Annotated in this window: 52 protein-coding genes (1 of these 52 running past the window's edge); 6 read left to right on the forward strand and 46 right to left on the reverse strand. The window is 50.8% G+C overall.

Annotated elements, in window-relative coordinates:
- Positions 1–182: 182 nt before the first annotated feature.
- The 4 genes from AC1DF0_RS27180 to AC1DF0_RS27195 are packed head-to-tail and all read right to left on the reverse strand — an operon-like array spanning position 183 to position 4,365.
- Entirely contained in the window at positions 183–998 is an 816-nt protein-coding gene (locus AC1DF0_RS27180; protein ID WP_442052652.1) for a carbohydrate ABC transporter permease, read from the reverse strand.
- A 21-nt stretch (positions 999–1,019) separates the two neighbouring features.
- Positions 1,020–1,892, reverse strand: coding sequence for a carbohydrate ABC transporter permease (locus AC1DF0_RS27185; protein WP_477576436.1), 873 nt, complete (start codon positions 1,890–1,892; stop codon positions 1,020–1,022).
- 4 nt (positions 1,893–1,896) lie between these two features.
- Positions 1,897–3,207, reverse strand: a complete 1,311-nt coding sequence (locus tag AC1DF0_RS27190) for an ABC transporter substrate-binding protein (RefSeq protein WP_477576438.1) — start codon at positions 3,205–3,207, stop codon at positions 1,897–1,899.
- 18 nt (positions 3,208–3,225) lie between these two features.
- Positions 3,226–4,365 (reverse strand): LLM class flavin-dependent oxidoreductase, encoded by a 1,140-nt coding sequence (locus tag AC1DF0_RS27195; RefSeq protein ID WP_442052655.1) that lies wholly within the window; start codon positions 4,363–4,365, stop codon positions 3,226–3,228.
- A gap of 264 nt (positions 4,366–4,629) precedes the next feature.
- Here AC1DF0_RS27195 and AC1DF0_RS27200 point away from each other — a divergent pair, with 264 nt between their 5' ends.
- Positions 4,630–5,493, forward strand: coding sequence for a helix-turn-helix transcriptional regulator (locus AC1DF0_RS27200; RefSeq protein WP_477576439.1), 864 nt, complete (start codon positions 4,630–4,632; stop codon positions 5,491–5,493).
- Positions 5,494–5,571: 78 nt separating this feature from the next.
- Here the strand turns inward: AC1DF0_RS27200 and AC1DF0_RS27205 are convergent, their stop codons facing one another.
- The 6 genes from AC1DF0_RS27205 to AC1DF0_RS27230 all read right to left on the reverse strand — a co-directional run bounded on the left by AC1DF0_RS27205 (position 5,572) and on the right by AC1DF0_RS27230 (position 12,140).
- Positions 5,572–6,768 carry a copper amine oxidase N-terminal domain-containing protein gene (locus AC1DF0_RS27205; RefSeq protein WP_477576441.1) on the reverse strand — a complete coding sequence of 399 codons (1,197 nt, stop codon included), beginning with the start codon at positions 6,766–6,768 and terminating at the stop codon, positions 5,572–5,574.
- Between the two features lie 390 nt (positions 6,769–7,158).
- Positions 7,159–7,956, reverse strand: coding sequence for a tryptophan-rich sensory protein (locus AC1DF0_RS27210; RefSeq protein ID WP_477576443.1), 798 nt, complete (start codon positions 7,954–7,956; stop codon positions 7,159–7,161).
- Between the two features lie 86 nt (positions 7,957–8,042).
- Positions 8,043–8,687 (reverse strand): ThuA domain-containing protein, encoded by a 645-nt coding sequence (locus tag AC1DF0_RS27215; protein WP_477576445.1) that lies wholly within the window; start codon positions 8,685–8,687, stop codon positions 8,043–8,045.
- Between the two features lie 110 nt (positions 8,688–8,797).
- Entirely contained in the window at positions 8,798–9,508 is a 711-nt protein-coding gene (locus AC1DF0_RS27220; RefSeq protein WP_477576447.1) for an SDR family NAD(P)-dependent oxidoreductase, read from the reverse strand.
- 18 nt (positions 9,509–9,526) lie between these two features.
- Complete coding sequence (locus tag AC1DF0_RS27225) at positions 9,527–10,681, reverse strand: AbrB family transcriptional regulator (RefSeq protein WP_477576449.1); 1,155 nt, start codon at positions 10,679–10,681, stop codon at positions 9,527–9,529.
- On the reverse strand, positions 10,641–12,140 hold the full coding sequence (locus AC1DF0_RS27230; protein WP_477576451.1) for a carboxylesterase/lipase family protein: 1,500 nt from the start codon (positions 12,138–12,140) through the stop codon (positions 10,641–10,643). The genes AC1DF0_RS27225 and AC1DF0_RS27230 overlap by 41 nt, the downstream gene beginning before the upstream one ends.
- A gap of 134 nt (positions 12,141–12,274) precedes the next feature.
- Here AC1DF0_RS27230 and AC1DF0_RS27235 point away from each other — a divergent pair, with 134 nt between their 5' ends.
- Complete coding sequence (locus AC1DF0_RS27235; RefSeq protein ID WP_477576453.1) at positions 12,275–13,162, forward strand: LysR family transcriptional regulator; 888 nt, start codon at positions 12,275–12,277, stop codon at positions 13,160–13,162.
- Positions 13,163–13,906: 744 nt separating this feature from the next.
- Positions 13,907–16,306: an RNA polymerase recycling motor HelD gene (helD, locus tag AC1DF0_RS27240; RefSeq protein WP_477576455.1), complete on the forward strand. Its 2,400-nt coding sequence runs from the start codon at positions 13,907–13,909 to the stop codon at positions 16,304–16,306.
- Positions 16,307–16,549: 243 nt separating this feature from the next.
- On the opposite strand, the gene AC1DF0_RS27245 is transcribed toward helD, so the two are convergent.
- Positions 16,550–16,993: a GlcG/HbpS family heme-binding protein gene (locus AC1DF0_RS27245; protein ID WP_442053129.1), complete on the reverse strand. Its 444-nt coding sequence runs from the start codon at positions 16,991–16,993 to the stop codon at positions 16,550–16,552.
- A 199-nt stretch (positions 16,994–17,192) separates the two neighbouring features.
- A complete protein-coding gene (locus AC1DF0_RS27250) occupies positions 17,193–17,792 on the reverse strand; it encodes a carbohydrate-binding family 9-like protein (RefSeq protein WP_477576458.1) in 600 nt (199 codons plus the stop codon).
- Positions 17,793–17,961: 169 nt separating this feature from the next.
- Between AC1DF0_RS27250 and AC1DF0_RS27255 the strand changes: the two genes are divergently transcribed.
- On the forward strand, positions 17,962–18,366 hold the full coding sequence (locus AC1DF0_RS27255) for a CHRD domain-containing protein (protein WP_442053138.1): 405 nt from the start codon (positions 17,962–17,964) through the stop codon (positions 18,364–18,366).
- A gap of 181 nt (positions 18,367–18,547) precedes the next feature.
- On the opposite strand, the gene AC1DF0_RS27260 is transcribed toward AC1DF0_RS27255, so the two are convergent.
- The 7 genes from AC1DF0_RS27260 to AC1DF0_RS27290 all read right to left on the reverse strand — a co-directional run bounded on the left by AC1DF0_RS27260 (position 18,548) and on the right by AC1DF0_RS27290 (position 27,265).
- Entirely contained in the window at positions 18,548–18,760 is a 213-nt protein-coding gene (locus tag AC1DF0_RS27260; RefSeq protein ID WP_442053131.1) for a TM2 domain-containing protein, read from the reverse strand.
- A 143-nt stretch (positions 18,761–18,903) separates the two neighbouring features.
- Complete coding sequence (locus AC1DF0_RS27265) at positions 18,904–20,784, reverse strand: cache domain-containing sensor histidine kinase (RefSeq protein WP_477576460.1); 1,881 nt, start codon at positions 20,782–20,784, stop codon at positions 18,904–18,906.
- On the reverse strand, positions 20,777–22,408 hold the full coding sequence (locus AC1DF0_RS27270; RefSeq protein WP_477576462.1) for a response regulator: 1,632 nt from the start codon (positions 22,406–22,408) through the stop codon (positions 20,777–20,779). Before AC1DF0_RS27270 ends, AC1DF0_RS27265 begins: the two co-directional genes overlap by 8 nt.
- A 39-nt stretch (positions 22,409–22,447) precedes the next feature.
- Entirely contained in the window at positions 22,448–23,710 is a 1,263-nt protein-coding gene (locus tag AC1DF0_RS27275; RefSeq protein WP_442053134.1) for an FAD-dependent oxidoreductase, read from the reverse strand.
- 72 nt (positions 23,711–23,782) lie between these two features.
- On the reverse strand, positions 23,783–25,315 hold the full coding sequence (locus tag AC1DF0_RS27280; protein ID WP_442053135.1) for an extracellular solute-binding protein: 1,533 nt from the start codon (positions 25,313–25,315) through the stop codon (positions 23,783–23,785).
- Positions 25,316–25,421: 106 nt separating this feature from the next.
- Positions 25,422–26,297, reverse strand: a complete 876-nt coding sequence (locus AC1DF0_RS27285; RefSeq protein ID WP_477576465.1) for a carbohydrate ABC transporter permease — start codon at positions 26,295–26,297, stop codon at positions 25,422–25,424.
- Positions 26,298–26,308: 11 nt separating this feature from the next.
- On the reverse strand, positions 26,309–27,265 hold the full coding sequence (locus AC1DF0_RS27290) for an ABC transporter permease (RefSeq protein WP_442053139.1): 957 nt from the start codon (positions 27,263–27,265) through the stop codon (positions 26,309–26,311).
- Between the two features lie 103 nt (positions 27,266–27,368).
- On the opposite strand from AC1DF0_RS27290, the gene AC1DF0_RS27295 reads away from it, so the two are divergent.
- The gene (locus AC1DF0_RS27295) at positions 27,369–27,470 is read left to right on the forward strand and encodes a CHRD domain-containing protein (protein ID WP_477576467.1); all 102 of its coding nucleotides are present in this window, start codon (positions 27,369–27,371) and stop codon (positions 27,468–27,470) included.
- Positions 27,471–27,563: 93 nt separating this feature from the next.
- Here the strand turns inward: AC1DF0_RS27295 and AC1DF0_RS27300 are convergent, their stop codons facing one another.
- The 18 genes from AC1DF0_RS27300 to AC1DF0_RS27385 form a co-directional block, all read right to left on the reverse strand.
- Positions 27,564–28,223, reverse strand: coding sequence for a hypothetical protein (locus AC1DF0_RS27300; protein ID WP_477576469.1), 660 nt, complete (start codon positions 28,221–28,223; stop codon positions 27,564–27,566).
- A gap of 163 nt (positions 28,224–28,386) precedes the next feature.
- Positions 28,387–33,564, reverse strand: coding sequence for an endo-1,4-beta-xylanase (locus AC1DF0_RS27305; protein WP_477576471.1), 5,178 nt, complete (start codon positions 33,562–33,564; stop codon positions 28,387–28,389).
- A 201-nt stretch (positions 33,565–33,765) separates the two neighbouring features.
- Positions 33,766–34,551: a sulfite exporter TauE/SafE family protein gene (locus tag AC1DF0_RS27310; RefSeq protein WP_442052284.1), complete on the reverse strand. Its 786-nt coding sequence runs from the start codon at positions 34,549–34,551 to the stop codon at positions 33,766–33,768.
- A gap of 24 nt (positions 34,552–34,575) precedes the next feature.
- Positions 34,576–35,703 carry an MBL fold metallo-hydrolase gene (locus AC1DF0_RS27315; protein ID WP_477576473.1) on the reverse strand — a complete coding sequence of 376 codons (1,128 nt, stop codon included), beginning with the start codon at positions 35,701–35,703 and terminating at the stop codon, positions 34,576–34,578.
- A gap of 32 nt (positions 35,704–35,735) precedes the next feature.
- Positions 35,736–36,308, reverse strand: coding sequence for a sulfurtransferase TusA family protein (locus AC1DF0_RS27320; RefSeq protein WP_477576475.1), 573 nt, complete (start codon positions 36,306–36,308; stop codon positions 35,736–35,738).
- 97 nt (positions 36,309–36,405) lie between these two features.
- Positions 36,406–36,708, reverse strand: coding sequence for a rhodanese-like domain-containing protein (locus AC1DF0_RS27325; RefSeq protein WP_477576477.1), 303 nt, complete (start codon positions 36,706–36,708; stop codon positions 36,406–36,408).
- A gap of 28 nt (positions 36,709–36,736) precedes the next feature.
- Positions 36,737–37,087: a rhodanese-like domain-containing protein gene (locus tag AC1DF0_RS27330; protein WP_477576572.1), complete on the reverse strand. Its 351-nt coding sequence runs from the start codon at positions 37,085–37,087 to the stop codon at positions 36,737–36,739.
- Positions 37,088–37,136: 49 nt separating this feature from the next.
- On the reverse strand, positions 37,137–37,622 hold the full coding sequence (locus AC1DF0_RS27335; protein WP_477576479.1) for a DsrE/DsrF/DrsH-like family protein: 486 nt from the start codon (positions 37,620–37,622) through the stop codon (positions 37,137–37,139).
- Positions 37,623–37,684: 62 nt separating this feature from the next.
- Complete coding sequence (locus tag AC1DF0_RS27340; protein WP_477576481.1) at positions 37,685–37,912, reverse strand: sulfurtransferase TusA family protein; 228 nt, start codon at positions 37,910–37,912, stop codon at positions 37,685–37,687.
- A 316-nt stretch (positions 37,913–38,228) separates the two neighbouring features.
- Complete coding sequence (locus AC1DF0_RS27345) at positions 38,229–40,085, reverse strand: LTA synthase family protein (protein WP_442052311.1); 1,857 nt, start codon at positions 40,083–40,085, stop codon at positions 38,229–38,231.
- A gap of 111 nt (positions 40,086–40,196) precedes the next feature.
- Complete coding sequence (locus AC1DF0_RS27350; RefSeq protein ID WP_442052290.1) at positions 40,197–40,409, reverse strand: cold-shock protein; 213 nt, start codon at positions 40,407–40,409, stop codon at positions 40,197–40,199.
- 87 nt (positions 40,410–40,496) lie between these two features.
- Entirely contained in the window at positions 40,497–40,697 is a 201-nt protein-coding gene (locus AC1DF0_RS27355) for a cold-shock protein (RefSeq protein WP_337103502.1), read from the reverse strand.
- 355 nt (positions 40,698–41,052) lie between these two features.
- Complete coding sequence (locus AC1DF0_RS27360; protein ID WP_477576484.1) at positions 41,053–42,465, reverse strand: alpha-amylase family glycosyl hydrolase; 1,413 nt, start codon at positions 42,463–42,465, stop codon at positions 41,053–41,055.
- Positions 42,466–42,549: 84 nt separating this feature from the next.
- Positions 42,550–43,434, reverse strand: a complete 885-nt coding sequence (locus AC1DF0_RS27365) for a carbohydrate ABC transporter permease (protein ID WP_442052292.1) — start codon at positions 43,432–43,434, stop codon at positions 42,550–42,552.
- A 23-nt stretch (positions 43,435–43,457) separates the two neighbouring features.
- A complete protein-coding gene (locus tag AC1DF0_RS27370) occupies positions 43,458–44,348 on the reverse strand; it encodes an ABC transporter permease (protein WP_337103505.1) in 891 nt (296 codons plus the stop codon).
- A 66-nt stretch (positions 44,349–44,414) separates the two neighbouring features.
- The gene (locus AC1DF0_RS27375; protein WP_442052293.1) at positions 44,415–46,118 is read right to left on the reverse strand and encodes an extracellular solute-binding protein; all 1,704 of its coding nucleotides are present in this window, start codon (positions 46,116–46,118) and stop codon (positions 44,415–44,417) included.
- A gap of 169 nt (positions 46,119–46,287) precedes the next feature.
- Positions 46,288–47,667 (reverse strand): response regulator, encoded by a 1,380-nt coding sequence (locus tag AC1DF0_RS27380; protein ID WP_477576487.1) that lies wholly within the window; start codon positions 47,665–47,667, stop codon positions 46,288–46,290.
- Positions 47,664–49,439 carry a sensor histidine kinase gene (locus tag AC1DF0_RS27385; protein ID WP_477576489.1) on the reverse strand — a complete coding sequence of 592 codons (1,776 nt, stop codon included), beginning with the start codon at positions 49,437–49,439 and terminating at the stop codon, positions 47,664–47,666. The genes AC1DF0_RS27380 and AC1DF0_RS27385 overlap by 4 nt, the downstream gene beginning before the upstream one ends.
- A 239-nt stretch (positions 49,440–49,678) precedes the next feature.
- Between AC1DF0_RS27385 and AC1DF0_RS27390 the strand changes: the two genes are divergently transcribed.
- Positions 49,679–50,308 carry a YfbR-like 5'-deoxynucleotidase gene (locus AC1DF0_RS27390; RefSeq protein ID WP_442052296.1) on the forward strand — a complete coding sequence of 210 codons (630 nt, stop codon included), beginning with the start codon at positions 49,679–49,681 and terminating at the stop codon, positions 50,306–50,308.
- Positions 50,309–50,395: 87 nt separating this feature from the next.
- Here AC1DF0_RS27390 and murQ read toward each other — a convergent pair whose 3' ends face one another.
- From murQ to AC1DF0_RS27435, 9 genes are all read right to left on the reverse strand, one after another.
- Entirely contained in the window at positions 50,396–51,319 is a 924-nt protein-coding gene (gene murQ / locus AC1DF0_RS27395; RefSeq protein WP_477576491.1) for an N-acetylmuramic acid 6-phosphate etherase, read from the reverse strand.
- A 70-nt stretch (positions 51,320–51,389) separates the two neighbouring features.
- A complete protein-coding gene (locus tag AC1DF0_RS27400; RefSeq protein WP_477576493.1) occupies positions 51,390–52,373 on the reverse strand; it encodes an N-acetylglucosamine kinase in 984 nt (327 codons plus the stop codon).
- A 24-nt stretch (positions 52,374–52,397) separates the two neighbouring features.
- Positions 52,398–53,249 carry a MurR/RpiR family transcriptional regulator gene (locus tag AC1DF0_RS27405; RefSeq protein WP_477576495.1) on the reverse strand — a complete coding sequence of 284 codons (852 nt, stop codon included), beginning with the start codon at positions 53,247–53,249 and terminating at the stop codon, positions 52,398–52,400.
- 34 nt (positions 53,250–53,283) lie between these two features.
- The gene (locus AC1DF0_RS27410) at positions 53,284–54,105 is read right to left on the reverse strand and encodes a carbohydrate ABC transporter permease (RefSeq protein WP_477576497.1); all 822 of its coding nucleotides are present in this window, start codon (positions 54,103–54,105) and stop codon (positions 53,284–53,286) included.
- 15 nt (positions 54,106–54,120) lie between these two features.
- Positions 54,121–55,020: a carbohydrate ABC transporter permease gene (locus AC1DF0_RS27415; protein ID WP_442052301.1), complete on the reverse strand. Its 900-nt coding sequence runs from the start codon at positions 55,018–55,020 to the stop codon at positions 54,121–54,123.
- 67 nt (positions 55,021–55,087) lie between these two features.
- Positions 55,088–56,401: an ABC transporter substrate-binding protein gene (locus AC1DF0_RS27420; RefSeq protein ID WP_477576500.1), complete on the reverse strand. Its 1,314-nt coding sequence runs from the start codon at positions 56,399–56,401 to the stop codon at positions 55,088–55,090.
- A gap of 255 nt (positions 56,402–56,656) precedes the next feature.
- Entirely contained in the window at positions 56,657–56,857 is a 201-nt protein-coding gene (locus AC1DF0_RS27425; protein WP_442052303.1) for a twin-arginine translocase TatA/TatE family subunit, read from the reverse strand.
- 52 nt (positions 56,858–56,909) lie between these two features.
- Positions 56,910–57,467, reverse strand: a complete 558-nt coding sequence (locus tag AC1DF0_RS27430) for a RidA family protein (RefSeq protein ID WP_477576502.1) — start codon at positions 57,465–57,467, stop codon at positions 56,910–56,912.
- A gap of 61 nt (positions 57,468–57,528) precedes the next feature.
- Positions 57,529–57,671, reverse strand: partial view of a flavin monoamine oxidase family protein gene (locus AC1DF0_RS27435; RefSeq protein ID WP_477576504.1) — the end only. It continues 1,462 nt past the right edge of the window; the window shows 143 of its 1,605 coding nt (coding positions 1,463–1,605); the start codon falls outside the window, past its right edge; it ends in the stop codon at positions 57,529–57,531.

Below are 57,671 nucleotides of genomic sequence, written 5' to 3' on the forward strand. Positions count from 1 at the left end.
TCACTTCGTGATCCCCGTCCTGCTTCATACTCCTTCAGAATGGCTAATTTCTCTTCCCCGCAGTACTCATTTATTTGAGACATGAAAAAACTCCCCTTGATAAACAGGTTTTTATTATTTCACCTGTCTACCTAAAGGGGAGCATATCACCCGAGGCGGTTGGCCTTATCGTATGAATGAAGCTATCCCTTGAGCGAGCCTGCAAGCGCGCCGGATATGAAGTAGCGCTGCAAAAACACGAACAAAACGATCATCGGCAATGCCGTGGTTACGACACCGGCCAGCAGCACCGGATAATCGGTAATATATTCGCCGCGGAATTGGAGCATCGCAAGCGGAAGCGTCAGCTTATCCTTGCCGTTAAGCAGCAGCATCGGGAACAGGAGATCATTCCATACAATGACGAATAGGAATGCAGCCGTCGCTGCAAGATATGGGGCGCTAAGCGGGAGCGCGATACGCGCAAGCAGCGTCCATTCCCCTGCGCCATCGATCTCGCCGGCCTCCAATATTTCCTTAGGCAGCGTCTTCATGAAGCCCGTCAGCATGAACACCGATAGCGGCAGCAAAACGGATACCGACACGATAACGAGCCCCGTAAGCGAATTGCTCCACCCTAGCTTATGGACGAAAGAGTAGATCGGGATCATATTGACCTGCGACGGCACCATAAGACCGACAGCGAATAAGCCGAATACGACTGCTCCGACTCTTTTTCCCGAGCGCATAATGCCGTACCCGATGAAACCTGCAAGCATCAGCTCCAGCGCTACGGTACTTAACGTAACGGCGATGCTGTTGCGGAAGTATCCCCACATCGGCTGTCCGTCGAACAACGATTTGTAATTATGGAACGACAGCGACTTTGGCAATCCCAGCGGACTTGCATAGAACTGAGGCGTCGTCTTAAGCGACGTGAACAATACGATAAGCAGCGGAGCGATAATCGCGGCCGCGAACAGGAGCAGCAGCAATCTTCCTAACCATTTGAACGCCAAACCATACCACCTGCCTGCCTACTAGTAAGATACACGATCCGTCCGCAGCGCGCGGAACTGAAGAAACGTAATGAGCGAAATCAGAATGAGAAAATATACGGACGCCGTCGACGCCTTGCCGAACGTATAGTTCATGAATGCCGAATTGTAAATATAGGTCGACAATATTTCGGTTGAATACGCCGGGCCGCCGCCGGTCATCGTGAAGACGAGATCAAACGCCTTGAACGATTGAATCGTCGTGTACGATACGACGATCGCTGCTGCCGGAGCAAGCAACGGCCAGATGACACGCCAGAACAGCTGCAGCTTCGTCGCTCCGTCAAGCTTCGCGGATTCCACAAGCTCTTCGGGGATTGCCTGCAGGCCGGCAACGAACAGAATAACCATCTGTCCGATATGCGCCCACGCTTGCACCGCAGCGATCGAGAAGATCGCAATGCCTGCGTCGCCGAGCCAGTTCTGCGTCCAGGAGGACAGGCCGACGGCCTCAAGCGCATTGTTGAGCATGCCGAGCGACGGATCGTAGACGAATGTCCAAATAAAACCGACAGACACCGACGACAATATCGTTGGCACAAAATAAAGCGATCGCAGCGCGACGTTCACCTTCGTCTGCTTCGACAGCTGAAGCGCCAGCAGCAGCGAAACGACCGTCTGCAGCACGACGACGGCGGCCATGAACTTAATGTTATTCACGATCGACTTGTGAAAAATAATATCCTTGGCCACGTTGCCGTAATTATCCGCGCCGATAAACTGATAGGACGGCGATAAGCCGTCCCAATCGGTCAAGGAATAATAGAAGCCCGTTACCGTCGGATAAAGGAAGAGCGCCAAATATAGCGCCACGCCAGGCAAGAAGAACGGTAACAGCTTCAGATTCTTCTTCATGTCCTTACTTGCCTATCTGCTGATCGACGATCGTTTGTGCATCCGCCGCAGCTTTCGCCGGATCCGTTCCCCCAAGCACCGCTTGAATGGAGCTCGTAACCGCTTTTTGAACTTCCGCGTTTTTGATCGTGAAGCGCGGCTGGAAGCGCGTATTCTTCGACGTCCACTCCGCGACTGCTTTTAATTCATCGCTTGTATATTCTACGTCTTTAATCGTTACGTTCTGACCCGTGCCGTTCGCATATTCGCCCGCAATGTCTTGGCGGCTAAGGAACTCGATGAATGTCTTCGCTTCTTCCGGATGCTTCGACTTGCTGTTCACCGCCAGCATGAACGTCGTCGTATGAATGCCTTCGAACACGGCTTGGTCAGCCGGTACCGTAATCGGTGCGAGCAGGCCTTGTTGAAGCTCCGGATTGTTTTTCTTATTGCCTACAAGCTGGTAAGAGCCCGTTGCCAAAATAGCTGCTTTCTCTTGTACGAACAGCGCACCTGCAGCGTCGCCCTTCGTTCCGAGCGCGTCCTTCTGGAAGTAGCCTTTATCGTTCAGCTCCTTGAACTGAGTCAGCGTCTTCACCCACCACTCGTCGGTCAGCTTCGCTTCGCCAGCTTCGAGCTTCTCGAAGATCGCCTCGTCCGGCGCGTTGTTCATGACCATCGGGTTCATGAACTGGCCTGGTCCGATATCCGCGCCCGGGAATGCAATCGGCACGATGCCTTCTTGCTTCAGCTTCTCGGCTGCCGCAAGGAAGCCATCCCAATCCTTCGGCACTTCGATGCCGTATTTCTCAAACAGCTTCACGTTATAGATAGGAATGTTATACACGAGCTGGTAAGGCAGCGCCAGCTGCTTGCCATCCTTCTGTCCGGCTTTAATGAGTGTATCCGTAAAGTTGGCTACGAACGGGGCGCCGCTCAGATCGGTGAATAGCCCCGCCTTCGCGATCGCTTCGAATTGCGCGCCAGGGAACGATGCGAACACATCGCCTACCGAGCCGTCAAGCAGCTTGGCTTGCGCCGTCGATTGATATTGATCGGACGGGAATACTTGCGTCTCTACCTTGATGTTCGTATGCTCGGCTTCAAACTTCTTAATAATCTCGTCGAGCACCGCCGCATCCTCTCCGCGCCAGTGAATGAAGCTGATCGTGACCGGCTTGCCGCCTTCGGCTTCGCCTCCCGGAGCAGCCGCAGTTTCACCCGGTTTATTGCCTGTATTCGTATTATTAGAGCCGCAAGCTGCAAGCACCGTGCTTAGTACGAGCATAAGCGCCAATAATGCCAATTGCGGTTTCTTAATCTGAATTTGTCTCATATCCATTCCTCCGATAAATTAAGTATGGATGCCTCTAGCGGCCAGCTTCTGCTTCACAAGAGGCAACAATAGCTCGCCCGATATACGGGCTTCTTCCAAATGCGGGTAACCCGACAAAATAAACGACGTTACGCCAGCCTCGACGAATTCGATCAAGCGATCGGATACTTGCTCCGGCGTGCCAACGAATGTGACGGCGCCGCCCCCGCGAATAGCGGACAAGCCCGACCACAGATTCGGTCCAATGACATAATTCTGCTCCTTCGAGCCGCTGAACAGGTCCATCTGACGTTTTTGATTCAGCGCATCCGTCTTCGAGTGCAGCTTTTCCTTCGATTTCAACTGCTCGGGATCGGCTTTGCTAAGAATGTTCCAAGCGGCTGCCCAAGCTTCTTCTTCGGTCTCCCGTACGACTACCTGCGCCCTAATGCCGTAGCGCAGCTTGCGGTCGATGCCCTTCTTCTCCTTGAGCTCAGCCAAGTAGGTCTCCATCTCGGCAATTTGGCCTTCGATCCAATCGAGCGGCTCGGTCCACATCAAGTACACATCGGCCGTCTCGGCGGCTACGCGCTTGCCCGCTTCCGAGCTGCCTCCGAAGTAAAGCGGTGGATGCGGCTGCTGGAGCGGCACCGGCTTGCTTACGCCGCCTTCCACTTCGTAATGCTGGCCGGCGTAATTGAAGCCTTCCGCTCCGGATTCCGGCTGCTGCCATACGCCCTTAACGACTTCAAGAAACTCCTTCGTCCGTTCATACCGCTCATCATGGCTTCCATGAAGCGGATCCCCCGTTGCCTTTAGATCAGCCGGGTAATGACCGGTCACGACATTAATGAGCGCTCTTCCTCCCGACATCCGATCCAGCGTGGAGGCCATCCGCGCAGCCAGTACCGGCGTAATCAGTCCCGGTCTCATCGCGATAAGCGGCTTCAGCTTCTTTGTTGCGGATGCGACCCAAGATCCAACGATCCATCCATCCCAACATTCGCCGCCGGCCGGTATTAACGCGAACTCATAACCCGCTTCCTCGGCAGCCTGTGCGACCTCTACGAAATATTGCTGCGACGGCTCTCTCTCCGGCTTAACGCCGATGTATCGTCCATCTCCGTTCGTTGGAATGAACCAGCCGAATTCTACTTGTGCCCCTGTCTGATTACTCATTGCTGTTGTCCCCTTTACGCTTCGTTATCGTGAAGTAAAGAATGGTATCTCATATGAAATAGATTGCAACCACAAACGCTTGCGATGCGATTATCGTTGAACCGCCAGTTGTCCGGAAGATAACCAACAAACCTTATCGGATTAATTTGTTACCTGAATAATATCAATCAAGCTGATGCGGGTCAATGTCAATTTGTATGTTGAATCGTTTGTCATTTTGTGGTTTCATTGATTTTAAATGCAGGTGTAAAAGGAGCGGTTGCCATGTTCGAGCAGATGAGAGAGGATAACCACGAGCTGTTGGAAATTCATTATTTCACGCCATCGTCCTTCGAGAAAGCAGGCGCGGCTTGGCCTATCCGACTCGGCGCGAATATGGCCAAACCGAACTATCATATCGGCCCCCGTATATCGCCCTATTATTATTTAATCGCCGTAATTGAAGGAGAAGGCACCTTCCATCAAGGCGGCCAGACGTATGCGCTGCGTCCGAACGATATTTATTGCTTGTTCCCGCAGGTGACGCATGAATATTACACCTCCGAGCAGGCGCTGCTGCGCAAGGCGTTCTTCGCCTTCGACGGCAAGCATGCGCTTCAACTGCTGGAGCGAATCGGGCTAACGCCATACAGCCCGCATATGCGGGGCGGACTTACAAGCGAAGCGCTTCAAGCCATGGAGGGCTTCTTCGAGCTCGTCACCAATAAAGAACGGCCGCACTCCGATCTCGCTCGGCTATCTGTATTCCATCGTATCTTCGATGTGTTAACCGTTCCGCCGAGCGGTCCGAAAGCTCATGCAGCATCCTCCGGCACCTGGCTGCAGCAAGCGAAGGATTACATCGAGATTCACTATGCTGACGGCATCTCAATCGAGAGCGTAGCCGATTACATCGGCATTGAGCGTACTCACTTGTCCAAGTCGTTTCATCGCGCTTTCGGCCAGTCGCCAATGAAATATGTGCAGCAGCTGCGAATGAACGAGGCGGTGCTGCTGATGAAGCAGACCGACTATAAGCTGTCCGAAATTGCGCTTTCCGTCGGCTATCCCGACTTGTTCTCGTTCTCCAAAGCATTCAAGAAGCAGATGGGCATCGCTCCGGCTATTTATCGAAAAGGGGAACAATAAATTAACGTATTTTCCGTTATTTTTACATCAGAGCGACAAAAAGCCCTCATCATACGATCATGATGAGGGCTGCTTGATCTATTTCTGAGGAATCGTATACGAAGTAGTAAGGGCCTCCCAACCGCCGCCGTAGTAAGCTTTTACGGCTTGACGAGAGAAAGTAATGACGTTTCCTTGGCGATGAAGCAGAGTAAGCTGGTCACCTGGGTAATCCGCCTCTAAAGGCCCCCAACCCTCCAACAACTGCTGCTCCTTCTCGGAATATAATTGTTTGTACAAGTAGACGAATTCCTTGGTGGACAACTGAATACCCATTAACATTCTCGTATCATGCGTACGAATAAGCAAATAATCGTCGTAAACTGCTTCAACGGTAAAGACGGTATTAAGGCCCGTTATTTCCGCTAGATCATAGCTGCTGACAGCCTTACCATCGGGCTGTACGAGCTTCAGAACCGCTTGGTCAAGCATGACCGCGTTTCCGTTAACGGTGCTAATGCTTTTTTCATTGTCGACATTATGTCTATACAGAACGCTCGATCTTGCAACAATAGCGCCGTCCTTAATGATTGCGCTTGTAATCTGATCGTTAATATGGGGCTCTCCGTAATTATCTTTTATGGTAACCAGCAAGCTTTCTCCCAGCTTCTCCGCTTGAAGGGACACCGTTCCCCAGCTGCCCTTCAGCTCCTGAACGACATTTTTGATCGCCACCGGCGTTTTAAAGTTATCCGAATAATACAGGGTTTTGCTGTCTGTATCCAGCCACACGGCTGTATGGCCAACAACCGCGGTATGGAGACTCTGCTCATACCCGATTTCGACCGTACTGCTTTTCGCGTTCCACTTGATGTCGGCATTCATAAGCGCGGCAAAGAAGCGCAGCGGCATATAGGTAACGCCATTAATCGTTGTCGGCGGAACGTCGAAATTTGCTTGCTTTCCGTTCAGAACGTACGTTTTTGATCCCAAAATAAATGCAACGGTCGAATCGGGATGCACGATTGTAATTTGTCGGCTTGTGCCATTCCAGTTTACTTGAGCTCCAAACTGCGTGGATAAATCACGAATCGGAATAAGCACTCTCCCATTTCTCATGACCGGAGCATGGCTTAAAGTCAATTGACTCCCATTCCAAGATACTGTAATCGGTGCGGAGATGGATTTCGCTGAATCTGCATATGTAGTGGTATTGGCATAGGCTTGCGATCCCGGGTAACCGCTGATGATCAAACATCCCATTAAAATCGCAGCTCCGATATGGCGCTTCATCATAGAAATAGTCCACTTCCTTTCGTATTCTTGATGACATGACTTAGGGCAGCAGCGGCTATGTTGGATATCTGCATTAACTTTTGCTCCTTTAGGGCCATTCGGACTGTATGTTGGATATCTGCATTAACTTTCCTTGGATAAGCCTCATACAAGTCAATCAAGAGAGTAGTTGATGCAAATATCCATTATAGCAACCAATAGACTCTCCTAGGCACTCTCTATCCTGCAGAAATCCAACATAGCAGTCTCTGTCCGCTAACTCCTTCACGTCATCTACATAGACGATTTGTTTTTGGAATAGTTTCCAAAATAAACAGAAAAAAGCGACAGTCAAAGACGAGATTTACTCGTCCTTGCTGTCGCTTTTTCATTTATAGTATTATGTAAATTTTATTTATGCTGCATCGTTTTTCGGTGCCTTAAGGTGACCACAACCGAACAAGCGGCAATAATGCCGGCTAGAACGATAGCGGTGATGGCGACGGCGGTGTGCGCCTGCTGCTGCTTGACGAAGATGGCGACGGCGGTGTGCGCCTGCTGCTGCTTGACGAAGATGGCGACGAATGCCCAGACGAAGACGAGCATGAAGACCGGATCGCGCCTAGTCGCACCAACCCATATAGCTAATACGAAAGCGACGGACAGCATGATGATCGCCCACGTTTCCTCGGATAAGCCGAAACCCTGCCATTCGGCGGCGTACAGGGCGCATGCGATATTGACGATGGTTGCCACGCTGATCCAGCCTAAGTAGAGACTGAAGGGCAGCCTCACCAGCCAGCGATCGGAGCTTGTTGCAGCCGTCCGCACACCGGACGAGTTGATTCTCAAATAAATGGCGATAAGCGATAACAAGAGCGCGAGCATAATGAATACGCTGCTGTTCACATATTCATAATGCCAAGCCAGCAGCCAAGCAACGTTGAATAGACATCTAAGGATGAAATAGATGCCGACCGCCTGAACGGCTTTGCTCTCCCTTCCCTTCTTGGTAAAGGAATAGACCACAAAAGCGATCAGCAGCGCATAAATGACAAGCCATATGCCGAATGCGTAACCGGCTGGTGTAATCAATACCGGATACTGCGCGGAAAGTTCGCCCGTCGTTTTGCCGCCAAGCGGCAGTCGATCTGCCAACACATTCATGACAATAACCAAGACTAGCGCAGCCGCATTTAGAACCCTCATCCCATCAACCCTCTCGGTGAGTCGTTATGATTGATACATACCCATCTTGTCCGGTATTTATTCATAGGGGCCTTGTCTTTTGACAGCTACTCGATTCGTGCCGCCCACAATCCGCCGTTCAGAATAAGCTTGCGGTACATGTCCACCTTAAAGGCCGATAACTGATGTCCAGGCATCAAGTAGACGATTCGGCCAAGTCCGTATTCATGCGCCCATGCCGCAGGCCATCTCTCTCCTTCATGCTCGTATTCGGCCAATATCGTCGTCCGCTGAAGCGGATTGAACGCGAACCGATACGGCTCGTCATCGACCGTGAAGGCATCGATCCCTTGCATGATCGGGTGATCAGGCGCGCTGATCCCGATCGGCAGCGCCGTAAATGGGGGATGACCCGTGAACGCAGCCCCCAACATACTCGCCAGCTCATAGTTTCTCTGCAGCGATATGCCGTTATGAATAGCAAGCAAACCGCCTCCGCTTGCCACATACGATAGCAGCGCCGCAACCTGATCGGCTGGCAGCGGCTTCTCCCTCATAAATTCCGTGTAAGAGATGAATAGCCTGTGCGAAGACAGCTCCTCCGTATTCAATCGTTCGTATTGATCCGTACTCTCCACCTGCAAACGGCCCTCGAAGATGGACTCGAGTTCCTTATCGATATCGTTAAACGGATGGTACCTCGCATCCGTATAGTGACCTAGCGCAAGCGCCTTATATCGGCGTTGTTTCATTACCCTTCATCCTCTCCGCGGGACAGCCCCGTACCGCTTTAGAGCGACACGGGGCTATCCCTTTCTAATTTATAAGCACAGTATAAAAAATTTTATACTTTCTTATATTTTTAAAAAGATAAAATACGTCCATTGTAACCGCGAAGCACAAGCTGCTCCTCGTCCACCTGCTGATCAAAGAAATAGTCAACGGCACGCTCGCCCGCTTCCGCAATCGTCAGCTCCCCACGGTCGGATAGCTGACCGCCCATATAAGACTTGATCCAGCCCGGGTGATACAGCCGGAACCGATAGCCGTCCGGCCGCAGACGGTTGAACAGGATTTTGACGTACATATTGAGCGCGGCCTTGGACATGCAGTAGGAATAGAAGTCCGTCCTGCTGCTCTCCGTTACGCTGCCCGCCTCGGAGGAGATGAACATCAGCCGTTTCCCGCTCCCCTTCTCCAGCATGTCGTGGAAGGCTTCCGTCACTCGAATCGCGCCGATCGCGTTGATGTTGTACACCGCCAGCATCGTCTCGTAGTTCTGCTTGAGCGGTTCATCATCCGAGCTTCGCCCGTTGACCCCCGCGTTGTTGATGATGGCATCGAGCCGATCCGTTGTTTGCGTGATCCGTCGCTTGGACTCGTCAACGCTCTCTTGGCTGCCAATGTCCAGCGAAATAAGATGCAAGGTTTCAGGATACTTCTGCTTAAGCTGCTCTAGCTCATTCCATTCGTTCAAATACTGTCCGGCGTATACCGTATGCCCGCTCCTCAACAGCCCTTCCGTCATGCCGAAGCCGAGGCCCCGGTCCGCGCCGGTAATGAGAATGTTCATGTTTGTCGTTCATCCTTTCTATAGGAGCATCATAATGACGCTTGGAAAAATGCAGATAACCGCGACAAGCCTAACCGTATGCATAACGACGACCGGCGTCGTATCGCAGCCGAGATCCTTTGCGATCATCGACATCTCTTGAATGCCGCCCGGCGTAATCGCCAGCACGCTAGTCGTAATGTCCAGCGAAGTCAGCTTGAACATCGCATAGCCTAAAATAACCGTGAACAATATAAGCGCCGCCGTCATGATCAGAATCGGAATAATCAAATGCCTAACTGCGACTAAGCTTTCCTTCGTCATGTTCGAGCCAATCAGGGCGCCGACCCCGGCTTGAAGGAAAAATCCGAATTTCTTCGGCACGTAACCCCGTCCCGTTCGGACATTGAACATGCCGCTGAATAATACGCCTCCGACCATGCCGCCAGCCGGCACCTTCAAGAGGATGAACAGCAGACCGCCGAACAAGCTGGAAAGCATCGTTAGCGCGAAGTTTCCGGTTTGCTCTTTGGCGGCAGGCGACCAACGCCAACGCCGCTTCGGCGCTTCCGAGGCCGCGCTTATCTCCCGGGCTGCTGCTCCCAGCGCGCTGTCCCGCTCTTGCCCGTGTCTCGGTCTCGGCTTCCGTTCAAACTTTCTGGCCAACAACTTGAACACGGGCGGATACAGCAAATAGATGCTGAATAACCGGAAAATCTGCAGAATGGAGACGGTCGTCGTATCGCCGTTCATCTCCTCGATAATCAGCGCCATATCCGATACGCCGCCCGGCGCGGCCGCATACATTGCCGTCGTCAGATCGAGATGGCTGAGCTTGAAGAGCGAGTAGCCCAGAACGATATTGATGACGATCAGACCGAGTATAAGCAGTAGTGCCGGCTTGACTAGCCTCTTTAAGTTGAACAAGTCGGATCTGCTGATCGCATGGCCTAGAAGTGCCCCTCCTGCCATTTGCAGGATAGGTCTTGCCAAACCCGGGACTGCTGCCGCTCCCGTCAGAACGTGAAAGGCGGATACGCCGATCATGCCGCCGACCAAAGCGCCTGCCGGGATTTTTAACCGCTTGGCCAGCCAGCCCGTTGCAATCGCGATTGAAAAAGTAATGATCATTTGAAGCGAGCTGCTCATGTCGTCAATTCTGTATTCCTCCCGCCCGCGATGAACCGCTTTCATTTAATGAAATCACTTGCATCGGAAACCGCTTATCATACGCATGCAGATGAAGCGGCTCGACAATCGGCCTCTCGTCCAGCAGCAGCCGATAACCGATTTCTCCCGAGCTGCAGGATGGCCAGTATGGCAGCGCCGGATGATTCGGGTTGCCCTTCATCACGAAAGCCATCCAGGCTTCGTTCATCCATTCATCCATGTAAGCATGCTCGGGATCATAACCGTCCTCGCGCTCCGCCGTGCTGACTCCGAACAGATAAGGCATTTCCGAGGAATGGTTCGGCAAGCCGCGGCCTTCGAAATCCCAGCGGTAGCACCACACCTCGCAGCCGCTCTCCGCAAGCAGCTGCGTAAGCGAGATGCTCGCATTGCCGTACACATACTGCGTTTGCAGCTTGCCGAAGGCGATGCTCGGATGAGCTTGATGGGCGAACTGCTTATACTTTTCGAGAAGCCCTTCGCCGTGGTTGCCGTAGGTGTAGAAAAGCTTGTCGGGTACGTCTGCCTCGTCGAATGCAGGATCTGCCTCTGCCGGCGTCAGCTCCTCTCGGGCATAGCCGATAAGCACCGGCGTAGAGCCCAGCTTGCCCGAGCCGATGTAGCTTTCGGGCGTTTCATGGTACACATGCCCATCGATGACCGGGCCGAACAGATGGGCTGACGAGAACTGCGCGTACGCTTCAACCTGTGCAGCCAGCAGCTCTTCGGCTTTCAGACGCTGCAGCCTTTCCTCCGCAGCGTCTGCGTCCTTCCGCCCCTCTATGCCAAGCGGCCGCAATACGCGGTTCGCCAGTTCCATTGCCGTTGCGCGGTCTCGAATGCACTGCACGCCCCCGCTCTGGATAATGGCCCTGCTGTAAAGGCCCCGCGCTAGCGGTGTGACCATCAGATTCGCGACCGACTTGCCCCCTGCCGACTGCCCCATCAGAATGATGTTGTCCGGGTCGCCGCCGAACGAAGCGATGTTGTCCCTCACCCATCGCAGCGCGAACAGCTGATCAAGCAAGCCGCAATTGCCGGACTGGGCGTACCGTTCACCAAGAATATCGCCCAAATAGAGATAACCGAATGCGCCCAGTCGATAATTAGGCGACACCATGACGGCATCCTTGCTCCTAATAAGCCGGTGCCCGGCGTAAAATGCGTCGGAATTCGAGCCCTCCACATGGCCTCCCCCATGAATGAAGAAGATGACGGGCCGCTTGCTGCCGTCTGCCGCCGGCGTCCATATATTCAGGTTCAAGCAGTCCTCCGAATAGGAGAAGCCTTCCTCTTGCGTCTGCTGCATAGCACGGTTGCCGTATTTCGTTGCATCCTTAACACCGTCCCATGCTTCCGGCGCTTGAGGCGGTTGGAAGCGCAAGCTTCCGACCGGAGCCCTCGCATACGAGACCCCTTTGAACGAAAGCATGCCGTTATCGAGGTGTCCTCGTATCTTGCCGTAACGCGTCTCCACAATCACACGCTCACCCCCTTCATGCCGCACGCTTTGCCTTGCTTGAGACCAAGTATAGTCTTGACCGTTCTAAACGTCTAATACATAATCATTCATATCAAACATAGCCTGAAGGTTATGAATCTGTTAGGAGGATCGTTATGGAATTGTTGCAATTACGGTATTTCTGCAAGGTTGCCCAGTGCGGCAGCATTACGCGCGCGGCCGATGAATGCCATGTTTCGCAGCCCTCGATCAGCAAGACAATTGCCTTGCTGGAGAAGGAGGTCGGCGTGCTGCTATTCGACCGGATAGGCCGATCGATTCAATTGAACCAGCACGGAGCGAAGTTCTACAAGCATGCCATCGCGATCGTTAACCATGTTGACGATTCGCTGCTGGAGCTGAAGGATGCTACCGAGGAGCCTAGCGGGAAAGTAAGGCTGCTTATCCTTGCGGCATCCAACCTGATGCCCGATCTGTTCATCAACTTTTATAAAATTTACCCGAAAATCAATCTGCAACTGGTGCGCAGGGACAAGGACGAATCGCTTCTGTCGAACGACTGGGATCTGTGCATATCGGCTACGCCGTCGCATTATCCGGAGCTGAACAATACGCTCTTGCTCAAAGAAGATCTGGTGCTCGCGGTTCATGCCGACCACCCGCTGGCCAAGCGAAAAAGCATCCATCTCGGCGAGGCTGCCGAATACAATTTCATCAGCTATACGAAAGGCGCGAGCATACGGACGCTCTCCGACAGCCTCTGCCACTTCTCCGGCTTTCAACCGAATATCGTGTTCGAGAGCGACAGCGTGCAGACGGTGAAGGTCATGCTGCAGGCTAAAGTCGGCATCGCGTTGATTCCTTCCATCACGCAGCGGTCCATTCTGAGCCCCAGTATCGTCCCCGTCACGATCGAGAAGCCGGAAAGCCACCGCGATATTAACCTATCTTGGAGAGGCAACCGCTATATGTCTAACGCGACGAAAACGTTCAAGGACTTTACGATCGAGCTGTTTAAGACCATTAACGATCAACGCCAGTAAAAGAACAAAATCACCTAACAGGAAATTATCGTACTGGCCGACGGTTAATTATCCGCCGGGTACATGGCTCATTAGGTACATTTCGTCGAACTAATCTTAGTTGCCATACGGTTGCGAGCTCGATAGTTGCCTTTCATCGAACTAATTCGGCCGATTCGCCACCCATTCACCAAACTAGCCCGTTTAGTTGCCTGATATCGAACTAAACAGGTGGCTCGCTTGGTATAAGACTAATTAGTTGCCTAGAATGACACTATTGCGGATTAGCTGACTTTTGGAGCGTACCGCCTCATGCCGTGTAGGAGCTTACCTCCCATTTCGAGCTCCATAATTTCCTAAACAACGAAGAATAACCCCGCAAAGCGCTTAATCAACGCTTTGCGGGGTTATTCATTTACCATCGTTCACCGGCGGCTCGTTACACCTATTCCGTTGCAGTTTCTGCAACGGAACGGCCCATTTCCCCCTCATTCGCACACCGTCTCCACCAGCTCGTACATCGCGTTGCGCACCTCAAACCGCTCCTTTTATCCCGAATGCTCGTTATAATGGCAGTATACACTTATTTCCGCGCGGCATGTAATAGTCACCTCGCGCTTTGGTTGATTTTGTGGAAACAATAAGATAGACTCGTTGAACGGCGGTATACGGCCATTTAGCAAATAATGAGCATATCCTGATATTTCAAATATCATTCATCCATCATTAATTATCATTAATAGCAAGGTTAGGAGCGTGGCTTCATTGAGCAAAGAGCAAGACTGGGCTAGCGAGCAGCAGAGAGTCGACGAGATTACGTCCATCATCGAAGAGCGAATCGCCAAAATCGAGGAGGAAGTCGGCTTCGTGCGCAAAGACGTCGTAGAAATGCGGCGCGAGTTCTGGGATGAGGTCACGATGAACTTTATGGAAGAGGTTGACCTTGGGGAAACGTCCATTAGTATGCGGCAGCAATCCGAGGTATTGTTCGAGAGGGAGCATCGGCACAAAAATACGGCAGTAGAAATTAAGAAGCTTCGCAAGCTGCTGCAGTCGCCATATTTCGGCCGAATCGACTTCGCCGAGCACGGAAGCGAGCCGGAGCGTATCTACTTGGGCATTGCGTCCCTGCTTGATAAGGACGACAACGAATTTCTAATCTACGATTGGCGTGCGCCGATCTCGAATCTATATTACGACAGCACACCCGGTCCTGCTTCCTATCGCAGCTTAAACAGCGAGATCGAAGGCGAGCTTACTCTCAAAAGACAGTTCGGCATTCGCGACGGCAAAATCCGGTTCATGTTCGATACGGGCATAACGATCGGCGACGAATTGCTGCAAGCCGTTCTGAGCCGCAGCGCAGATAGCCAGATGAAGAGCATCGTCGGGACGATTCAGAAGGAGCAGAACCGCATTATTCGCGATGACCGCAGTCAGCTTCTCATCGTTCAAGGAGCCGCGGGCAGCGGCAAGACGTCGGCTGCCCTTCAGCGCGTTGCTTATTTGCTCTACAAATATCGCGGGCAGATCAGCGCCGATCAAGTCGTTTTATTTTCGCCGAACCCGATGTTCAATAGTTATGTGTCCACCGTATTGCCGGAGCTCGGCGAGGAGAATATGGTGCAGGCAACATTCCAGGAATACTTGGAGCGCCGGCTCGGGCACGAGTTCAAACTGGAGGATCCGTTCGAGCAGCTCGAATACGTGCTCTCGTCGGCAGCCGAGCCGGGTTACGATGCCCGCATGGAAGGCATTCAATTCAAGTCTTCCGATCAATTCATGCAATTAATTACTTCCTATAAGGAATTGCTGCTGCATGAAGGAATGATCTTCAAATCCATCCCTTTCCGCGGCAAAGCGGTCATTACCGCAAGTCAATTGAAAGGAAAATTCTATAGCTACGACGGATCGATCACGCTGGCGAACCGTCTCGCTCTGCTGCGCGACTGGGTGCTCAAGGCTGTTGCCAAGCATGGCAAGGAGCAGTATGGAGAGTTATGGGTCGAGGAGCAAATCGAATTGCTCGATCAGGATCAGTATCAGCAGGCGTATGAACGGTATCTAGCCCTGACGGGCGGCGACGAGGATCCATCATCATCGGATAATACGATGAGCGAACGGGACATTATGGCCCGCATGGTCGTGAGCAGCAAGCTGAAGCCGCTTCGCAAGTGGGTTAAGGCGCTTCGTTTCGTCGATACGACGAGCCTCTACTGCGAGCTGTTCCGCAATAATTCACTTGCGAGCCGCTTAGTTGGCGATGTGTCATTGCCGCCTCGCTGGCATGAATTAAGCAGCCAAACGATTAATCGCATTAAAGAGGGCGAGCTGGCTTATGAGGATTCCACGCCTTACTTGTACTTGCGCGAGCTCATGCTCGGCTTCCACTCGAACAACGGCATCCGGTACGTATTCATCGATGAAGCGCAAGATTACTCGCCGTTCCAGCTCGCCTTCCTGCGGCGGTTATTCCCGCGGGCGAAGATGACGGCGCTGGGCGACTTCAATCAAGCGATCTACGCCCACTCCTCCGCCTTGCAGGATGCAGGACCGCTTTATGCGCTGTACGGACCCGAGCAGACGGAGCTGATCTCGCTCACCCGCAGCTATCGCTCGACGCAGGAGATCGTTCAGTTCACGCGCGGCATGGTGCCGGGCGGCGAACATATTGTGCCATTCAACCGCAGCGGCGAGAAACCTGCCGTCACGCTCGTGAAGGAACGTTCGATTCTGCACGAGTCGCTGGCTGCCGATGTTCATAAGTTAATCGACCAAGGGTATGAATCCGTCGCGATCATATGCAAGACGGCCAAGGAAAGCGAGGCAGCCTTTAAGGTGCTTAAAGATTTGCTGCCTGTTGCGCCAAGGCTCATTAAGAAGACGACGCCGAACTTCGAGAAAGGCGTGCATATTATTCCCGCTTACTTGGCGAAGGGCGTGGAATTCGACGCCGTCCTCATTTATAACGGTTCGAAGAAACAGTACTCCCGCGAGAGCGAACGCAAGCTGTTCTATACGGCATGCACGCGCGCGATGCACCTGCTCCATATTTACGCCATCAGCGAGCTGACGCCATTCGCCGCTTCGCAGCCGGACGACACTTACGTCCGAGTCGAGGTGCGGGAAGAGGCTGCAGCCGCCGGCAATCCAGGCTTGGTATAACAGGCATGAACAAAAAAGGCCMTTGGACCGCGATTCGCGCTCCAAGAGCCTTTCTTGTTGTCTGGTTTACTGGACTAGCTGACTATAGAGCATTCTTCCAACAAACTAGCTATTACTTTTACCCATTTTGCCGATTTTGTGTAAGTACCGACTCACAAATCCTCCAAAAATTCAATTCTGCGTCGGTACTACCCCGTGCAACAGAATCAATGATACTGCTGACACGGTGCTTCATAACTAATTCTAATAAGTATAGCGTCCCCTTCCATTCGCCTTCAACATGCTCTCGAAAGCGTAGACAGCAGCAGAAGCCACTTCAATATCTTGGGCGCTCGTGCCCCCGCTGACGCCGATCCCCCCGACAATTCTCCCTTCGCCGATCAAAGGAATCCCCCCGCCGAGAATCACGAGTCTACCTTCGTTGGTTGTATTAATCCCAAACGTAGGACCGCCTGGGAGAGCGGATTGCGCTAGATTAGCTGTCGGCATCTGCATCGCCACACTCGTCCAAGCCTTGTTCTGTGAAATATTAATACCCGCGATTCTTGCATTGTCCATACGGTGAAACATGATCAGATTCGCGCCTTCATCGACGATTGCAATATCACAGTTAAGCCCCATTTGCCGCCCTTTTTGCTCCGCGACCTCAGTCAATCGCTTTGCAATATCCAATGTCATTCTGACCATATCACACAACTCCTTGTTATGAAGCTCAGCACGATGCAACATGCACCGTCATTCTAACTGCATGATATGGTCATTCCCCCAGAAAGGTGAGCGTCATTTGCTCCATAAAATCTCTGATCCGGCATGATTCTTTGAATCAAGCGTAAACGGCTATCGCCGTCCTCTATAGTGTGGTTTTATCGTACGGCTATCCTATATTCTACTCCACAAATACAAACGTACCGAAATGCTTTGATAAATGGAAGTGGATCGCGCCTGTCGGCGACCATGCCCAGAAGTGGCGGTTGCCTTGCTTATCATCGTCGATCCGGTACATGTTACAGCGCCACTCCGCGCCAACGGCCGGCATATAGTCGAAATTCGACAACGGGATATACAGCTCGCATGCCCAAGCTCCATCATCCCCGGATACAACGGTTGTACGCAATCCGTCCGCATCCCACTGCTTGTTGACATCGATATTMCCTTCACCGTCATTACCGATCATCGCGTCATACACGACGTTGTTAGGGCTGACGACAAATTCCCTGTACAGCTGGCCTTGGGTGGTATCATCGAGAAAGATCTCTACAACATCCTCTTGATACAGAGGCGCATCCCTCTCCGTCATCGTCGATACAACATGGTCGTCCTCGCAATCGAAACGAACCATGATCGCTTCCTGCGACCAGCACGCCTTAACCGTCGTGCGCAGTCTCGCTTGTTCCCCATCCACCACTTGCACAAGGGAAACGGCCTCCAGCTCGGTCCATTGCACCGATTCAATCGTTCCCTCTACCTTCCTGCAGTTATATCGCATCGTCCTGCTCCCTTCGGCGGTATCATCATAATATGCCTAATTATACCATCATTCAGGTTTCCCTTTTCGTAAAAATTCACTTATTACATAGAGTCATAGACTTATAAACAAGCCATCCTTCATCTGCGGAATAGTGTATAGCATTACGAGCATAGGGGAGTGAAGTCTTATCAGAACGTACAAAGCTTGTCTACTAGGAAGAAACGAGGTGCCGCCGGTTCGGACGAATGCAACGGGAACCGCTTTTTTCCGTCTCAACAGAGCGGGTACCGAGCTCAGATTCCAGCTAGTCGTCCGCAATATCGCCAAAGTCACGGCAGCTCACATTCATCTTGGTCAAAAAGGTGTGAACGGACCCGTTGTTGCCTTCCTGTTCGGACCGAATAAGTTCGGCATTTCCGTCAGACGCGGCGTCGTTCGCGGCGTTCTTACGGCTGCGGATTTAGTCGGACCCTTGTCCGGACAAACAATTGCTGACTTGATTACCGAGTTTAATGCCGGCAACGCTTATGTGAATGTGCACACGATCCAGAATCCGAACGGAGAAATACGCGGTCAGGTCAAAAAAGTGTAGTTTTTCGCTATACAAACATGAACAACAAAAAAAAAGACGAGCCCAGCGGCTCGCCAGGCTGTCGAGACTTTCTCGACAGTCTGAGGCACATCCCCTCAAGGATGTGCCTTTTTGTTGCATTCATCACGTTAATAAACCTGCAATAATGCAAATATGTAATTAAATATAATTAAGTGATAGGTTATGCAGTAATTCTCTTTCCTTCACTGTCTTTAAATTGTTGTACAATTATCATGATGAGATCAATAAGCAGCCAAATACCAAAGCCGCCAATCGTAATAATTTGCAAAATAGCCGTACCTATCTTGCCCACGTAAAAACGGTGAATAGAAAAATACCCCAGAAATATACAAAACAATAACGTAGCAACAAAGGATTTAGAACTCTTTTCCACACTTCATCCTCCTAAATATGATATATTACACCATTAATCATTATCGTCGTGAAATGAATATTTTGTCAATGATTTCTTTATCCACTAGATTCTAAACATCTAGAACGCGAAAAAGCACCCTGAAGGGCGCTCTCCGCAACTACCTATCTATATCCATCCAACTCCACTGCTCCGTCTCCAGCCTTAAGCCTCACATAAACCGTCGTACCCAAACCTAGCTGAGACGTTATAGACAATCCGTAATCATCTCCCGCATACAGCTTAATACGTTCGTTGACGTTGAACAATCCGTAGGAGCTTCCGCTGCCTAGGCTATTCTCGCTTTGCGGCTCAGCCGGTTCGGTGAGAAGATGTCGCGCCCGTTCCTCTTCCATGCCAATTCCGTTATCGGATACCGTGAAGAGGAGATCGCCGTTATCCTCCTTCGCGGAAATTACGATTGTGCCCCGCTTCCCCTTCGCCTTGCGAATGCCATGAAGCAGCGCGTTCTCAACGATCGGCTGCAGAATCAGCTTCGGCATTTGATGCTCTTCCACTCCTGGCCCCAGTTCCAGCTTGAATTCGAACGTATCCGGGAATCGGCTTTGCTGAATTTCCAGATACACCTCCGCAAGACGCAGCTCATCTTCCACGCTGACGATGTTTTTGCCTTTATTGAGACTTAACCGGAAATATTTCGCCAAGCTGTCGATCATCCCGCTAATATCGGTTGCGCCCTTGCCGATCGCGATCCAATTGATCGTATCGAGCGTATTGTACAAGAAGTGCGGGTTAATCTGAGCTTGAAGCGCCTGAAGCTGCGCCTCCCGCTCATGGATCTGAGCTTTGTACTTCTCTTCGACAAGCGTTCGCACGCGAAGAATGAGATGGTCGACGCTTCGCTCGAGCATATGGAAATCGCCGTTAACAGGCGACAGCTCGTTCAGGCTCTCCGACCCCTCCTTGCGAATAACGGTAATGACATGATTCACCCGGCGATTCATCCCGCGCACGATAATAGCGAGCAGCACGAATGGCAGAATAAGAAACAGCGCGACGTATTCAAGAAGCGACGTCCACTCCGAACGCTGCGTCAGCTTCAGCGCTTGAGGCGACAGCTGGGATTCGGTACCCTGCGCAACCAGCTTCCAGCCGGTTGGGTTCAGCGTCGTGAACATAACGTCATTGGCTTCCCCATCGAGCTTCAGCGTGCTGCTGCCCTGGTCTCCTTGCTTTAATACGCCCTCGATGGCAGCATCAATCGAAGTCCCGATCTTCTCCCGATCAGGATGATAGACGATAGATCCTGCCTCATCCACGAGATATACTTGCGTACCCGGCGCAAATTGCAGCGCCGATAATATATTCGACACCAAGCTTTCCTTCACATCGATCATGAGCACGCCTGACACGTTGTCATAGTGATCCGGATCCCTCAGCATACGGGCAGAGGAGAAGATGCGGGCGTTGCCCGCTTCTAAGTACGTTTCCTCGTACGCCCCTGTCCACACGATGCCGCCGTTGCCTTCGATAATGCCGTCATACCAAGGCCGCTCCTTCAAGCTGTCCAACGTAAAAAAATTGATTCGCTCGCCAGCATACAGCTTCGACTTGTTCACGAACAAGCGCACATGGAATACGTCGGAATTGGACTGCACGGTATCGACCAAATACCTTAAATCCTTGATCACCTGCATCTGAATGCCGATCGAGGCATCATCCGTTCTCGCGGAAAGGTAAGAATGGAGATTCGTATTCATGAAAGCGGCATTGCTAATATCCTCGATATGCTCCAGCCGATAAGCGAGATTGCTGCCCGCTTGCTTCAGCGCCTGCTGGGTTGTCCGCACGATTTCACTCTTCAGAATGGCAGCAGAACGCTCGTAATAGCCGTACAGGAAGACGGCGGCCGGAACGACGATCAGAAGCAGATAAGCAATAAGCCAAGGGCGGGGAATCGAAAGGCGGTGAGCAAAACGCCGGATCGATCCCGTCGTTTCACTCCCGCCGCTTTCCCTTTTGACAGACCTGCGGTTTCTATACATAGTTGTCCCTATACACGCTCGGCGTCACCCCAGTCGCCTTCTTGAACAGCTTTGTGAAATAGCTCGGGTCGGTATAGCCGATCGCATGGCATATATCATAAGATTTATATTGCGGATCACGAAGCAGCTCTTTCGCCTTGTCGATGCGCACCTGCGTCAAATACTCGCCAACCGTCTGCCCCGTCTCTTGTTTAAATAACAGACTTACATAAGTCGGCGTTAGAAACACCGCCTTGCCGATATCGGCCGCGGTCAAGTCGCCGTTCGCATAGTTCTGCTCGATGACGGCTCGCACCCGCTCCACTAGATTCGCTACCTTGCCCGTCCGCTTCTCGCCAATCCGCTCGCATGCCGCGAGCAAATAAGCTTCAAGCAGCTGGCACATCTCGCCCAGCGTTTCCTTATCGGATAACGCTTTCCATAAGGATGCCTCCGCCTGCTCCAGCTCCGGTGACTGTACGCTCAGCTCCATGAGCAGCTGCCCCACGGTAAGGACTAGCTGCTGGCAGACGTTGAGTCCATATTTCAGCCCATCCCGCCGGTTACGGCTCAGGTCACTGAAAATAAGACCTAGCACCTCGCGCAGCCGCTCGCCTTCAGCCGCTTTCAAAGCCGATACGAGCTGCTCGTTATGAACGAGATCGTATTTATTGATACCGCCCGTATCTGTCACCGAGCTCTCTAAGCTATCCATCGTAATGATGCGGTTTTTGCCCAAATACCATTTATGATCGGCTGCTTCGCGCGCTTGCTTGTACGCGGAATTTAGGTCGGACAGAGCCGATACGCGGTCGCTAATGCCAATCGTAACGCCAATCTTCAAGTAACGCTCCAGATTGCCGCGAATATCGCCGGCAAGCGCGAACAATGCCTCCGACGCGTCCGAAGCAAGCTCCCCCTCCGCACGCAGGATGCCAACGAACTCGCCGCCACGATGCTCGATCACATACCCGCCAACGTACGTATCGATCAGTTCCTGACATATATTCAGAACCCCATACCAAAGCAATTGGCGATCCCGTTCGGTGCGGCTGCCCATTACGTCCGCAAGGTCGTCAACGGAGATAACAATGACCCAATAACAAGCCCTTACGGGTAACCGCAAGCCAAGAAATTCGATCCGCTCGCCAAGCTCCGCATGCGGGATGCCATTCCCGATCAGCGACAGCAAAAACTTCTCGCGCAGCAGTGGCATGCCCTCTTTCAGCTTCTCGAGCAGCTCCTGCTTATGAAGCTGCTCCGCCCGCTCGGCATCCAGCTCGGCTACTACCCGCTCAATGACCGCGCTAAGCTCCTGCAGATTAACCGGCTTAAAAATATAATCAACGGCGCTAACCTTCATCGCCGACTTCAAATAATCGGCATCGTCGTGGCCGCTCACAAAGATGATTTTGCATGCCGGATACCGCTCCGCAATTTGCCGCGACAGCGTGATGCCGTCCATATTCGGCATCCGAACATCCGTCAGGATCAGATCGGGCTGCTCCCTCCCGATCATCTCCAGCGCGACATCCCCGTCATCTGCCTCTCCCATTACTTCGATCCCGTAGGACGTCCAGTTGAAATAGGAGCGTAAGCCCGTTCTGACCGTCGGTTCGTCGTCAACGATTAGCAATTTATACATCGCTCTGTCCTCCTTCCCCCATCATTCGCACCACAAGCATTACTTGCCGATGAACTTAACCCCTTGCTGTTCCAAAATAGCATGCAGCTTATCCATCGATACGTCTCTCATAGCCGCCTCAGCATCTTCACTGTCCAACGATACAGCAGCCGCAACACCAGCGGCCTGGCCCAGCGCATAACAAGTCGCTTGCACGCGCATCGAGGACATCGCGACATGCGTCGCGGCGATCGCTCTGCCCGCTACAAGCAGATTGTCGATCGCGGCTGGCACCATACAGCGGTACGGAATATCGTACCCGCTAATCTTGCGCTCATCCGTCGTTTTCTTCGCATCGGGACTATGAATGTCGATCTCGTAATTCGTCTGCGCGACCGCATCCGCGAATCTGGTCCCGGACACGACGTCATGCTCGTTCAGCGTATACAGCCCTTCGATTTGGTTCGTCTCCCTGACGCCTGTCTGCGGAGCAATATGGGAGATCGCATAATTCTCGAATCCCGTTCTCTGCAAATAATGGGCGATCGAGTACACTTGCCGAAGCGCCTCTGTCTCCGCGTAATTAACTTCTTCTATTTTAGCGCCGTTCGCCTTCACGCGCGACATATTGACAAGAAGCACGCCATCGTCATTTTGCTCCCAGTACAGTCTCCGCCCTTGCGGCAGATCGGATACGTCTTCATAACGGTAGCAGCCTTCCGGCAGGATTGGCGTTACGGGCTTACCCGTATTTTGCATCGTGAACATAAGCGTCATCGGCTGCGTCAGGCCGTCCTCTTCCCTGCCCGTGTGATAAGGAACGCCAGCATCGATCGCTACCCGCGCATCGCCCGTGCAATCGATGAACCGCTCCGCCTCGAATGCCCGCAGCCCCTCGCGAGTCGATACGATAACCGCGCGGATTCGGCTGCCTTCCCGAATCGTTCCAATGAATTCGCAGTGGAAATACACCTGCACCTGTTCCTTCTTCATCTTCTCGTTCAAATACTGACGCACAATGAACGGCGAATATTGAGGAGCGATCGATTCATCATGCCCCTTAGGCAAGTAATCCGCCAAGATTTCCGAGATGATCTCGCGGTAGATGCCGGTTACGTTGCCTACGGGCATGAAGATGCTGACGTTAGCGAGCGTACCCATGCCGCCAAGCTGCGCCGACTTCTCCAGCACGATAACCTTCTTGCCGCAGCGTGCTGCGGCAATAGCAGCAGCCGTACCCGCTGGACCGCCCCCGATAACGATTACGTCCGCATGCGCATGCGTTTCAACCTTGCGTTCGAATGCATAATTCACGTTGTTCATTATAATCTCTCCCCAGATCATTGGAATGAAGGAAGCGGCGAGCGCTCTCCCTGACCGCCGCCGCTTATCCCATTATTTCGTCGTAACATACCAGTCGTTGATTTCCTTCGAGCTCGCTTCCGCTCCTGCTGCCTTATACTTCGCTTGGAATGCTTCCAAGCCGTCCAGCGTTTCCGCGCCAGCGATCAATTTAATCGTATAATCGCCAACCATCGATTCCAGCTGCATGTTGTTCTTCGCGTAAGTTGGCATGTACGGCGCCACGCCAAGCTTGTTCTGAATTTTCACATCATCCGATTGTTTATTATTGATAAAGTCGAACGCTTCGAACATGACCGGGTTTTTGCGGACGCGCGCTTGCCAGTATTGCGGATATTTCTCCTCATCCGTTCCGGCCATGTAGTTGTTTGCCAAGTTGCGCTCATCCGTGAAGATTGGAAGAATCGGCGTGTACGCGCCATCCTCAACCGTATAGTGCGTACCTTCCACACCGATAGCCATCGTCTTGAACGTCTCCTCTTCCAAGCTTGCATTGATCCATTTGATCGCATCCTCAGGATGCTCGGATGCCTTCGGGATGAACGTTAGGCGGTCGAAGCCCGCGTTCGCCGCGAAGCCTGCCTCGTCTGCCGGACCTTTCAAAGCAGGAATAAAGGAGAACTTCGCATCAGGCAAGTTTTTCGTCATCGTATCGGAAATCGTCGGGATATCGGCCCAGTGGACGATGATCGCTCCGGCTTTGCCGCCTGCGAACTTCTCCTTCGCCGTTGCATCCTTATTCGCTACGAATTCTTTGTCGAGCAGACCTTGCTTGTAAAGATCAGCCATATATCCGATGTAATCCTTATAGGAAGGATCGAGCACCCGCGGGACAAGCTGACCGTCAACGTCATTCCATGTGTTCGGCAGGCCGAAAGCGCCTACGATATTGTCGAGCATCGGAAGGTCGCCGCGGATCGTCAGCGGTACGTTATACTCGCCATTGCCGCCTGGATCTTTCTCCTTAAACGCTTTCAGAACAGCGGTCAATTCATCCGTTGTGGTAGGCATTTGCAGATTCAACGTTTCCAGCCAGTCCGTCCGGATCAGAATACTCGCATTGACCGGATACGTAATGGAAGTCGGGATCGCGTACAGCTTGCCGTCCACCTTAAGCGCATCCATCGACTGTTGCGAAATCGCGTTTTTGATATTAGGACCGAACTCTTCGATAAGCGGCGTTAGGTCGACAAGCGCCCCTTTTTGCGCATAATCCGAATATAAAGCCATGTCGCTGTAAGAAGTAACGAGATCATACCCCTCGCCGGAAGCCATAATCAGATTCAGCTTCTCTGCCCACTTGTCTTGCGGAAGCATATCATACTGCACCTTGTAGCCCGTTTTCTCTTCCAGCAGCTTCGCTACAGGGTATGTGTTGTAATCTTCATTCTGCCAAACGTTAAGCCGTTTCAGCTTCACCGACGACGGACCGGATGCTGCTTGGTTGCCGTCATTTCCTGATTTGGTGTTATTCTCATTGCCATTGCCTGACGAGCAGGCGGCTAGACTACTTACCATAAGTACAGCAGCCAGCGTGATCATGACCCCTTTTAGACCCTTTTTCATAACGTGACCCTCCTGAATGTATTATTTATCATTAATTGTCCAGAAATGCTAGGCAGGTTCACTCTCATTCCGAACAAGTTAACGCACGCTTAGCATCAACACCAACTCAACCCTTGACCGAACCGATTAATACGCCTTTGATAAAATATTTCTGAAGGAACGGGTACACCAGCAAAATGGGAATCGTAGACGCGATAACCGTTGCCGATCTGACCCCTTCCGCCGGAACGTTCATCAGATCGTCCGCGCTCTTGTTAAGCGCCGAGGACGTATCTGCATTCATGACAATGTCCTGCAAATAAAGCTGAAGCGGCTTCAGCGACGAACTGTTGATGTAGAGCATCGGATTGAAATAATCGTTCCAATAATAGACCGCATAGAACAGTCCGATCGTTGCCAATACGGGACCGCTCAGCGGCAAGATGATGCGGAAGAGGATCGTGAAGTTGCTCGCACCTTCAAGCTTTGCGGATTCCTCTAGGCTGGATGGCAGACTCTCGAAATAGCTTTTGATAACGAGCATATTGAACACGCTAATTAACGCTGGCAGGATGAGCGAGCCCAAGCTATTGATTAAGTTCAGTTCGCGCATAAGCAGATAGTTCGGGATAATGCCTCCGCTGAACATCATTGTGAATATGAATAGGACGATCAGAATGCCCATACCGGGAAGCTCGCGCTTCGACAATGGATAAGCCGTCATCGCCGTAATGAGCAGCGACGCCAGCGTTCCGACTACGGCAACCAGTCCCGAAATAAACAAGGAATGAAGAAATTGATCGTTCGTGACGACGAACTTCATCGTATCGAGCTGGAAACCTCTCGGGAAGATCCCGACCTTGCCCGCTACAATGGCCCACTCCTCGCTGATTGCCTTGGACAATACATTGGCGAACGGCAGCAGCGTCATGAGGCCCATTAAGGTCAGAGCGAGATAAATGCCGCTGTCCAGCGCGTAGTCTCCGAATTTTTTGCCTCGCATGTTATCCCCCCTTACCAAATGCTTCTCTGCAAAAATTTGCGGCTGAGCATATTGCCGATCACGATTAGCAAGAAGCCGACCGCTGAATTGAACAGTCCGACTGCTGTGCTGAAGCTGTAATCCTGCTGCCCCAGACCCATACGGTACACGAACGTGCCGATGACATCGCCGCTCTCATAAACGAGCGGATTGTACATCGTTAAGATCTGCTCCGTTCCGGCCTCCAAGAGGCTGCCGATCCGAAGGATGAGCATGAGCATGATCGTAGGCAAAATGCCCGGGAGCGTGATCGAGAACATTTGCCGGATACGTCCCGCTCCATCGATCGCCGCCGCTTCATACTGTTCTTGCTCGATGCCCGCGATAGCGGCAATAAACACGATCGCATTCCACCCGATCTCCTTCCAGCCTGCCGTGAAAACGACGATGCTGCGGAAGAAGTTGTTGTCGGTCAGGAACGATATCGGCTCCCCGCCGAAGGATCGAATGATTTCATTGACGATGCCGCCCGAAGGCGACAGGATGTTCACGAATAACCCCGATATAATGACCCACGATAGAAAGTGGGGCAAATATATGATCGTCTGGATCGTCCGCTTGAAGAACATGCGCCTTACTTCGTTCAGCAGCAAAGCAATGACAATCGGTATCGGGAACAAAATCGTAATCTTGTATAAACTGATCAGCAGCGTATTAACGAGGACCTGCAAGAACTCATCGGAGTGCATGAGCTTCTCGAACTGCTGCAGCCCAACCCACTCGCTGCCTGATATGCCGCCGAAAATATTAAAGTCCTGGAACGCGATCACGACGCCGTACATCGGCGTATATTTGAACAATAGCAGGAAGATAATCCCCGGAATTAAAAGCGCGTACATATCGAGATTGCCGCGGATCAGCTTCCATCGGCGACCGCTCTGCTTCGGTCTTCCCGAGGCCTGCATCGTGTCTGCTTTACTCAACCTCATCACCTTCTTTTCTCTGTCGTGTCTTCATTGTAAAGAACGGGCCTAAAGCTGAGTAGCAGACAATCCTTTGATTTATGGTCGAATTCTATAGAGATTGCTGTAGTTGCTAAATGCCGCCTATTTCATAGAGTCATACGCTTATGTGAATGTGCACACGATCCAGAATCCGAACGGAGAAATACGCGGTCAGGTCAAAAAAGTGTAGTGTTTCGCTATACAAATTTAACAACAAAAAGACGAGCCCGGCGGCTCGCCTTTTTGTTGTTTACGTTTACTTCTCGGCTGCAGTGATATACATCTATTCTTGCTCGAGCGTATCGGGATAGATCACCGTATCAAAAACTTCTCCCGTACTTTCGTCTTTGATATCAATTACGACCTTCGTCTTGCTGGAATCGACACCCTCGTACATTTGGTACATCATGCCTTGCAGCCCTATGCCGAAAGCGGCGAACGCATCCATGCTGCCCTCGTATGCTGCCTTGTCTACGGTAAGTGTAAATTGGCTGAAAGAATCGTTAGCGGTGATGTCCTTAATTGAAGCAAAGGTTTGTTCGGTCTTCATCTCTTCGATGGATTGCGTAATCGTAGCTCCTAGTTCCTTCAGCATTTTGTTATGAGCGGATTTCGACATCTTGTACGTAACGGAGCCGTCTTCGTTTTTCGTTGCTTCCTTGACGCCGTCTTCTTTGGCCGATGCGATCACTTCGTCGATGTTTTGTCCTTCGAATAACGATGCGGGCAAAGTGACGGTTACGTTTAATAGATTTTTATCGACTTCGATGCCTTTTTCTTCTTCCTGTTCATTGTCCGTTTCTTCCTTCTGCACGCCGGCAGCCGTATTCGTTGCATTCGCCTGCTTTGTGCTTTCCGGAGAAGCATCCTCGGTTTTGTCGCTCGAGCATCCTGTAATAACTACTGCTAACGCCAACGCAAAAGTAAATAATTTGATTTTCATAGCTGATTTCCCCCTTTTATGTACGAAAGCGTCCTAACGCTTTACTGTATTGCTATATACTTCCTTACACTCGTAAAGGTTTCAAATAAAAATAACCCCGACCTTAGATAGTCGGGGTTATCAGGTGTCCCGAAAGGGATACCTGCATCGCTTAAAAACTAAACTATACGAGTCCTAAGAGGCGATGCAGAATGACCGCAGCTTGCGCGCGAGTCAGAAGGCCGCCCGGTTCAAGCGCGCCGCCGATACCGTTCACGATACCGGAAGCGACGAGTGCCGCTGCGCTTTCACGCGCATAGTCCGCGACTTCGGAAGCATCCGAGAAGCTAGCCAAGGATCCTTCGTAGTTAATCCGCTGTCCCGCCGCTTCGAGCGCGCGTGCCGTCAGCACCATCATTTCCTGACGCGTAATCGGAGCGTTCGGGTTGAAGCGTCCATTGCCATCGCCATTTGCAATGCCAAGTCCTTGCGCAATGCGGACCGCGTCGTAATAGTAAGCTGTTGCTGCAACGTCTGCAAATGCCGTTCCGCCATCATTCTTAAGCTCAAGAGCTCGAACGAGAAGGAGCAAGAAATCTGCGCGCTTAATGTTGGCAGCCGGCGAATAGGTAGTGCTGGACGTGCCATTAATGATATCGCGCGCTGCCAGTGCTTCGATTGCTGATTGCGCCCATCCATAACGCCCGATATCTTCGAAGCTTCTGTCCACGTAAGCAACAGCATACATGCTGAAATGCGTAGTATGGAACACGATGCTTCCAGTCTTCCCATCATAGTGTCCGTTCGGGACTGCCGTTACGACGCCATTGTCATCCACGTACCAAACGACAAGGTTGCCCGGCGATTCAAGCTCTTCCGCCGTAGGCTCATACGGAGCGATAATCGTTACGGGAGCATTATCGTTGCTCCATGTCACAACTTGATTGTTCACAAGCACATGCAGATCGAACACCGGCCGATCGCCGATTTCGTCACGTACAGCCTGACTCACGTCCTCTAGACTTGCCGGACTGAACACGATTGTTACCGTATCGGACGAGATATCCATACCTGCGAGCATGCTGCTCGGTAACTGAATGATGCCCATATCCGTCTTGATGGAAATGACGTATTCCTCATCATCCTTCAAAGCCGATGTCGGCAATTGGATCGCGTAGCCGTTCGTGCCCGTTGCAGGCTGCAGCTCGAACACGATTTCTTTCACGCCGTCGGCATTATTCCCAGCTTCAGCTAATTTGCCGCCTAACATGTCGTTGCCGATAATGCCTAGAGCGCGTCCGCCTGATGCAATCGTCGGAACAATCGCGTCATTCGAGCCGCCGCCTGAACCATCCTCCGGGCTGCCCGGATTGACTGGATCGACAGAAGGCGCGTTACCTGTGCGCTTGGACACGGCATCAGACAACGACGATTCAAGTCCGTTCGCATCAACCGACGAGATTTTGTAGTAATACGTTGTCGATGTGCTTAGATTTGAATCATGGTAGGTCTCCGCTTCGATTACAGCGGCATTCCGCTTCACGAACGGTCCGGATTCGGACGTTGCGCGATATACGTTGTAGCCTGCCGCTTGATCGACAGCATCCCATTTGACTTCGAGCTTGTTATAGGCTGCACTGCGAATCGTGACATTCGCCGGCGGGTTCAGAGCCGTATCCATGTTGTTCACGAATTGAAGCACACCGAGCTTGGAAGTATCCTGGTAGGATTGCCCGGAAGGATCCGCCCAATTCGCGACGCTGTCTCTCGTACCATTGCCGTCCTCGTCATTATTAACCTGGAAGTCGAATCCGATGACTGTGCCTTCCGCAGGGGTAATCGTATCGAGCAGGATCGCCGCTTCTACGACATAACCAACGCCAGGCACAAGCTTCGTTGCCGTCTCATAATTACTTTGGGAAGCGTGACCGCCCACCGTTTTGATATTGTTGAAGTTAATCCGGTACTGGCCGTCATCGTTTTGGTACAACGGCGATTTGCCATTGTTCTGGTCGACGAAGATTTCCACGGAGTCCTCTTCATGCGCTTGCTGACTTTCATCGCTTAACACCGCATCGGTTACAACCGCATAGACATATAGGTATTGCTCATCCCACAGCGTCTTGAACTTCGCGGTCGATCCGCTTGTTCCTTGCACCCATAATGCCGTTTCAAGCTCGGCAGCAATGGCCCATTCCGCATCCTCTTCACCGTCGATAACCGGAGTTCCCTTCACCGCCAGTGCCGACTTAGGAGCGGCAACAAGCGTCAGCGAGCCGTAACCGGCTGTATCCTGATGCTGAATATTGCGCCCATCACTCCAGGAAACGATTGCGCCATTCTGACCATGCTCCGTACCGTCTTGCGCGCCGCCGGTCGTCAAGCGGATGTCGAAATACAATGTTTTGCCGACCGTATTTCCACTAAGCGGAATAGCAGTTTCGACGATATAACCGCCTGTCTTCTCGGTGACTTGGTCTGATGTTTCACGAGCAATTGCATATTTCGTGAAGCCATCGTCCGTTTTGACGAACAATTCCGCTTTGTCTTCGCTCGTCTTAACACTGTCTTGCACATCAGCTAGCACATACAGATAGTTGTCATCCCATAGTGTTTTGAAACTCGCTCCGAACGTACTCGTTCTTTCCGTTTCCATAGCGGCAACCTTATTCCAGACAGCATCTATCTGCCCATCGATAATCGGAGTGCCTTCCGCAGCGCTTCCTTCCTTCGTGACGAGCGGCAGCTTGGGAGGAACGACTTCCTTCACGGCTTCAACCATTCCCCAATAAGCATATTTCGCTTGATGACGCTTATCGAACGGGAATGGCGCGTCTTGACGTGTCGTACCGCGATTATGCAGCCACGTATGGTCATCGGCCAGACCCCAGATCGTTACGTTGCTGATCCAGCCGTCCGGATTGTAAGCCGCGGTGTCCGGATCGGCGTTTTTGCCTTCCTCGTCGAGCTTCACCAGTTCCTCGAACAATTCCTTGTACCGATAGCCTTGGCGGACAAGAATGTCCTCGGGAATCGGATCATAAACCGTGCTGTTGTTCGTATAAACGGATATATCGAGCTCCGTTAGCTGGTTGTCGAATCCAGCCTCGCCAAACTTGCGGATCGAGTCCGACATTTGCTGAATGGAAGGTCCGCTCACGTTAATATGGGTTTGGTGGCCCACGCCGTCGATCGGCACGCCTTCGTCTCTAAGCTTCGTAACAAGATCGAACAGGAAATCGCGTTTCTGCGGGTTGTGCGTGCTGTAATCATTAATATACAACTTAGCGGTAGGATCCGCGTTATGCGCTTCCTCGAACGCCACGCGGATGAAATCGAGACCCGTAATGCGATACCAGTGCGTATCGCGCATGCCGTCAGGACGGCCTTCGTCGATCACCTCGTTCACCACGTCGTAGTAATCGGCGACATCCGCATACTTAGCGACGACCGCCTGAATATACGATCTGAGGCGAGAGAGCACAAGCGCCTTATTCGTTTCGTTCGCTTCGAGCCACTCACCTTGCGAATCCTTCAGCATCCAATCAGCGCCTTGCTCATGCCACAATAACGTATGGAATCGAAGCTTCATATCATTGTCTTTAGCATATTTCACAATGGCGTCCGCGCCCGTGTAGGTGAACGTGCCTTCAGCCGCATTCATCGAAGCTGGCTTCATGGAGTTCTCGGCTACGATAGCATTGTAATGCTTCTTAAGCAGTTGATCCGCCGTGCCGGTAAACTGAGCTGGCTCGACCGCAGCGCCAATCTCGAAATAATCCTCGTACAAATCCTTCAAGCTATCGAGCCCGGTTTGGATCGGCAGCGTTCCTTCGAGCGGACCCACATAGGTTAACGCAAAATCGTCCATATAAAACGATCTAGGCCCGTCGTTGTCATCCGCCGTTTCTACATAAGCGTTAAGTACCGTCGGCTTCGTTCTGAGCGAGAACTTGCCGGACAGCTGTACCCATGCCGCATCCGTTACGGTTGCATTGGCGGACACGTTCGTGAATGTGCTGTCGCCGGATTGCACGCTAAGACGGAGTCTTGTCGGATCTTCTCCCGGCGCCATCTTTACCCAAGCCGACAACGTATACTCGTAGTTTTTGTGCATTTTGCCAAGAACGTTCAAGAGTGGACCATCATATTGATCCGATACGGTCGTCAGCAAGCTGTTAGCCCCTCCGCTTGTATGATTATCGTCGGAGGATACTTCAATATTGCCTTCACCGTTTCTTCGTACCCAGTCTCCTTGGCCGTCTTCAAATCCAGTTGCGATGCCTGTCTGATCGAGCGTGCTCGGATCGGGATCAGGCTCGGTCTGACCTGGCGTCACATCGACAATGACGAACTCGTCAATGTAGATATCCGCGATGGACGCGGCCGACTCGATATAAAGAAGCAATTCAGCAGCGCCGGACGGGAGCGTATAGCCTGTTTTGCTAAACGTTGTCCACTCCGTGCTTGTAACGGTCTTCACCCCCATATGCCAATCGAAAGCGCTTCCGTTTTTCCACGTCACATGGAGGTTGTCCGAGCCTTCTCCCAGCTTTGCTTTGAGTGAAATATCATACGTTCGGCCTTGCTGCAAATAACTTAGAATACTAAGGCTCGGACTGGCCGATTTCGTTGTCCGTCCCGAGAATCGGAGCGAGTGGCTTCCCGACGATGCTTGATCTTGCGAGATGGCAACGGTGCCTGAGCCGCCCCATGACAGCGGCAGCCAACCGCCCGTACTGCCATCCTCGAAGTCTTGGCTCAGCACAGTCCCAGCCACCGGCGTAACCGGATCCGTCACTGGCAGCGCAACCAGCTTGGCCTTGAACGTATCGATATAATACGATACCGTGGCGTTGCCCGAAGCTTGAACGTACAATTGATACTTAGTCGCCCGAGGATCCAAGGTGATATTGCCTTTAATCTCTACCCACTCGCCGGCGGTAACCGTCTCCGCTCGTACGGCTTTATAAGTAGCCGAATCGCCTGCCGGCAATCCCTCTTGATTCACGTTCATCTCCAGTGTAGCTTCGCCAGCCGTGTCTTCCAGCAGCTTGGCATATACGGATAACTCATAGGTCGCCCCTTTGACCAACGTATCCAAATACGCGCCCGGACCGTTCCAGTTCTCCGTTCTCCCCGTCGTCTTGAGGCTACCTGCTCCAGTGTGTGCCGTATCGGTCGACTGTACGACTGTTTCCGAACCCCGCTTGAACCAGCCGTCTGTATTCGTGTCGAAATTATTGGCAAGCACGACATCTCCGACTGCGGCCGCATGAGCGGATTCGCCCGTCCATACTTGCGGCAACAATAAGGCAACCGCAATCAGCAAGGATAAATAAACCTTCAACTTTCTTCGCATTCCACTTCTTCCCCCTTATGCATGGATGTGAGAAAGGTAGCGCTTTCATAAACTAAAAAAGCGGCAATCCCCAAATCCATCGTAAACCTAATTCCGCTCCCTATTAACCCTAAAAACTATAGATGTTTCTGCGAAAATTTGTAATAAATAAAGGCGGCACAGGGAGAATCAACTCCATGATGCCGCCATTGCTTTCGGTATCTATATAAAATCCAACCAAATCTTAATCGCCGTAGCCAAAATCAGTACGGCCAAGATGATCTGCAGCACCTTCGTGTTCATCTTCTTGCCGGCCATCGCGCCAAGCGGTGAAGCCAGCAAACTCGCAACGACCATAATAATAGCTGGCGTATATTCGACTTGCCCCGTCGATACCTTGCCGACCGTTGATCCGATCGAGGAGATAAAAGTGATCGCGAGGGAAGTGGCAATCGTCATTCGCGTTGGTATCTTAAGCACGACCAGCATGATCGGCACGAGCAGGAAAGCTCCGGCAGCGCCGACGATACCTGCCCCAACACCGACGATTAACGCCAGTACAGCAGCAAGCCATTTGTTATATTTCACTTGATTGAACGGAATATCATCCACGCCTTTCTTCGGAATGAACATCATAATCGCCGCGGTTAGCGCCAATATTCCGTAGATCAAGTTAATGCCGCTCTCACTCATCATTTTGGAGCCAAAGCCGCCAATGAAGCTTCCGATCAGGATAGCCGAGCCCATATAGATAATAAGCGTTTTGTTCAAATAACCGCCTTTACGGTAAGCCCACACGCCTCCGATCGTCGCGAAAAACACTTGCACCGCGCTAATTCCCGCCACCTCATGAGCCGTAAAAGCTGCAATTCCGAACAACGGTGGAATGTATAAGAGCATCGGATACTTAATTATCGAACCGCCAATACCAACCATACCCGAAATATAAGATCCTATAAAACCAATTAGAAAGATCGTTACGATATAGGTTAAATTAAGCTCCTCCATCATGCTGCCTCCTTATCGTGCCGATTAACGAACGGCGCAACGATTAGGGCCGATCTCCATCTCGCGTTGCTGCTCTTCATTTGGCGTCATTCTGCCCATATTCGTCTGACGTATTTCCACATATGCATTAGGCTGCGGCGGCAAATTTTGGGTTACCATCGTTCTGAACGACTCCTCATCGGATATGTTCAATCCATGGTTTTCTTTAAACAGCTCTCCCAGCTTCCGCGCTGCAGTTCCATCTTCATTCAGCTCGTCCATTACCATGAAATGCGCAGGCAGAACGATCAGTTCTTCGGACAGTTCCCTATAGCGAGCGTAGAGCGTTTCTCTTAAGTCTCCTACCCAATCCTCAGCTAGGCCCGCGAGATCAGGACGACCGATGGAATCGATAAATAAAATATCGCCCGTAAGCAAATACTGGTCGTCAATGATGAATGAAGTGGAACCAATCGTATGCCCAGGGGAGTATAGCGCTTCAATGTCGATGCTTGTGCTGCCGATCTTCACTTGTGCTCCGCCTACCAGTGCTTCGTATTCAAATAACACATCGCCGGCATCCTTCGGGGGCAGCCAATACTTCGCTCCCGTTTGTTCCGCTATAACGCGCCCGCCGGAGATATGGTCGGCATGCAGATGGGTATCGAATACATGCTTGATAGTCACATTCTTGCTGCTTGCAAATTCGGTATACACTGCAGTCATCCGCGTCGCGTCGAACAATGCCGCTTCCCCATCCGAAATCGCCATGTAGGATAGACAGCCTTTGCCGATTCGCACGAATTGATACAGCTCTCCGCCATCCTTCAGATCGCCAACCTTGAGAGGAACAAGATGCTCACTCCAAGCTTTCATTCCGCCTTGCAAATAAGCGACGTTACGCCCTTGCTCGGACAGCATCTCAGCAACCATCACGGACGAGCCTTCCTTCGCGCAAACGACGAGTATTTCTTCATTTTCCGGGAGCTGCTCCAGAATCTCTTCTACGCCGTCAATAAGGTCAAAGTAAGGAACGTTCAAATGCATGATATTCTCGCCTTCGATCTTCCAATCCGCGAAATCAGATTCATTACGAACATCTAATATAAACAACTGCTCTTTATTAATTGCCTTCTCTGCCGCTTCCTGTACTTGCATCGCTCTAATTGTCATTGTCATATATCCTCCTTCGTATTTTGAGAATATTAAGCTAAACCATCCGTACGGCCACTCCAACCGCTCATGCCCGGTACAACGTTAACGACATGAGAGAATCCGTTCGCCGTCAGCTTCCTAGCTGCCATATCGCTGCGGTTGCCGGAGCGGCAAACGACGTAAATCGTCTCGTTATTATTCAACTCTGCCATGCGCTTATCCAACTCGCCGAGCGGAATGGATACGGCGTTCGGAATATGATTGAAGGCGTACTCCGCCGCTTCTCTAACATCAAGAACAACGATTGGCTCCCCAGCCTGCAGCCGCTGCTCCAATTCCGCATTGTTCGCGACATGAGGGAAGGCATTTCCCGTCGACTCTTCATTGGTGGATTTGCGCAAATAATGCTTAAGCACCTCGCCCTCCTCGATCGTGCCGAGATAGTCATTTCCTGTACTTTCAGCCCATGCTTTCATATCTGCTTTAGAGCCTTTATCCGTTGCTTCTACTTCTAATACTTGGCCTGCTTCGAGCTCCTTCATCGCTTTCTTCGTGCGGACGATCGGCATTGGACACGCCAATCCCTTTGCGTCTAATTTCACATTGGATTTAATCATTGTCATCGTTATCGTTCCTCCGTTTTCATCATACCTATAGGGGTATGAAAATTGTTAAAAAGAGCTTCTTTTTTTTGAACAAACTACTCTTTATCCTTTTCCTTTAGCTGATTTGAATATTACCTTCCCACGCCAGCATACCGCCGATCATATTCGCAGCCTGATAGCCTTGGCTTGTCAAATACTCCGTTGCCCTCGCACTTCGGCCGCCTGAACGGCAGACCATAATATATTCCACCGTCTTATCTAAATCCTGTTTACGAAATTCAAGGAGTCCCAGTGGGATATTAGCGGCACCAGGAATTTTGCCCAATGCAACCTCGGTCATCTCCCTCACATCAATCATTTGAATCTTCTTCCCGTTCTTCAATAGCTGCTCCACCTGCCGAGGTGTCAATTCCTTCACGATAGCCGCTCCTTTTGTTTGTATTATGCTATGCGCGCCATGCGCTCATGCCKCCCTTTACATTGGCAACCTTGGGAAACCCAGCTTTTTTGAGAATTTGGCTTGCTTTGCCGCTTCTCATCCCGCTTTGGCAAATGACAACCACTTCGCGCTCCTTGGATAGCTCATTCAAGTAACTTGGCAGCTCCTGGAGAGGAAGATTGCGGAAGCCGCGAATGTGGCTTGCTTTGAATTCCCCAACCGTTCTTACATCAATAAATTGCTTCTTCGTATCCGTTAGCTCTCGCTTCAATTCAGCCGCCGTCATCTGTCTAACTCCCTTAACCGGAAGCAACCTCCACAAGATAAACAAAGCAGCCAGAGCGATCACGATCACCATTGACGTATCCAATCCATACCCCTCCTGATCTGTTCCCAGCCGCCGTGCACTAGATGAACAGGTTCACGTTTCCTTCTTGAGCGTCCGCCAGGTAAGCCGCAACACCGGCATATTCAATACCATCCAACAGCTCTTCCTTCTGAAGGCCGAGAAGATCCATCGTCATCGTACAAGCTACCATCTTAATATCCTGCTCCTTAGCCATCTCAATCAGTTGCGGAAGTGGCAGGGCATTATGCTTTTTCATAACATCCTTAATCATCTTCGGTCCCATTCCGGCAAAATTCATTTTGGAAAGTCCCATCTTGTCGGCTCCGCGCGGCATCATTTTGCCGAACATCGACTCCATAAAGCCTTTTTTCTTAGGAAGCATGATGTCCTCATCCTTACGCAGCGCATTTAATCCCCAAAAGGTATGAAAAATAGTCACCTCATGATCATAAGCTGCCGCTCCGTTAGCAATAATATAGGCAGCCATCGCTTTATCATAGTCGCCGCTAAACAATACGATTGTTGTTTTCTTTTGTTCGTTCACTATATATGTCCTCCTCCATTTTATACTAATACCCCTATAGGTATATAATCGATCAAAAAAATTTACCCTTTATGCAACCAAAACTTCAATACTTCGCCTTCCTCTTGATGATCAACAATCTCGTTTCCTGTTGATTTAGCCCATGCCGCAAGATCGTTTTTGGCTCCCTTGTCCGTCGCATGAATTTCCAGCACTTGACCCGGCTGCAGCTCGTTCATCGCCTTCTTCGTTTTAACTATCGGCATTGGACATGCCAACCCTTTTGCGTCCAATAATTTGTCTGATTTCATAATAATAAGCCTCCTTAGGTGTATTAATCATACTTATTTCTATATTAATTATCTGCTCTTAACGAGTAAATTAACGGCATCGACGATCAACTGCTCCATATTTGCTTCTAAGCTGCCCCTCGATACGCTTAATCCTGTTCTTCATTGGATCGTTGTAATTCATCCCTCTCCCTCCCGTCTGTCTGTTTAGCTCAATTGCATAACCCAATAATATACCCCATAGGGTATGTTGTCAACCCAGTATTCCCTCATTCATACTTTAGCTTAAAGCATAAAAAAGAAGGATGTGTCTCCACATCCCCCTTACTCCAATAAACTATTTATTCGGCAGCTGCGACACATAGCTGTCCGACAGATGAAGCAGTTCAAGCGCTCGATTGTATTGCTCCTCCGATGTTCCCTCTTCCGACTCGCTATTATCGAGCAAGAAGTAGTTTACACCGTCCTCAAACCCGATGCCCGGCAGGAATACGTCCGTATCCGTTATGACCGAGCCGCTCGGCAAGAAATGCCGCATCGGCAGCAGGTTGGAGCTCTGATTGAGCAAATCCTGGCCAAAATGAATTTGATTGTCCAGCGATACGCCCGTCAAGTTCGCAACCGTCGGCAAAATATCGATCTGACCGCCGGTTTGCTCCATCACCGCTGGATACGTAACGCCTGGAGCATGCATAATGAGCGGGATTTTAAACATATCCGTATATCCGTACTCATGCCCGATCAATTCCTCGATCAGCTTCTTCTCGCTGCCGTCCAGCGAGTACAGCGGCAGCCCTTGATGGTCGCCGTACATTAACACAACGCTGTTATCCCACAGCCCGGTTTCCTTCAAGTCTGCGATAAACTGTCCAAGCGCATAATCGGCATAATTTTGCGCATGAATATAGTTGCCTACGAGCGTATCATCGTACTTGCTTGGAAGCGTCATACGGTATTTCGATTCCGGAATATGATACGGATGATGAGCGCTCATCGAAATAACCTGCGCGTAGAAAGGTTGCTCTTCTTTATCCATCTTAACAAGCTCGTCGATCGTCTTCGCATATAGAACCTCATCAGACGAGCCGAACGCTACGTGGTCCTCGTCGCCGAAGAAAGCCTGATCATAGTAACGATCCCAGCCGAGCGCCTTATACAGCTCCGTGCGGTTCCAGAACTCGACCTTATTCGTATGGAATGTCGCCGTTGTATACCCATTCGCATGGAGTAGCTTCGGCAAGCTCGGAAGAGCTTTGTCTACATTATGTTGTGTGGCAGCCTCATGCTGAGGCACATAAAGCGACGTGTTGACTACGTATTCGGCATCCGATGTCGTTCCAGATCCGACCATCGTGTAGAAATGGTTATAGTGAAATTCTTCACTTACGAGCTTATTCAAATTCGGTGTAATTTCTTGGCCGTCGATCTTTGCGCCGATCAGGAAGTTTTGGAACGACTCCATCTGAAGAATAATGACATTTTTCCCTTTGGCCGCTCCCCAATATTTCGGCGTCTCCGCCTGTGTTACAGGTTGCTGAATGCCCTTCAGCTCGTCGATGGCTACCTGGGAAATGTTCTCCATCTCCACCGGCTCCTCAGCCTCCAAGCTATCGGCGAATATCGTGAACACCTCGTAATTAAGAATACCCATTTCATTCGCTTGCTTGCTTTCATTCATGCTGGCCCGGTTCGGCCACACGCTGAAGAGGCAAAGCGCGATCGATACGGCGAATATAATAGGCAGCACAGGCCCGCGTACGGTTTTCATGCTGATCGACTTGCGTATACGCACATGCTTCGGTCTCCACAAAATAACGGCAAGCACGATTATATCTAAGAATATAAGCAAATAATAAGGGTCCATCAGCGAATACGTGCTGTTGCCGACCTTAGTCACCTTATCGGCTTGGCTGAACGCATGATACGTGACGATGATGCCATAATATTTGTAATACATGAGGACAGTAAAATAGAGCAGCGTGAACATCAAGTTCACGATCATGTAATACAGCATCTTGCGTTTCTTGGCTAGCCATTCGATCAAGCAGAACACGATCCAGAAGAACGGAACCTCCGTTATGAGCATGTTCCATGAAGGGCCCTCTTGGAATACGATGTCCCAAGCGAGAACACCCTTTAATATAAGAATAATTGTAAAATAAATAAATCTCCGATTGAGCAGTCTCATTAACATGGACAACTCCAGTCACCCCTTCCCATAGCATCAAGAAGAATACTCCTTTTTGAAGAGAAGGTAAATGGATGTTGCTGGATTGTGCGAAAAGATTCACAACCTTACTGATTTTTACCGTTTGAGCTGGTTAGGGCTCGTATTCGCAACGGTTGCCAGCATTTTTTCGCTTTTCACCATCTCGGAATTGCATTGTTGGCATAGAGGCACGATGGAAAACGTGAAATTATCTCTCATCCATCCCGTACAGCTATCTCCCGTACATGACCAGATGGGTGTTAACTCTTCCGGCAAATCCTCCTGCAATCTTCTTCGAGAATAATACATTGGCATCCCTCTTCCCACTAGAAACAAATGGATAAAAAAAGAAATGCCCCAAACGATACGTTCGGGGCATTTCCTTATTCCTATTCCTTACAGCTTAACAACGTTTTCGGCTTGCGGTCCGCGGTTGCCTTGAACGACATTGAACTCGACGCGTTGGCCTTCGTCCAATGCTTTGTAGCCGTCGCCAACGATTGCGCTAAAATGCACGAATACGTCGTTGCCGCCTTCGATTTCGATAAAGCCAAAGCCTTTTTCCGCGTTAAACCATTTCACTGTTCCTTGTTCCATTCTTATTACCACCTTTGATTGATTTACATGACCTTCTTATTTCAATATATAAGAATTTATAAGTTTTCACTTATAAATGTGCTTATATATTCTCCACGAAACGAGCTTTTGCCCGCCAAAGGACGGCGACAGCCGTTTACGCTTGTTTCAAACAAAAAATTCACATATCGTACTAGGTTATTGTTTCGAATGAATAACCCACTACGATATGTGAATTCGGTCACGCGTTCTATATATGTATTATACTCTATCCGGCCGATAATAGCTAATCCCAATGGTACCCATTGTAAAATATTTTATTTTTTACAAGCGTAAACGGCTGTCGCTACGGACGAACCGCATCCGTTGATCGCTTCTATGAATCGGACTTTACGTAAATCTCATACGCCCACGGCGCCAAATCTACCGCGTGCTCCGCTTGCAGCTCGACCGGCGCATCTCCTCCGCCAAGCGTTTGATATGCACCTGCGGAAGCTCCAAGCTGGACGGTGCTTGTCACGCTGTCGGCGGACAGGTTCATGAGGACAATAACCGTATTGCCGTCCTTCGTGCGTTCGAAGGCAAGCAATCTGTCGTCGCCGCCCTCAAGCGAACGGTAATCTCCACCCGCGCTTCCATTCCACAGCGCTGGATTGTTGTGCTTCAAATCCACAAGCTGCTTATAGAACGGCTGCATGGATAGATCATCCCACGTGATCTCGTCTTTATCGAAAAACAGCAGCCTTCTATTAAGACCCGCCTCCTGCCCCGAATAGATAAGAGGCATACCCGGGAGTGTGAAGCTTAGCGCCGCCATCGGTTTAACCGCATCCCCCAACCGCTCATACTCCGTCCCTATCCATGAGTTCTCGTCATGGTTGGACGTGAAGTTGAGCGCATACGTGCCTGAAGGATAACTCGCAGCCAGCCGATCTGCGTAAAGCGCGATCTGCTTCGCATTGCCCTGCCCTTTGGCCACTCGATCCATCATATTGTACAGCTGCCAGCCGTAATTGGCATTGAAAGCGCGGCTCAGAAGGCTGATCTGTTGATCATCCTCCGCCAGCATATAGACCGGCTTCAGCTTCTCCAGCTCCACCCGGGCCTGCTCCCAGAACGCTTTGGGCACGCCGCCGGCATAATCGGCGCGATAGCCGTCGATATCGAATTCGCTCACCCAATACTTCATGCCGTCAAGCATAGCTGCCTGCATGTCGGCATTGTCATAGTTCAGATCGGCGACATCCGCCCAGTTCGTACCCGGCGGCATCACGATATTACCCGCTTCGTCCTTCGTATACCAATCCTTATTGGCCGTCCAAGCGTGATCCCAGCCGGTATGGTTGGCAACCAAATCCAGCAGCACCTTGAATCCCATTTCATGCGCTTTATCGACGAGCGACTTGAAATCTTCATCGGTGCCGAATTCCGGATTAACCGCCTTGTAATCGTCCACCGCATAATACGAACCCAGCGCTCCGTTCCGATTCGTCTTAGAGATCGGATGGATTGGCATGAACCATAGAATGTCCACCCCAAGCTCCTTCAGACGCGGCAGATGCTCTTCGAACGCCTTGAAAGTGCCCTCCTTCGTGTACTGCCGCACATTGACCTCGTACATGACGGACTTTGCCGCCCACTCGGGAACGGGTACCCCTTGTTGCACCACGGCTACCACCTCCTTACTTGGCTCCTTAGGCTGATCCGCATTTCCCGTGGAACAAGCAGACACCCCCAATAGCGAAGCGATCAACGGTAGAGCAATCATCCATTTCACTCTCCTTGGCATCGACTTTCCCTCCTTCACTGCCGTGAATAGAATCTATAATTGAAATGCCATGTCATCTCCAAATGGCATTTGCAGTCGAAGCCATTACCCTTTGACAGAGCCCAGGGTGATTCCTTTGACGAAATACTTTTGCAGAAACGGATAAATAACGAGCAGCGGCAGCATGGAAATAAAGATTTTCGCCGCATTAAGCGTCTGGTTGGACAACACCGACATCCGCTTAACCGATTCTTCATCCATCCTCGTCGGATCGATCACGACAGCCACTTGCCGAATATACGATTGCAGCGGATAATGCTCGGATTTATTCATAAGGACAAGCGCCTGGAAAAACTCGTTCCAATGGTATACGATCGTAAACACCATAATAGTAGCCAGCACCGGTACGGATAGAGGCAGGCAGATGCTGAACAAGATGCGCCAAGGTCCGGCACCGTCGATCATCGCCGACTCTTCCATTTCCTTCGGCATATTGCGCAAATAGTTCATCACGAGGATAACGTTGAAGACGGGCAGGCCGCCGCCAAGCACGAGTCCCCAAATGTTATTCGTCATGCCAAGCGTTTGCATCGTCAAATACCATGGTACCAAACCGCCATTGAAGAGCATCGCGAAGACGAGCAGCCACATGATAATATTTCTTGGCCTAAACTCCTTCGGCGTCTTCGACAGCGGATAAGCCATCAATAAGATAACGAAGAATGCGATAGCCGTGCCGTACACAACCCTTTTCACCGAAGTGAAAAACGATTTGAAAAATTGTCCGTCTTCCATAATGGTCATATAGGAGCCCCACGTAAAGCCTTTCGGCCACAAGAACACTTGTCCCGCCGACGCTGCCGCCTTATCGCTCAGCGATATCGATAAGGTGTACCATATCGGAAGCAGGCACAGCAGCATGAGGATAATAAGCAATATGAGGTTCAGGCCGTTAAACAACCTGGAAAACACCGAACGTTCGGTTATCATGTCTCTTCACTCCTGCCTGTAGTTTAAAATATTCGATAATTCGCGAACCGGTAAGCCAGCGTATACGAAACCGAGATAAGAATAAGTCCGACAACCGATTTCAATAGCCCTACCGCCGTAGCGAGACCGTGCTGGAAGTCGATGAGACCTGCCCGGAACACCCACGTATCCACAATATCTCCCGTCGAGTAGACCGATGGATTGTACATATTGAAGATTTGATCGAAGCCCGCGTTCAAAATATTACCTAGGCTGAGCGTAGCCAGCAAAGCAGCTACGGGGAGAATGCTCGGAATCGTAATTTTCGTAAGCCGCTTCCACTGCGATGCGCCGTCAATGGCTGCCGCTTCGTACATCTCGGGATTAATAGAAGTAAGCGCAGCGAAGAAGATGATGGCGTTGAAGCCGAATTCCTTCCACACGTCGCTTCCGACGACGAGCGCCGGGAAGATCTTCGCGTCCGCGAAAAACAAGATCGGCTCGATCCCGATAGCGCTCAGGAGCTGATTAATGGGACCCGAGTAAGAGAATATATCGAGCATCATGCCCGCTACGATTACCCACGACAAGAAGTGCGGCAGATAAACGATCGTCTGAACCGTACGCGTCAACAAGCGGTTTTTCACTTCGTTCAGCATCAGCGCAAAAACAAGCGGAACGATCAGGTTGCCGACCATCTTCGCGAACGCGATAACGACCGTATTCCGGAAGATCAGCTTGCTGTCATCCAGCTCGAACATATACTTGAAGTTTTCCAACCCGACCCATGGCGACTTCCAAATGCCCATGCCGGGATTGAACTCTTTGAACGCCGTTAAGACGCCGTACATGGGATAGAGATTGAAGAAGATTAACCACAAGAGTCCGGGAATCAGCATGATATAGAAATGTTTGGCAAAGCTTCTGTGTAACATTCTCTCTCCACTTCCCTTATTTGAAAGATAAAGACGGGCGACGAGCGCCCGTCTTATTCCAGTCACCTATTTCAATTCATTAACTTCTTCCGTAACTTTGTCGCCGCCTTGATCTTTCCACTTCGCTACGAACTCATCGAATGCGCTCAGATCGGCACTGCCCATAATGATTTTGAGGAACGTCTCGTCTTCAAGCTTCTTCAGATTCGTCCATCTGGATTCCATCGTTTTGGTCTGTGCTGTCGCAATACTGCGTACCCAGTTGATATCCGCGTCTACAAACGTCGAGCCGCCGTTCAGATGCGCATAGATGTGATTGAAGAAGCCGGCATCCGTCTTCTGATCGAAGTACTGGATATCGTAATTGTCTACCGGATCAAGCTTAACGGCTTTGGCGTGATTAGCCATTTCAAAAGCCCATCCGTAGTTGACATTGTCGAAATCCTCAAGCTTGATTTCATCTTTCAAGAACTTGCGAAGGTTATTAACCGCGTATTCCAATTGATCGCCCGCGCCAAGGATCAGGAACAACGGCACCTGTTGGGACGTCATTTCTTTGCCTTCCGTCAGCGTCTTGAATTCTTCGTCCTTGCCCCACTTGTGAAGCGTCAGCATTTTGATAACAGCTTCTGGGTGCTTAGCGTTTTTGCTGACAACAATGTAGTTGCTGCCTGTCGCTTGGTTAGAGTTGAACTTACCTGCTTCGTTAAGCGGAGCCGCATAAGGTCTCCAGTTCGCTTTCGGATCATTAGCCATCGAATCCGTCAAGTTGTAGGCCGACCACCATGGGCCGAAGAAAATGCCGGTTTGGCCGCTTGCCACAACCTCGGCCGTCGATTTACGAATGCCAAGCTCTTTGTCCAAAATGCCGTTTGCGTACCAGTCCTTCATCATGCCGAGCGCTTTTTTCGTTTCTTCCGTCGTCGAGCCGTATACCGCATTGCCGTCCTTATCCTTCACCCAGATACCTGGATACGCATCATTGGCGAAGAACAACGGGGAGAAGTTATACCAATGGTCGGTCGAATTAAGGAAGTTGGAAGATAGCGAACCGCCTTGCTGCGTACCGACGATACCTACCGTGTTCTCTCCGCCCATCTTGTTGTCGATGAACGCTTTGGCGATGTTGCCAAGATCTTCGAGCGACTTCGGCGCTTCAAGCTTCAGACTGTCGAGCCAGTCTTTGCGAATCCAAGTGAGCGGCGCGGAAGGCAGCGTTGTCTCAGGCAATGCGTACAGCTTGCCGTCGAACGTTACGCTGTCCAGCAGACCCGGATTGGAGTCGTAAACCGCTTTCAGCTCCGAGCTTGCATACTTGCCGTATACTTCGTTAAGATCAGCCAATTGGCCCGCTTTGACCATTTGGCGAAGCTGCGTTTCGTTAACGACCATCGCGTCAGGCAAGTCGTTACTGGAGATTGCGAGGCTCACTTTCTGTTGATAGTCGTTGCCTGCAGCCGATTCCCATGCATGCTTCACGACGATGTTGTATTTATCTTTCAGCCAGCGTGTGTAGACGTTGTCCTCCGACGTATCGCTGCCGTCGAACTTATAGTTCGGGTCAATCGCGCGGCCGATGGAAACCTCGGTCACCTCATCGAACTTCGCGAACGGATCGATGACCTCTTCCGTGACCGGTGCGTTAGTCGCTCCTCCGTTATTTGCCGGCGCATCCGTCGCTGCGTCCGGCTTGTTGTTATTTCCGCTGCACGCGGCTACGCTAGCCGTCACGGTCATCATAGCCAAAATCGTTAATATGGCTTTCTTCATGTGAATCCCCCTTTGGTAATCGTCATTGTTTCCTTCGACAAACTCAATATAGCACGGGTACGTTCGGCCTCGAGATAGAGAGCATTCCGCAATCAGGGTAGAAATTTTCATTACCGCATAAAGAAACGCGCGAAAAATGTCTATCCTCTTTTCGCACGTTATCTACCCTCTATAGTTTCATTCTTTGGTTCTCGGGCATTTGCCTATACTCGCTTGGCAATACGCCGGCATGCTCGCGGAACAGACGGCTGAAATATTTCTCGTCGCTGTATCCGATCTGTTCGGCGATCCACTGAATCGTCTTGTTCGTGCTCCGCAAATATTCCTTCGCCCGCTCCATGCGGATTTCCCGCACATAATCGGTGTACGTCTGACCCACGTACTGCTTGAAGCATTGGCTGAAGTAGCTTCCGCTCATATTCACCATCTGGGCGATCTCCGAAGACGAGATCGGTTCGCCAATGTTCTGCTGCGCGAGATTCATCGCCTTCACGATGCTGTTCTGGATTTCCGGAGAGAATAACGGCTTTGCGCCCGCACGGCTGATCCGCTCCCGCACCTCCGCAAGCCACCTCTCGAAGCTGAACCAGCTCGGGAAAAAATCCTCGATGGCGATCGGTTCCGCCAAAATCGCTTGATACAGCCTGTTCCATTCGTCAGATAAGGAGTAGAAAATACGGGCCAGGCGAACCGGAGGCATCTTCAGCTCCTTCAGCTCGGATAGCTGCGACCTGAACACTGCATCGTCATAAATCCAATCCGCCGCTCCCCACTTTTCCTTCATCTGATCGAGTGGAATACCGCTCGTTGCCTTGTCCCCATTCATATAGATCGCCGCATCGATATGGAGCAAGCCATTCTCGGGCTCATAATCGTAGAAAAGATCCTTTTTGGCATATCCCCTAATCATTTGCATGATGGACTTATGGTCTATACCTTCCAGACCGCTGAATTGAATGCTGACCATATTCGCATTAGGCATAGTTGCCCGCGGCAGCGGTTCCGAGGTATACCAAATGCCAGGGCCTGCCTCCGCCGCGTTGCTAGTAATCGCTTGATCCGCCGATAGTTCCTCCGTGCCTGCGCTTAGCGCATAATACACATATAGATGACCGCCTGCTGGCGTCGCCATGTCCACCTGATGCTCGGCAGCAACTTTCAATCCATCCTTGCGTTCCATCAGCTTGACGATCCTGCCGAGCACTTCCTCGAACTGCTCTTGCTCAAGCTGGGTTTTCGCTATATAGTCAATGGCTCCTAGGCGCAGCGCCTCCTGTATATATTCAAAATCCTGATGCAGCGACAACACGACGATCTGCACCGAAGGGAATCTCTCCCGAACGATTCGCATGAGCTCGATACCGGACATAACCGGCATGGACAAGTCCGTCATCAACAGATCAATGGGATTCATCTCCATAAACTTAAGCGCGTTCTCTCCGTTATTCGCCTCGCCTACGATCTCCATGCCGAAATCCTGCCATGGCATCGAGGAGATAATGCCTTTACGCACAAGCTTGTCATCGTCCACGATTAATAATCGGATCATAAGGGGTGCTCACCTCCTGGTGCTGATGCTGCTATGGCGGCAAGTGACTCAGAATCGGCGGCAGGCAAGGGTAGACGTACGGAAACGATTGTTCCTTTACCCTGCTCGCTMTTTATCTGAAGCTTGGACTCACTGCCGTAATTAGCCTTTAGAATCCGCTTTACGTATTTCATTCCGATTCCCATTCCAACCTTATCGCTTTCCTCTGTATCGTCGTCCATGAGTTGATCAATCATCTCTTTCGTCATGCCCGCTCCGTTATCTTGAATCGTAATGAGAAGACCGTCCTCCTGCAGCATCACTCCGACATAGATATAACCGTCGTCGCTTACACCATGATAGAGGGCGTTCTCCACCATCGGCTGCAGCAGGAAACGAGGGCTCGGCAGCCCTAAGCTCTTCTCGTCCACGTCGATATCGACATCGAACTGGAAGTCGTAACGAATTTGCTGCAGCTGCAAATATTCCTTAAGCGCATCAATCTCGTTGCCGATTGTGGACGTCTCCCCCATTTTGCCGAGATTGTAATAGAGCAGCTTGTTCAGGCTGAGCACCAGCTTGTCGATATCCTTCTGACCATTCATGACGGCAAGCCAGTGAACCGTATCGAGCGTATTCATCAAGAAATGCGGATTAATTTGATACAATAGCTTCTCCACTTCCAGGTCGGCTCTACGCTTCTCCTTCTGCTCCACTTCCTCGTAGAGCGCCCAGATCTTCCGTTTCATGCTGCGCGTCTGGTATAGCAAATAATCGAATTCCGGGATATAGGTCTGCTCCTTATGCTCGCCCTCATTCGAATGAATGAGCGACTTAATCTCCCGGTGGAACTTATCGAGCGGCCGATAGACCATCTTCCACAGCAGCCAAGCGAAGAACAAAGCCACAATAATGAACAAGAAGAAAATGCCCGATATTTGAAGAAGCCACCGGTTACGCTCCTGATTGAGCTCCTTCTCCGGAACGACGGATACGATGCTCCACCCCTGATTACTTACTTCCTTGTTCCAAAAATAACCGCCGGAATAGCCGGATAACACATTCGGATCCGTCTCCGGGAATAGACGCTGCACGGCAAAAGAGTCCGATACTTCGCTGAATGCAATCTTTCCCGTTGGATCAAGCAGCAGCAATCTACGCGAGCTTTCCTTCCGATTCTGCGGAGCGAAGAGCGAAGTGAGCGCATTGCGGCCTGACTCAATGTATAAATACATATCTTTATCCGGCAAATTAACCTTACGCATAATACTGAACACATATTGATTAATCGAGCCGTTGTGGCTGATGTGAGGACCATAATACGTGATCTCCGAATATTGAGCCAAGATCGGCAGCTTATCCGGCTGGAAATCGCCGCGAACGCGGAAGTTCTCGAAGTCGTACTCATTATTCTCGGCATCGTAATACATCAGCAAGCCGATATTCGGATTCGAAAACGTAATATTGTTCAATTCGCTCCGAATTTCATTGTTCAATCGCAGCTTCTCGTAGGGCTCCTGTACCGTCTCGAGTTCTTCAAGCCGCTTAATCGTGCCTCCGCCATAAGCAAACTGCTGCGATACGTGATTGAGATTGTTGAGCGCATTCTCCAGCGTCAGCAGGTCCTGCTTCAGATTGCTCTGCAGCGCGCTCTCCACCTTATTGCCGATGATGGAATCGATCGTGTAAAACGATATGAAACCCAAACAGATGAATGGGGTTAAACTGCTTATCAAAAAGATAAAAATAATTCTGTTTTTGAACGTTACATTGTTTAATCGTTTCATTCGCATAAGTGTGGAAATACCACCCTTTCCTGTACGAATCATGCTGAATGGGTACAATACCCGCTAATGATATCATAGCTTGAAACGATGTGGATGAGGTATGAAAATCATACGGAATGAGGGGGACAATTTTTAATACATGTAGTTTTCATATATTTCCTGATTGCAATTAATCGCCCATTAACAAATGAGCACTATACTGACCGTAATGCCGCACATTATATATGGAAAAGGAATGATATGTCGTGGGAATTCATACGTATTTTCAATCTCTTAACGATCTCGAGCGTATTATTCGTTGTCCAGGGAAATTTAAATTCGAAGAGCACAGCGTATCCGCTCATTCTTGGAAGGTTGTCCAATACGCCAAGACGCTCGCCGACATCGAGGAAAGCAATGGCGTGGCGATCGACTGGAAGAAGCTTTACGAAATTACGAGCAGCCATGACTATGGCGAAATCTTTATCGGGGATATCAAAACGCCCGTCAAGCATTCTTCGCTGGAACTTCGCGGCATGCTGCAGCAGGTAGAGGAAGGTATGATTGCACTCTTTATTGAGGAAAATATTCCGGAGGAGTTCAAGCCGATCTTCTTTAGACAGCTGCGCGAAGGCAAGGACGACTCCGTCGAAGGGCTCATTCTTGAAGTGGCCGATAAGCTCGATCAAGTGTACGAAGCTCTGACTGAATTGCAACGAGGAAACACCGAGAAAGAATTTGTTATCATGTATCGCGAAGCGCTTATTAAGATTAAAAAAATAAAGCTGCATTGCGTGGATTACTTCTTGGAGCATATCTTGCCGGATATTGTTAACGAAAGCTCTCATTCTCCTATTGATATTAAGAAAATTACGAATGAGGCTTTGGGGGCTTAACCTTACCGCGAACGATGACGATCTTCGCGTTGTCCGTATGATTCGCTCCCATCTCCACCAGCGAGAAGCCTTGACGGGAGCTATTCTTTATGGAAGCAAGCGATATTGCTGTTCTAGCTGTTGCAGCGTATGGCCAAAATGGCCATTACATGCCGTTAATCGTTCGTCGATCTCTTCGGGCGGGAGTCCGAATTTATGCATTAGAATCGCGATGCGCGCATCGCCGTTTGCCTGTTGAACTAGCCCTTGAGCCGTCCCTTCGTCTACTTCGATCGCTTGCATCACCATATTTACGACACGATTTCGCAATTTCTCGTTGGTCGCCTGTACATTGACCATCAGATTGCGATATACCTTTCCTAAACGAATCATCACCGTCGAGGAAATCATATTGACGACCAGCTTCTGGCTTGTGCCTGCCTTGAGCCTGGTAGAGCCCGCAATGATTTCCGGTCCGACTTGTATTTCGATCGGATAATCGGCTTCCTCTCCGAGCGGCGTTCCTACGTTGCATACAATTGCCACCGTCAGCGCACCTATTCGTTTTGCTTCCCTAATCGCGCCCAGCACGTACGGCGTCGTTCCGCTTGCGGCCAATCCGACGAACACATCCTTGTCCGAAAGCCTCTCCCTGGCATCAAGCTTACCGACCTCCACATCATCCTCGGCGTCTTCAACCGCCTGGAACATGGCCTCTTGACCGCCTGCGATGACAGCATTGAACAGCTCCCTGTCAACGCCGAACGTCGGAGGACACTCCGTTGCATCCAAACTGCCGATGCGGCCGCTAGAACCTGCCCCGAAATAATATAGCTTTCCGCCACTCTCTAGTCTCGCAACAATTTGCTCAATCGCTCTCTCAATATGAGGAAGCGCCTCTTTCACTCGCAAAGCTACGGTCTGATCCTCCTCGTTCATGAGGCGGATAATCTCGCCTACGGGCAGCTGATCCAGGTGCCGGGATCTGCCGTTGCTCTGCTCAGTCAATAACGATGACGTTTCTTGCTGCATCTTGACTCCTCCTACTGTTAGGCCAGCTTAAGTTCAATAGAAAATACGCCATCCACGCTATGAAATGAAGCTACAGCCTCAGCGAGCTTTCAATAATCTTCCCGGTTGCCGGGCTAGCAAGTCCCGCTTCATGCAGCGCCAAATAATAGGCGCCAACGGCGGGCGGGAGCGTCAGCAGACGGCACTCTCCTGCCTCCTTATCACGCTGCTGCAAGGCCGCTATGAATGCGGAATAGAAATAGGGGGCCGAGAACAAACCTCCTGCCGCGATAACAGGAAGTCTTTCATCCCCCAGCCTCTTTCGAACGGCACGGACCAGCTCTCTAAGCTCGTAGGCGGCTTCAGCAACGATTGTCTCGGCTACGGAATCGCCTTTCATCGCCGCATGGATAACGATATCGGACAGTGCCGCCAGCTCTCGGCGCATGGCAGGATGGCCATAAAGCCAATCAATTAGCGCCTCTGGTTGATCCAGTTCAAGCCTTGCCAGCACAGCTTCAGTCATGGACGTTGCCGGACCGCGCCCATCATAATGACGCATGACGGCCTGCAGCGCCTTCCGCGACAGCTCGAAACCACTGCCTTCATCGCCGAGCAAATATCCCCATCCTCCCGCTCTCTCCTCGCTGCTTTCAGGGGAGAGACGGCCATAGGCGATAGAGCCGGTTCCGGCTATCAATACAATACCGGGCTGTCCCCAAGTACCGGCAGCCCATGCGGCAGCGGCGTCGCTCTGCACAACGATTCGAGTTTCACGGGAGAAGTAGGGAGTCATGAATTGCTTCATAGCGGCTTTGTCGCTCGGACGGTGTCCGCCCGCTAAGCAAAGTGATAGACCTGCCACATCCATCATTGAGGCGCCGCAGCGGGTCAGCGTCTCCTCTAGCAATTGAAGCAGTATAGCCTCCGTCTCTGCACAGGTGCTTGATTTGACGTTGGTAGCCCCGCCATAACCCACATGTCTTACTTGACCTGTACCGTCCCCGACGACGCATAGAGTCTTAGAGCCGCCGCCGTCAATGCCAATATATAGACTCTGCTCCGGTCTTGTCATGCTCTTGCACCTCTTTGCCTTACATTATTTCTTCCGCCTTACAGCATGCTTCGTACGGTCTAGCGAGGCAATACTTTCCTCATAGCTGCCCGCAACCATGCCGACATACAAAATATCGATAACGTTTAATTGGGCGATACGGGAAGCCATCGCTCCGTTCCGAAAATTCTGATCGATCGTGCTCGTGAAGAGCGTTATATCCGACATATCGGCAATCGGACTATTACCGAATTGGGTTAAGGATATCACTGCCGCGCCGTTCGCCTTGGCGACCTGAAGCGCATACAGCACCTCTTCCGTACGACCGGAATGCGATATGCCAAGCACGACATCTTGGTCTGTCAGATTGGCGGCAATAATCGCCTGGATATCTCCGCTTGCTCCAAGCTCGCACCATTTGTTAATGCGCGAGGCTTTAAGTTGAAAGTCCTCCGCTACCAGCGCAGTCGGACCGATGCCGAACACCCCGATCTTTCGCGCCTGCAGCAGCTTCCCAACAGCTTGGTCGACAGCTTCCGGCGATAGCACCGTAAGCGAATCCTGTACGGACTTCAGATTACTGCCGCTCACCGAGGAGATAAGCTCCTCCGTCGAGCTACCAACTTGAAACTGCTGGTATTCCTCCTGCTTCGTATCGGAAAGAGCCAAATCAGCCGCAATGCGCAGCTTCAATTCCTTGAATCCCTTGCATTTCAACGAGCGGGACAGCCTGACAATAGTCGCTTCCCCGACCTTTGTCTTCTGCGCCAAACTCTGGACGGAAATATTAACAACCTCGTTCGGATGATCCAGTATATATTTGGCTGCCTGCTTTTCCATCGAAGATAAGGAATCGTAAGCGCCTTCTATGCTCATTAATATCCCTTTTAGCGTCACTCTGCTACCACCGCCTTTCCTCTTCCTAATATCATTAGCTTTTCATACCCGTAAGCGCAATCCCCTCTATGAAAAAACGTTGCAGAAGCAAAAAAAGAACAACAAGGGGCAATAGAGCCATGAAGGCTGCCGCCATCATAAGCGGGTATTCGGTTGAAAATTCACCAACGAAGCTAGCTAMCGCCAGCGACAATACACGCATCTCGTCAGAATTCGTCAGGATGAGCGGCCAAATGAAGTCATTCCAAGACGCAATCAGCACGAAGATTGCCAGCGCCACGAGCCCGGAACGAGACAGCGGCAGATACAGACTCCAATAGATTCGGAAATAAGAGCTGCCGTCAATCTGAGCCGCTTCGCCCAGCTCCCGAGGAATAGATAGGAAAAACTGACGAAGCAGAAAAATCCCGAACGCGCTCGCAAGCCCCTGAACAATAAGGGCATTATACGAATCCAGCCATCCAAGCTCCTTCATCAATACAAATGTAGGAATAATGACAATCTGGCTCGGCACCATCATATTGGAGAGGATAATGAAAAACAACGTGTTCTTACCTGGGAAGGACATTGTCGCAAACGCGAATGCCGCAAGCGAGCAGAAGAACAACTGCCCTACTGTCTTGGACAGCGCCACGACGATTGTATTGAAATAATAACGGATATAATCGGTTTTCGCGAATACCTCCGCAAAGTTAGACCACTGGATCACATCCGGCAACAGCTTCGGAGGCGTCAGCATCGACTCCTCGAACGTCTTCAATGCGGTGTCAAGCATCCATAAGAACGGAACAAACATGAGGAATGCGCCTGCGATCAGAATGATATGGATCGTGACCTTGCTTGCCATTCGGTTCATCTTGTCGCCTCCTTTCTATTGATAGTGAACCCATTTTTTCTGTAGCGCGAACTGTACCAACGTGAAAGCCAAGATAGCAGTGAATAAAACGACAGCCTGCGCCGATGCATAACCCATTCGGAATAGAACGAAGCCTTGATCATAGATCGTATAGACAATAGAACGGGTCGAATTCAGCAGCATGGGATTCGGTCCCGAAGTACCGGTCGTGCCGCCTGTCATAACGAATACATAGTCGAACAGCTGCAAGCTGTTTATTAAAGCGATCAGCAGGACGAAAAACAGACTTGGCGTCAGCAGCGGCAGCGTGATGCGGAACAACTGATACCACTTCGACGCTCCATCCATTTCGGCGGCTTCGTAATAGGTTGCGGATATGCCTTGCAGACCAGCGATCAAAATAATCATATAGTAACCCACCGTCGACCAAATCGAGACGATGACGATGGACAACATGGTCATCGATGGATCGGACAACCAGTTCGGCTGCGGCAGATGAAGCAGTCCCAATACGTAATTGACAGGACCGAACTCCGCATTAAGCAGCCACTTCCAGATCAGTCCCACGGCTGTTGACATCGTAACAACAGGGACAAAATAAAGGGTGCGGTAGAGCGATAATCCCCTTATACGCTGATTCAGCAGTATCGAAGCTACTGTAGCCAGTCCGATCGATACCGGCACGCTAATTACAGTAAAGTAAACGGTATTTCGAATCGACTGAATAAACTCAGTGTCACGAAACAGCGCTGTGAAATTATCCAAACCTACGAAGATCGGCTTTGTTAATCCGTTCCATTCCGTGAAGGACAGCACAAGGGATGCAGCAGCCGGAAGCAAGTGGAACAAGGACAGCCCAAGCAGCGCAGGCGCGATGAACAGATACGCCCATCTCATTTCCAATTTTCGTTTCATCCGCTCACCAACCCGATCGGAAACCGAAGGGGCTTAGCTGCTCCCTTCGGTTTCTTTAATCTCATTGCTATTTATCTCTGCTCAATATTTCGTTCATCTGCTGTGCGGCTTTGGATAGAGCCTCTTCGACCGGAACAGTCCCGGTTAATGCTTCCGTTATGGATGCCGCCATTACCTTCTGCCATTCCGACGTGTTCTGCGATACCGGATAAGCTACCGCATCCGGGAGAGATACGACGAACGCTTTCATGTCCAAGGATGGAATCGACTGCGCCCACAGATCGACATAATCAGTATAAGCCGGGAAGTTGATTGCGTTTTTCCCCAGAAGCTCCTGACCCGCTTTGCCTGTCAGCAGATTCAGCAGTTTCCATGCCTCCTGCTGATGCTTGGACTGCTTATTAATGACCCAGCTGGAACCATGCACATAGAAACCGCTCTGCTCTCCGCTTGGAAGAACCGTAACCCCCAGCTTGTCGCCGAGCAACTTGTTTAGATTAAAGGCATCGAACGAACCTCCCGGATACATGGCCGCGTTGCCAGAGCCGAAGATTTGCAATGCCTCCGTCTCCAATTGCTGCTGCGCGGAAGGAGAAATGCCCTGATCCATCAAATCCTTCATGAATTGAATCGCCTTGATCGTGCCCTCTGAATTCAGTCCCGACGTCTTCTTATCGGCGCTGATCACACTGCCGCCCGCTTGATGGATGAGAGGATAATAGCCGATTTGATCCGCGTTTACCGCAATATAACCGTATTTATTAGCGGCTTTATCGGTCAATAGGGCTGCTTTCTCCTTCAGCGTATCCCACGTCCAGCTTTCATCCGGATACGGAACGCCTGCTTGATCGAACAGCTCCTTGTTATAGAACAATCCGATAGAGCCGAGGTAGAACGGAATGCCATAAGCATGGCCGTCGAGCTTATACAGCTCATTGATGCCTTGCGGATACACCGAAGTGTCCACTCCGTTTTTCTCAATAAGCGGTTGCAGGTCTGAGAGCAAGCCGAGCGATGCGAATTTATTGAAGTTCGGTCCGTTCATCATGAACAGATCGGGACCCTCGCCTCCGACGAGACTCGATTGCGTCTTTGTCCAATAATCCTTGACTGGCGTTATCGTAACTTGCACATCCGCCTCGGGATGATCCTGCTTATAAATCTCAATTACCTGATTGACGGTATCCTTCAGCTTCTCATCCCAGATGGCGAGGTTCAGCTTAGATTTCTCCTTGCTGCCCGTGTTTTCTTGGACGGCTTCCGTACTTGCCGGTTCCGATTGATTCTGTGACGCGCCGTTATTGYTGTCCGTTCCTCCGCATCCCGCCAGAATCACGCTGAGCATAGAAACCAGGAATACGATTATTAGTGCATTCTTCATTTTCATTCCCTCCGTTATGGTTCAGTTTCTTCAAGCACTGCTTCCAGCGGTCTGGTCAGCGGGTTCATTTGTAATAATGTTTCATTTTTTATTATTATTAATGTAACATTATTTCATATTGAGCCAAAAAAATATGAACTCGCTTGATGAACTTTATTTTATTCACACTTAACCAACCTGTCAAGTATGAATTAAATGAATAAAACAGAAAACCCGACCTTGAGAGGTCGGGTAGATCCTATTAAGGTTCTATCGTCAGCCCTTGCCGGCAGCTTCCTTCGGCGTTTCGATGACATCGTCCTTCGTATCGGAGACGAGCTCCTTCGCTGATGATTTGAACTCATGCAGCGTCCGACCGACTGCGCGGCCGAGCTCCGGCAGTTTTGAAGGTCCAAATATGATGAGTACGACGACCAAAATCATTAGTAATCCCGGTAAACCAATATTTTGCAGCATATAATCGTTTCCCCTTCCTCGTCTTAGGTTAGATCGGGCAACTGCCCGTCGGTCAATCCTGGTTATGCGGTATCGGGTAAGCGGCGACCGCTTCGATCTCGATCAGCCAATCGGCGCTCACAAGTCCAGCGACGCCTACCGTAGAACGGGCCGGCTTTGTCGGATTTTCTTTGGTATTAAAAAACTTCGCGTATGCGTTGAACCAACCTGTATAATCGAACTTGCCCTGCAGAGCCGCGTCCGGCGTGACGTAAACACGCAGATAGATGACATCCTTCAGCGACAGTCCTTGATCCTGCAATTGTTTCTCAATATTTTTCATGATGCCTTCCGCTTGTTTCTCCGTATTTCCGTAACGCTCGTAAATGGTTTTGCCATCCTTGTTCAGCAGAGGCGGCACCGTACCGCTCGTGGAGAACGTCGCGGAGCTGGCAGGGAGCGCTACCGCGCTTGCGATGGACGAGCTGGGGCTGCCGTAAAATTCGGGCTCGTGTATCGGAGTTAACGGGAATTTATTCGGCGTTACAGTTGCTGCGTACACGGATGCACCGATGAAGCAGGACAGAATCGCTGTCCCGATCAATACTTTGATATTGCGCTTGATCACCATAGGTATGAATCCCTCCAACTTATTAATAGGTATAATTGCCTTGTCCTAGCGATTTCCTTCCCTACTCCTTCATGACTCGTTGACTGATGTCGGTAACGACTGCTCTAGCCGACTCAATGCCGCCTGCCATCCATGCCGTGACGTAACTAATATGTTCCCCGGCCAAGTACACTCTGCGGTCGGGTTTGCAGAGCGTAGGATAGA

It is taken from the genome of Paenibacillus sp. 05T425, from assembly GCF_056396205.1.

Coding starts and splice junctions, on each gene's coding strand:
- AC1DF0_RS27185 (WP_477576436.1), bottom strand. CDS start 1,892: ATGAAGAAGAATCTGAAGCTGTTACCGTTCTTCTTGCCTGGCGTGGCG.
- AC1DF0_RS27190 (WP_477576438.1), bottom strand. CDS start 3,207: ATGAGACAAATTCAGATTAAGAAACCGCAATTGGCATTATTGGCGCTT.
- AC1DF0_RS27195 (WP_442052655.1), bottom strand. CDS start 4,365: ATGAGTAATCAGACAGGGGCACAAGTAGAATTCGGCTGGTTCATTCCA.
- AC1DF0_RS27200 (WP_477576439.1), top strand. CDS start 4,630: ATGTTCGAGCAGATGAGAGAGGATAACCACGAGCTGTTGGAAATTCAT.
- AC1DF0_RS27205 (WP_477576441.1), bottom strand. CDS start 6,768: ATGATGAAGCGCCATATCGGAGCTGCGATTTTAATGGGATGTTTGATC.
- AC1DF0_RS27210 (WP_477576443.1), bottom strand. CDS start 7,956: ATGAGGGTTCTAAATGCGGCTGCGCTAGTCTTGGTTATTGTCATGAAT.
- AC1DF0_RS27215 (WP_477576445.1), bottom strand. CDS start 8,687: ATGAAACAACGCCGATATAAGGCGCTTGCGCTAGGTCACTATACGGAT.
- AC1DF0_RS27220 (WP_477576447.1), bottom strand. CDS start 9,508: ATGAACATTCTCATTACCGGCGCGGACCGGGGCCTCGGCTTCGGCATG.
- AC1DF0_RS27225 (WP_477576449.1), bottom strand. CDS start 10,681: ATGAAAGCGGTTCATCGCGGGCGGGAGGAATACAGAATTGACGACATG.
- AC1DF0_RS27235 (WP_477576453.1), top strand. CDS start 12,275: ATGGAATTGTTGCAATTACGGTATTTCTGCAAGGTTGCCCAGTGCGGC.
- AC1DF0_RS27245 (WP_442053129.1), bottom strand. CDS start 16,993: ATGGTCAGAATGACATTGGATATTGCAAAGCGATTGACTGAGGTCGCG.
- AC1DF0_RS27265 (WP_477576460.1), bottom strand. CDS start 20,784: ATGTATAGAAACCGCAGGTCTGTCAAAAGGGAAAGCGGCGGGAGTGAA.
- AC1DF0_RS27270 (WP_477576462.1), bottom strand. CDS start 22,408: ATGTATAAATTGCTAATCGTTGACGACGAACCGACGGTCAGAACGGGC.
- AC1DF0_RS27275 (WP_442053134.1), bottom strand. CDS start 23,710: ATGAACAACGTGAATTATGCATTCGAACGCAAGGTTGAAACGCATGCG.
- AC1DF0_RS27280 (WP_442053135.1), bottom strand. CDS start 25,315: ATGAAAAAGGGTCTAAAAGGGGTCATGATCACGCTGGCTGCTGTACTT.
- AC1DF0_RS27285 (WP_477576465.1), bottom strand. CDS start 26,297: ATGCGAGGCAAAAAATTCGGAGACTACGCGCTGGACAGCGGCATTTAT.
- AC1DF0_RS27290 (WP_442053139.1), bottom strand. CDS start 27,265: ATGAGGTTGAGTAAAGCAGACACGATGCAGGCCTCGGGAAGACCGAAG.
- AC1DF0_RS27300 (WP_477576469.1), bottom strand. CDS start 28,223: ATGAAAATCAAATTATTTACTTTTGCGTTGGCGTTAGCAGTAGTTATT.
- AC1DF0_RS27305 (WP_477576471.1), bottom strand. CDS start 33,564: ATGCGAAGAAAGTTGAAGGTTTATTTATCCTTGCTGATTGCGGTTGCC.
- AC1DF0_RS27310 (WP_442052284.1), bottom strand. CDS start 34,551: ATGGAGGAGCTTAATTTAACCTATATCGTAACGATCTTTCTAATTGGT.
- AC1DF0_RS27315 (WP_477576473.1), bottom strand. CDS start 35,703: ATGACAATTAGAGCGATGCAAGTACAGGAAGCGGCAGAGAAGGCAATT.
- AC1DF0_RS27320 (WP_477576475.1), bottom strand. CDS start 36,308: ATGACAATGATTAAATCCAATGTGAAATTAGACGCAAAGGGATTGGCG.
- AC1DF0_RS27340 (WP_477576481.1), bottom strand. CDS start 37,912: ATGAAATCAGACAAATTATTGGACGCAAAAGGGTTGGCATGTCCAATG.
- AC1DF0_RS27345 (WP_442052311.1), bottom strand. CDS start 40,085: ATGTTAATGAGACTGCTCAATCGGAGATTTATTTATTTTACAATTATT.
- AC1DF0_RS27350 (WP_442052290.1), bottom strand. CDS start 40,409: ATGTATTATTCTCGAAGAAGATTGCAGGAGGATTTGCCGGAAGAGTTA.
- AC1DF0_RS27355 (WP_337103502.1), bottom strand. CDS start 40,697: ATGGAACAAGGAACAGTGAAATGGTTTAACGCGGAAAAAGGCTTTGGC.
- AC1DF0_RS27360 (WP_477576484.1), bottom strand. CDS start 42,465: ATGCCAAGGAGAGTGAAATGGATGATTGCTCTACCGTTGATCGCTTCG.
- AC1DF0_RS27365 (WP_442052292.1), bottom strand. CDS start 43,434: ATGATAACCGAACGTTCGGTGTTTTCCAGGTTGTTTAACGGCCTGAAC.
- AC1DF0_RS27370 (WP_337103505.1), bottom strand. CDS start 44,348: ATGTTACACAGAAGCTTTGCCAAACATTTCTATATCATGCTGATTCCC.
- AC1DF0_RS27375 (WP_442052293.1), bottom strand. CDS start 46,118: ATGAAGAAAGCCATATTAACGATTTTGGCTATGATGACCGTGACGGCT.
- AC1DF0_RS27380 (WP_477576487.1), bottom strand. CDS start 47,667: ATGATCCGATTATTAATCGTGGACGATGACAAGCTTGTGCGTAAAGGC.
- murQ (WP_477576491.1), bottom strand. CDS start 51,319: ATGCAGCAAGAAACGTCATCGTTATTGACTGAGCAGAGCAACGGCAGA.
- AC1DF0_RS27400 (WP_477576493.1), bottom strand. CDS start 52,373: ATGACAAGACCGGAGCAGAGTCTATATATTGGCATTGACGGCGGCGGC.
- AC1DF0_RS27415 (WP_442052301.1), bottom strand. CDS start 55,020: ATGAAACGAAAATTGGAAATGAGATGGGCGTATCTGTTCATCGCGCCT.
- AC1DF0_RS27425 (WP_442052303.1), bottom strand. CDS start 56,857: ATGCTGCAAAATATTGGTTTACCGGGATTACTAATGATTTTGGTCGTC.
- AC1DF0_RS27430 (WP_477576502.1), bottom strand. CDS start 57,467: ATGGTGATCAAGCGCAATATCAAAGTATTGATCGGGACAGCGATTCTG.